Origin of the sequence: Phaeacidiphilus oryzae TH49, assembly GCF_000744815.1 — a bacterium.
GTDB lineage: Bacteria > Actinomycetota > Actinomycetes > Streptomycetales > Streptomycetaceae > Phaeacidiphilus > Phaeacidiphilus oryzae.
Map to the genome: position 1 here is coordinate 5,371,056 of NZ_JQMQ01000005.1, position 55,025 is coordinate 5,426,080.

The 55,025-nt window shown below is 74.0% G+C and carries 55 protein-coding genes (2 of these 55 cut by a window edge); 28 read left to right on the forward strand and 27 right to left on the reverse strand.

Annotation, left to right across the window (positions count from 1 at the left end; all coding sequences use genetic code 11):
- Positions 1–723, forward strand: partial view of an amidohydrolase family protein gene (locus tag BS73_RS27585; protein WP_051940878.1) — the 3' portion only. Its footprint begins 249 nt before the window's first position; 723 of the gene's 972 nt are visible here — the last part of the coding sequence; its start codon lies beyond the left edge, outside the window; it ends in the stop codon at positions 721–723.
- Positions 724–766: 43 nt separating this feature from the next.
- A complete protein-coding gene (locus BS73_RS27590; protein WP_037576997.1) occupies positions 767–2,152 on the forward strand; it encodes an MFS transporter in 1,386 nt (461 codons plus the stop codon).
- Between the two features lie 34 nt (positions 2,153–2,186).
- Here the strand turns inward: BS73_RS27590 and BS73_RS27595 are convergent, their stop codons facing one another.
- The 3 genes from BS73_RS27595 to BS73_RS27605 form a co-directional block, all read right to left on the reverse strand.
- On the reverse strand, positions 2,187–2,729 hold the full coding sequence (locus BS73_RS27595; RefSeq protein ID WP_037577000.1) for a GNAT family N-acetyltransferase: 543 nt from the start codon (positions 2,727–2,729) through the stop codon (positions 2,187–2,189).
- Positions 2,730–2,777: 48 nt separating this feature from the next.
- The gene (locus BS73_RS27600; RefSeq protein ID WP_037577003.1) at positions 2,778–3,653 is read right to left on the reverse strand and encodes an LLM class flavin-dependent oxidoreductase; all 876 of its coding nucleotides are present in this window, start codon (positions 3,651–3,653) and stop codon (positions 2,778–2,780) included.
- A gap of 78 nt (positions 3,654–3,731) precedes the next feature.
- Positions 3,732–4,436: an SDR family NAD(P)-dependent oxidoreductase gene (locus BS73_RS27605; RefSeq protein WP_037577006.1), complete on the reverse strand. Its 705-nt coding sequence runs from the start codon at positions 4,434–4,436 to the stop codon at positions 3,732–3,734.
- A gap of 104 nt (positions 4,437–4,540) precedes the next feature.
- On the opposite strand from BS73_RS27605, the gene BS73_RS27610 reads away from it, so the two are divergent.
- Positions 4,541–5,437, forward strand: a complete 897-nt coding sequence (locus BS73_RS27610) for a helix-turn-helix domain-containing protein (protein ID WP_051940882.1) — start codon at positions 4,541–4,543, stop codon at positions 5,435–5,437.
- A 43-nt stretch (positions 5,438–5,480) separates the two neighbouring features.
- Complete coding sequence (locus BS73_RS27615; protein WP_037577009.1) at positions 5,481–6,248, forward strand: ribonuclease H family protein; 768 nt, start codon at positions 5,481–5,483, stop codon at positions 6,246–6,248.
- Between the two features lie 19 nt (positions 6,249–6,267).
- On the opposite strand, the gene BS73_RS27620 is transcribed toward BS73_RS27615, so the two are convergent.
- A complete protein-coding gene (locus tag BS73_RS27620) occupies positions 6,268–6,909 on the reverse strand; it encodes a poly-gamma-glutamate hydrolase family protein (RefSeq protein WP_051940885.1) in 642 nt (213 codons plus the stop codon).
- 48 nt (positions 6,910–6,957) lie between these two features.
- Here BS73_RS27620 and BS73_RS27625 point away from each other — a divergent pair, with 48 nt between their 5' ends.
- On the forward strand, positions 6,958–7,560 hold the full coding sequence (locus tag BS73_RS27625) for a histidine phosphatase family protein (protein WP_037577012.1): 603 nt from the start codon (positions 6,958–6,960) through the stop codon (positions 7,558–7,560).
- Between the two features lie 50 nt (positions 7,561–7,610).
- On the opposite strand, the gene BS73_RS27630 is transcribed toward BS73_RS27625, so the two are convergent.
- Complete coding sequence (locus BS73_RS27630; RefSeq protein ID WP_037577014.1) at positions 7,611–8,429, reverse strand: ZIP family metal transporter; 819 nt, start codon at positions 8,427–8,429, stop codon at positions 7,611–7,613.
- 115 nt (positions 8,430–8,544) lie between these two features.
- Positions 8,545–9,030, reverse strand: coding sequence for a universal stress protein (locus BS73_RS27635; RefSeq protein WP_037577017.1), 486 nt, complete (start codon positions 9,028–9,030; stop codon positions 8,545–8,547).
- 127 nt (positions 9,031–9,157) lie between these two features.
- Here BS73_RS27635 and BS73_RS27640 point away from each other — a divergent pair, with 127 nt between their 5' ends.
- Both BS73_RS27640 and BS73_RS27645 read left to right on the forward strand, forming a co-directional pair.
- Complete coding sequence (locus BS73_RS27640) at positions 9,158–9,664, forward strand: glutathione peroxidase (RefSeq protein WP_037577019.1); 507 nt, start codon at positions 9,158–9,160, stop codon at positions 9,662–9,664.
- A gap of 95 nt (positions 9,665–9,759) precedes the next feature.
- The gene (locus tag BS73_RS27645; RefSeq protein ID WP_037577023.1) at positions 9,760–9,960 is read left to right on the forward strand and encodes a YegP family protein; all 201 of its coding nucleotides are present in this window, start codon (positions 9,760–9,762) and stop codon (positions 9,958–9,960) included.
- A 115-nt stretch (positions 9,961–10,075) separates the two neighbouring features.
- Here BS73_RS27645 and BS73_RS27650 read toward each other — a convergent pair whose 3' ends face one another.
- From BS73_RS27650 to BS73_RS27665, 4 genes are all read right to left on the reverse strand, one after another.
- Entirely contained in the window at positions 10,076–11,317 is a 1,242-nt protein-coding gene (locus tag BS73_RS27650; protein ID WP_051940888.1) for a CynX/NimT family MFS transporter, read from the reverse strand.
- Complete coding sequence (locus tag BS73_RS27655) at positions 11,314–12,039, reverse strand: FadR/GntR family transcriptional regulator (protein ID WP_037577024.1); 726 nt, start codon at positions 12,037–12,039, stop codon at positions 11,314–11,316. The genes BS73_RS27650 and BS73_RS27655 overlap by 4 nt, the downstream gene beginning before the upstream one ends.
- A 47-nt stretch (positions 12,040–12,086) precedes the next feature.
- The gene (locus BS73_RS27660; protein ID WP_037577027.1) at positions 12,087–13,358 is read right to left on the reverse strand and encodes an alpha/beta fold hydrolase; all 1,272 of its coding nucleotides are present in this window, start codon (positions 13,356–13,358) and stop codon (positions 12,087–12,089) included.
- 98 nt (positions 13,359–13,456) lie between these two features.
- Positions 13,457–13,903, reverse strand: coding sequence for a DUF1772 domain-containing protein (locus tag BS73_RS27665; RefSeq protein WP_037577029.1), 447 nt, complete (start codon positions 13,901–13,903; stop codon positions 13,457–13,459).
- A gap of 91 nt (positions 13,904–13,994) precedes the next feature.
- On the opposite strand from BS73_RS27665, the gene BS73_RS27670 reads away from it, so the two are divergent.
- Both BS73_RS27670 and BS73_RS27675 read left to right on the forward strand, forming a co-directional pair.
- Entirely contained in the window at positions 13,995–14,573 is a 579-nt protein-coding gene (locus tag BS73_RS27670) for a TetR/AcrR family transcriptional regulator (RefSeq protein ID WP_037577032.1), read from the forward strand.
- A 51-nt stretch (positions 14,574–14,624) separates the two neighbouring features.
- Positions 14,625–14,918 (forward strand): hypothetical protein, encoded by a 294-nt coding sequence (locus BS73_RS27675; RefSeq protein WP_037577034.1) that lies wholly within the window; start codon positions 14,625–14,627, stop codon positions 14,916–14,918.
- On the opposite strand, the gene BS73_RS27680 is transcribed toward BS73_RS27675, so the two are convergent.
- Positions 14,902–16,641, reverse strand: a complete 1,740-nt coding sequence (locus BS73_RS27680; protein WP_063837077.1) for an AMP-binding protein — start codon at positions 16,639–16,641, stop codon at positions 14,902–14,904. The two genes, BS73_RS27675 and BS73_RS27680, sit on opposite strands and share 17 nt — an antisense overlap.
- Positions 16,642–16,854: 213 nt before the next feature.
- Here BS73_RS27680 and BS73_RS27685 point away from each other — a divergent pair, with 213 nt between their 5' ends.
- The 4 genes from BS73_RS27685 to BS73_RS27700 all read left to right on the forward strand — a co-directional run bounded on the left by BS73_RS27685 (position 16,855) and on the right by BS73_RS27700 (position 20,161).
- Positions 16,855–17,601, forward strand: coding sequence for a hypothetical protein (locus tag BS73_RS27685; RefSeq protein WP_235215562.1), 747 nt, complete (start codon positions 16,855–16,857; stop codon positions 17,599–17,601).
- A 75-nt stretch (positions 17,602–17,676) separates the two neighbouring features.
- Positions 17,677–18,396, forward strand: a complete 720-nt coding sequence (locus BS73_RS27690; protein WP_037577036.1) for a TetR/AcrR family transcriptional regulator — start codon at positions 17,677–17,679, stop codon at positions 18,394–18,396.
- Between the two features lie 223 nt (positions 18,397–18,619).
- Positions 18,620–19,126, forward strand: a complete 507-nt coding sequence (locus tag BS73_RS27695) for a hypothetical protein (protein WP_051940893.1) — start codon at positions 18,620–18,622, stop codon at positions 19,124–19,126.
- A 258-nt stretch (positions 19,127–19,384) separates the two neighbouring features.
- Positions 19,385–20,161, forward strand: a complete 777-nt coding sequence (locus BS73_RS27700) for a bifunctional DNA primase/polymerase (protein ID WP_084704402.1) — start codon at positions 19,385–19,387, stop codon at positions 20,159–20,161.
- 35 nt (positions 20,162–20,196) lie between these two features.
- Here the strand turns inward: BS73_RS27700 and map are convergent, their stop codons facing one another.
- On the reverse strand, positions 20,197–21,054 hold the full coding sequence (map, locus tag BS73_RS27705) for a type I methionyl aminopeptidase (protein WP_037577039.1): 858 nt from the start codon (positions 21,052–21,054) through the stop codon (positions 20,197–20,199).
- 33 nt (positions 21,055–21,087) lie between these two features.
- Here map and BS73_RS27710 point away from each other — a divergent pair, with 33 nt between their 5' ends.
- Positions 21,088–21,273 carry an SPOR domain-containing protein gene (locus BS73_RS27710; RefSeq protein WP_037577042.1) on the forward strand — a complete coding sequence of 62 codons (186 nt, stop codon included), beginning with the start codon at positions 21,088–21,090 and terminating at the stop codon, positions 21,271–21,273.
- Between the two features lie 174 nt (positions 21,274–21,447).
- Here BS73_RS27710 and BS73_RS27715 read toward each other — a convergent pair whose 3' ends face one another.
- Both BS73_RS27715 and BS73_RS27720 read right to left on the reverse strand, forming a co-directional pair.
- Positions 21,448–22,350, reverse strand: coding sequence for an endonuclease/exonuclease/phosphatase family protein (locus BS73_RS27715; protein ID WP_407675150.1), 903 nt, complete (start codon positions 22,348–22,350; stop codon positions 21,448–21,450).
- 250 nt (positions 22,351–22,600) lie between these two features.
- The gene (locus BS73_RS27720) at positions 22,601–23,317 is read right to left on the reverse strand and encodes a TetR/AcrR family transcriptional regulator (protein WP_037577046.1); all 717 of its coding nucleotides are present in this window, start codon (positions 23,315–23,317) and stop codon (positions 22,601–22,603) included.
- Between the two features lie 175 nt (positions 23,318–23,492).
- Between BS73_RS27720 and panB the strand changes: the two genes are divergently transcribed.
- The 4 genes from panB (at position 23,493) to BS73_RS27740 (ending at position 27,456) form a co-directional block, all read left to right on the forward strand.
- Positions 23,493–24,335, forward strand: a complete 843-nt coding sequence (gene panB / locus BS73_RS27725) for a 3-methyl-2-oxobutanoate hydroxymethyltransferase (RefSeq protein WP_037577049.1) — start codon at positions 23,493–23,495, stop codon at positions 24,333–24,335.
- 91 nt (positions 24,336–24,426) lie between these two features.
- Entirely contained in the window at positions 24,427–25,356 is a 930-nt protein-coding gene (locus BS73_RS27730) for a helix-turn-helix domain-containing protein (protein ID WP_084704403.1), read from the forward strand.
- Positions 25,353–26,399, forward strand: a complete 1,047-nt coding sequence (locus BS73_RS27735) for an NAD(P)-dependent alcohol dehydrogenase (RefSeq protein ID WP_037577051.1) — start codon at positions 25,353–25,355, stop codon at positions 26,397–26,399. Before BS73_RS27730 ends, BS73_RS27735 begins: the two co-directional genes overlap by 4 nt.
- A gap of 247 nt (positions 26,400–26,646) precedes the next feature.
- On the forward strand, positions 26,647–27,456 hold the full coding sequence (locus tag BS73_RS27740) for a site-2 protease family protein (protein ID WP_037577053.1): 810 nt from the start codon (positions 26,647–26,649) through the stop codon (positions 27,454–27,456).
- A gap of 27 nt (positions 27,457–27,483) precedes the next feature.
- Here BS73_RS27740 and BS73_RS38925 read toward each other — a convergent pair whose 3' ends face one another.
- A complete protein-coding gene (locus BS73_RS38925; protein WP_235215564.1) occupies positions 27,484–27,645 on the reverse strand; it encodes a hypothetical protein in 162 nt (53 codons plus the stop codon).
- Positions 27,646–27,759: 114 nt separating this feature from the next.
- A complete protein-coding gene (gene npdG, locus BS73_RS27745; RefSeq protein ID WP_037577057.1) occupies positions 27,760–28,518 on the reverse strand; it encodes an NADPH-dependent F420 reductase in 759 nt (252 codons plus the stop codon).
- A gap of 47 nt (positions 28,519–28,565) precedes the next feature.
- On the opposite strand from npdG, the gene BS73_RS27750 reads away from it, so the two are divergent.
- The 3 genes from BS73_RS27750 to BS73_RS27760 all read left to right on the forward strand — a co-directional run bounded on the left by BS73_RS27750 (position 28,566) and on the right by BS73_RS27760 (position 30,758).
- Entirely contained in the window at positions 28,566–29,162 is a 597-nt protein-coding gene (locus BS73_RS27750; RefSeq protein ID WP_152617749.1) for a hypothetical protein, read from the forward strand.
- Positions 29,163–29,250: 88 nt separating this feature from the next.
- Positions 29,251–29,832 (forward strand): carboxymuconolactone decarboxylase family protein, encoded by a 582-nt coding sequence (locus tag BS73_RS27755; RefSeq protein WP_037577059.1) that lies wholly within the window; start codon positions 29,251–29,253, stop codon positions 29,830–29,832.
- The gene (locus tag BS73_RS27760) at positions 29,829–30,758 is read left to right on the forward strand and encodes an aldo/keto reductase (protein ID WP_037577062.1); all 930 of its coding nucleotides are present in this window, start codon (positions 29,829–29,831) and stop codon (positions 30,756–30,758) included. The genes BS73_RS27755 and BS73_RS27760 overlap by 4 nt, the downstream gene beginning before the upstream one ends.
- On the opposite strand, the gene BS73_RS35165 is transcribed toward BS73_RS27760, so the two are convergent.
- The 6 genes from BS73_RS35165 to BS73_RS27790 form a co-directional block, all read right to left on the reverse strand.
- Complete coding sequence (locus tag BS73_RS35165; RefSeq protein WP_051940904.1) at positions 30,703–31,347, reverse strand: hypothetical protein; 645 nt, start codon at positions 31,345–31,347, stop codon at positions 30,703–30,705. The two genes, BS73_RS27760 and BS73_RS35165, sit on opposite strands and share 56 nt — an antisense overlap.
- Positions 31,344–32,612: a DUF58 domain-containing protein gene (locus BS73_RS27770; RefSeq protein ID WP_235215565.1), complete on the reverse strand. Its 1,269-nt coding sequence runs from the start codon at positions 32,610–32,612 to the stop codon at positions 31,344–31,346. The genes BS73_RS35165 and BS73_RS27770 overlap by 4 nt, the downstream gene beginning before the upstream one ends.
- A gap of 325 nt (positions 32,613–32,937) precedes the next feature.
- A complete protein-coding gene (locus tag BS73_RS27775; protein WP_037581403.1) occupies positions 32,938–33,915 on the reverse strand; it encodes an AAA family ATPase in 978 nt (325 codons plus the stop codon).
- Positions 33,916–34,031: 116 nt separating this feature from the next.
- Positions 34,032–34,634: a hypothetical protein gene (locus tag BS73_RS27780; protein ID WP_051940907.1), complete on the reverse strand. Its 603-nt coding sequence runs from the start codon at positions 34,632–34,634 to the stop codon at positions 34,032–34,034.
- 2 nt (positions 34,635–34,636) lie between these two features.
- The gene (locus BS73_RS35170; RefSeq protein ID WP_051940910.1) at positions 34,637–35,656 is read right to left on the reverse strand and encodes a DUF4129 domain-containing protein; all 1,020 of its coding nucleotides are present in this window, start codon (positions 35,654–35,656) and stop codon (positions 34,637–34,639) included.
- Between the two features lie 201 nt (positions 35,657–35,857).
- Positions 35,858–37,627 carry an NAD+ synthase gene (locus tag BS73_RS27790; protein ID WP_037577064.1) on the reverse strand — a complete coding sequence of 590 codons (1,770 nt, stop codon included), beginning with the start codon at positions 37,625–37,627 and terminating at the stop codon, positions 35,858–35,860.
- Positions 37,628–37,794: 167 nt separating this feature from the next.
- Here BS73_RS27790 and BS73_RS27795 point away from each other — a divergent pair, with 167 nt between their 5' ends.
- From BS73_RS27795 to BS73_RS27805, 3 genes are all read left to right on the forward strand, one after another.
- A complete protein-coding gene (locus tag BS73_RS27795; RefSeq protein WP_037577067.1) occupies positions 37,795–39,156 on the forward strand; it encodes a glutamine synthetase family protein in 1,362 nt (453 codons plus the stop codon).
- A 137-nt stretch (positions 39,157–39,293) separates the two neighbouring features.
- Complete coding sequence (locus tag BS73_RS27800; protein ID WP_037577069.1) at positions 39,294–42,359, forward strand: bifunctional [glutamine synthetase] adenylyltransferase/[glutamine synthetase]-adenylyl-L-tyrosine phosphorylase; 3,066 nt, start codon at positions 39,294–39,296, stop codon at positions 42,357–42,359.
- Between the two features lie 88 nt (positions 42,360–42,447).
- A complete protein-coding gene (locus BS73_RS27805) occupies positions 42,448–43,455 on the forward strand; it encodes a 1-aminocyclopropane-1-carboxylate deaminase (protein ID WP_037577072.1) in 1,008 nt (335 codons plus the stop codon).
- A gap of 71 nt (positions 43,456–43,526) precedes the next feature.
- Here the strand turns inward: BS73_RS27805 and BS73_RS27810 are convergent, their stop codons facing one another.
- Positions 43,527–44,501: a phosphatase PAP2 family protein gene (locus BS73_RS27810; protein WP_051940914.1), complete on the reverse strand. Its 975-nt coding sequence runs from the start codon at positions 44,499–44,501 to the stop codon at positions 43,527–43,529.
- Positions 44,502–44,937: 436 nt separating this feature from the next.
- On the opposite strand from BS73_RS27810, the gene BS73_RS27815 reads away from it, so the two are divergent.
- On the forward strand, positions 44,938–46,242 hold the full coding sequence (locus BS73_RS27815) for an ammonium transporter (RefSeq protein WP_037577073.1): 1,305 nt from the start codon (positions 44,938–44,940) through the stop codon (positions 46,240–46,242).
- A 206-nt stretch (positions 46,243–46,448) separates the two neighbouring features.
- On the opposite strand, the gene BS73_RS27820 is transcribed toward BS73_RS27815, so the two are convergent.
- Both BS73_RS27820 and BS73_RS27825 read right to left on the reverse strand, forming a co-directional pair.
- Positions 46,449–48,131 carry an MFS transporter gene (locus BS73_RS27820; protein WP_037577075.1) on the reverse strand — a complete coding sequence of 561 codons (1,683 nt, stop codon included), beginning with the start codon at positions 48,129–48,131 and terminating at the stop codon, positions 46,449–46,451.
- Between the two features lie 309 nt (positions 48,132–48,440).
- Complete coding sequence (locus tag BS73_RS27825; RefSeq protein ID WP_037577077.1) at positions 48,441–49,052, reverse strand: acetate uptake transporter; 612 nt, start codon at positions 49,050–49,052, stop codon at positions 48,441–48,443.
- Between the two features lie 175 nt (positions 49,053–49,227).
- On the opposite strand from BS73_RS27825, the gene BS73_RS27830 reads away from it, so the two are divergent.
- The gene (locus BS73_RS27830) at positions 49,228–50,271 is read left to right on the forward strand and encodes an NADPH:quinone reductase (protein ID WP_037577079.1); all 1,044 of its coding nucleotides are present in this window, start codon (positions 49,228–49,230) and stop codon (positions 50,269–50,271) included.
- A 30-nt stretch (positions 50,272–50,301) separates the two neighbouring features.
- Positions 50,302–51,189, forward strand: coding sequence for a Gfo/Idh/MocA family protein (locus tag BS73_RS27835; protein ID WP_037581409.1), 888 nt, complete (start codon positions 50,302–50,304; stop codon positions 51,187–51,189).
- Positions 51,190–51,196: 7 nt separating this feature from the next.
- Here BS73_RS27835 and BS73_RS27840 read toward each other — a convergent pair whose 3' ends face one another.
- The gene (locus BS73_RS27840; protein WP_051940917.1) at positions 51,197–52,777 is read right to left on the reverse strand and encodes an MDR family MFS transporter; all 1,581 of its coding nucleotides are present in this window, start codon (positions 52,775–52,777) and stop codon (positions 51,197–51,199) included.
- 129 nt (positions 52,778–52,906) lie between these two features.
- Complete coding sequence (locus tag BS73_RS27845) at positions 52,907–54,481, reverse strand: S53 family peptidase (RefSeq protein WP_235215566.1); 1,575 nt, start codon at positions 54,479–54,481, stop codon at positions 52,907–52,909.
- A gap of 296 nt (positions 54,482–54,777) precedes the next feature.
- Between BS73_RS27845 and BS73_RS27850 the strand changes: the two genes are divergently transcribed.
- A protein-coding gene (locus tag BS73_RS27850; RefSeq protein WP_051940920.1) for a beta-N-acetylhexosaminidase crosses the window boundary here: on the forward strand, positions 54,778–55,025 show its beginning. 1,573 nt of this gene lie beyond the right edge of the window; only the first 248 of its 1,821 coding nucleotides appear in the window; the start codon lies at positions 54,778–54,780; the stop codon falls past the right edge of the window.

The following is a 55,025-nucleotide window of genomic DNA, read 5'->3' on the forward strand; positions in this document are numbered from 1 at the left end:
CAGGCCACCTGCCACGGTGCCGACAACAGCGCCATGGTGGACGCCGTGCGGGCGGCCGGCGGCCGGGCGCGCGGGGTCGCCACCGTCCGCCCCGACATCGCGGACGCCGAACTGCGCCGGCTGGACGCCGCCGGGGTCCGCGGGGTCCGCTTCAACTTCCTGAAGCGGCTGGTGGATTCGGCGCCCAAGGACGATCTGCGGGCGATCGCGGAGAAGGTCGCGCCGCTCGGCTGGCACGTCGTCATCTACTTCGAGGCCGCCGACCTCGCCGAGCTGGAGGGCTTCTTCGGCTCGCTGCCGACCCCGCTGGTGGTCGACCACATGGGCCGCCCGGACGTCCGGAAGCCGGTCGACGGCGAGGAGTTCGACCGCTTCCTCCGCTTCGTCGACCGCAACAGCGGGGACGGCGGCAGCGGCGGGCGCGGGGTGTGGGTCAAGACCAGCTGCCCCGAGCGGCTCTCGGTGTCCGGGCCGCCCGCGCTGGACGGCGAGTCCCAGGCCTACCAGGACGTGGTGCCGTTCGCCCGCCGGGTCGTCCGGGAGTTCCCGGACCGCGTGCTGTGGGGCAGCGACTGGCCGCACCCCAACCTCACCGGGCACATGCCCGACGACGGGCTGCTGGTGGACTGGATCCCGTGGATCGCCGAGACCGCCGAGCAGCAGCGGAAGCTCCTGGTCGACAACCCGATGCGGCTGTACTGGCCGGAGGAGTCCGCCGGCTGACCCGGCCCCCGCCAACCCCCCACCCACTCACGGCAGGCCACTCATGCAACAGCTCAACATCGCGAACCGGCTGGACAGACTGCCCATCTCGCGCTTCCACCGCACTGCTCTGGTGGCCGTGTCGTTCGCGTACTTCTTCGAATTCGCCGACGTCAACAGCTTCTCCGCGACCTCCCCGCGGCTGATCAAGCTCTGGGGGGTCAGCGTCAGCCAGGTCGCCTATGTGACCTCGCTGTCGTTCGTGGGGATGTTCGTCGGGGCGCTGGTGGCCGGCGGTATCGCCGACCGCTTCGGGCGAAAGCGCGCCCTCACCCTCACCACCATGGGCTTCTCGGTCTTCTCGCTGGCGGCGGTCTTCTCCTGGAACCTGGTCTCGCTGGGCGTGTTCCGGGTGCTCACCTCGGCCGGGCTGTCCGCGATGACCGTGGTCGCGGTGATCTACGTCAACGAGCTGTTCCCCAAGGCGGTCCGGGGCAAGTACCAGGCGTACGCGATCGTGATCGGCATCTGCGGGACGCCGGTCACCAACTTCGTGGCCAGCGCCGTGGTTCCGCTCAACCACTGGTCGTGGCGGCTGGTCTACCTGTGGGGCGCGCTGGGGGCCGTGTACCTCTTCTTCGGCCGGCGGCTGGTGGAGTCCCCGCGCTGGTACGAGAGCCGCGGGGCGACCGAGGAGGCCGACGCGGTGCTGCGGGAGATCGAGCGGCGGGTGGCGGCGGAGAAGGGCCCGCTGGCCGAGCCGGAGCCGCAGTCGGACGTGCCGGCACCGGGCCGGGCGCCGCTCAGACTGCTGCTCCAGCGCCGCTATCTGATGCCCACGCTGCTGCTGACGGTCCTCTGGGTGACCCAGACCATCGGCTTCTTCGGCTACTCGACCTGGGCGCCGACACTGCTGGCCAAGCACGGCTTCAGCGTCGAGAAGTCCATCTTCTACGTGGCCCTCTCCACCGTGGGCGCGCCGCTCGGCTCCTACCTGGCCGCGGTGGTCACCGACCGCTTCGAGCGGAAGTGGTGCCTGGTCGCGTTCGGCAGCGTGATCGCCGTCTGCGGTCTGCTCTACGGGCTCACCTTCAACCCGGTGATGATCGTCGCCTTCGGCTTCCTGGTGAACCTCTTCGAGCGCGGCTACACCGCCCTCGGCTACGCCTACTCGCCGGAGCTGTACGACACCCGCGGCCGCTCACTCGGCACCGGCGTCTCGTACGGCCTCGGCCGGCTCTCCAACGCGGCCGGACCGCTGATCATCGCGGCCCTCTACACCTGGCAGGGCTACCGCAGCGTCTTCATCTTCATCGCCGCCACCTGGCTGGTGGGGGCGATCGTGCTGGCCGTCTTCGGCCCCCGCACCAGGGGGCGCGACCCCGAGGAGGTCGCGGGTGCCGTCGAGGGGGCCGAGCGGGGGTCTCCCGAGACCACGGCCGCCGGCTGAGGGGAGCGGGTCCGACGGCGCTGGGCGGTCCCGCTCAGCGCGGCAGTTCCATCTCGTGTTCCAGGGCGGAGGGGTCGGTGGCCATCGGGGTGCCGGGGCCGGTGCGGACGAATCCGAAGCGGCGGTAGAAGGCCTCGGCGCGGGCGTTGCGCTCGTGGACGTACAGCCGGATGCGCCGGACCCCGTCCACCGAGCGCGCCCAGTCCACCGCGGCCTCGAAGAGCGCCTCGGCCACGCCGGAGCCGCGCTGCCCCGGTCGGACGAAGACGCCGACCAGATGCGCCTGGCGGTGCTCCGGGACGCCGCCGAACACGGCGGGGTCGCCGGGCTCCTCGATCAGCACCGTCACCGAGCCGTCCCAACTCCCGTCCGGCGCCTCGGCGATGAACTGCCGGTGCGGCCCGCCCTCGGCGGCGTCGGCGGCCCGCTCCTGCCAGTGGGCGTCCGGACGGGCGGCCGCCGCCGGATGGTCGTCGAGGAAGGCGATCGGGGCCGCCGGATCGGCGAGCGCGGCCAGCCGCAGCTCCCTGACCTGCCGCCACTCCTCGGGGCGAATGGGCCTGATGATGTGCTCCATGGCCGGATTCTGGGCGGATCGAAGCCCGGGAGCAATGCGTTTTCCGGCTCAGCCGAGCCGGGGCGGCCCCTGCTCCGCCCGACGGCGCATGGCGTCGGCGCTGGTGAGGCGGTCGTCCCAGGGCATGGTCTCCTGCCACCAGGTGGCGCCCGCCTCGGCCAGCGGGGCCAGCAGTTCGCCGGCCTCGGCGGGGCCGGCCGGGGTGGCGCCGCAGACGGCCAGGTCGAACCCGGTTTCCGGGGAGGCGGCGCCGGCCTCCGAGCGGCAGGCGTCCAGGAAGGCGCGCACCTCCCGGACCACCGCCGGCTTCGGCGGCGCGGCCTGCTCCACCCCGCCGAGCATCGGGAAGGCGCCGTCCCAGCGCGCGGCCCGGCGCATGGGCGCCCGGTTCGGCCAGTTGCCGCCGATCCACACCGGCACCCGCCGGCCGCGTACCGGTGTCGGGCGGAAGGCCACCTCCTCGACGGTGACGTGCTCGCCGTGGAAGCTCACCGTCTCGCCGGACCACAGCAGGTCCAGGGCGGTCAGCCCCTCGTCCAGGCGGGCGGCCACCGTCCGCGGATCGGTGGGCTCGCCGAAGCTGCCGAACTCGTCCTCCAGCGGGGCGCCGAGGCCCGCGGCGAAGACCACCCGGCCGCCGCTCAGCCGGTCCAGGGTGGTCACCTGGCGGGCCAGGGTGGAGACCCGGCGGCGGGCCACCGGGGTCAGCATCGCCCCGAGCCGGATCCGCGCGGTGGCCAGCGCGGCCGCGGTGAGGAGGATCCACGGGTCGGCGATGTCCACCCGGGTCTTCTTCTCGAAGACCACGTGGTCCCAGACGAACAGCCCGTCCCAGCCGGCCTCCTCGGCCCGCCGGGCCAGGTCGGCGACCGTCCGCGGATCGGCGAAGTCGCCGAAGTTGGGGACGTTCACGGCGCAGCGCATTCGCATAGGCGTGATCCTCCGGGCCCCGGCAGACCCGGTCAAGCCCGCGATCAGAACGGTGCCGCCGGGGCCGCCGGCTCACCAGGCCGCCGGGCCGGCCCGGTCGAAGAAGCCGCCGGTGGGGCCGTCCGGGCCGATCAGCGCCATCCGCACGATGGCCTCGGCGCCCTCCCGCACGGTCTGCGTGCCGGAGTGGCCGTTGAGGTCGGTCGCGGTGTGGCCCGGGTCCACGGTGTTGAACCGCATCCGGGGGTAGGCCCTGGCGTACTGCGAGGTGACCATCACCAGTGCGGTCTTGGACGAGGGGTAGTCCAGGGCCGAGATGGTGGACTCGACCCGGCCGGGGTCGTTGGTGGCCGCGACCGAGCCCATACCGCTGCCGACGTTGACCACCACGGCGGCCGGGCTCTCGGCGAGCAGGGGCAGGAAGGCGCGGGTGACCCGCACCGCGCCGAAGACGTTGGTGTCGAAGGTGGCCAGCATGTCCGCGCCGGTGGTCGCGCCGACCGGCTTCCGCGAGCCGATCACGCCGGCGTTGTTGACCAGCACGTCCAGTCCGCCGCCCGCCTCCCGGACGGTCTCGGCCGCGGCCTCGGCGGAGGCCGGGCCGTGCTCCGCCGTGACGTCCAGCCGGACGAAGCGGGCGCCGAGCGACTCGGCGGCCCGCCGGCCGCGCTCGGGGTCGCGGGCGGCGATCCATACGGTGTGCCCGGCCTCGGTCAGGCGGCGGGCGGTCTCGTGGCCGAGGCCCTTGTTGGCCCCGGTGATCAGGGTGACTGTCATGCCTCCGAGTGTCGGCGCGGGCGGCCGCGGCGGACGAGTACCCGGCTCTGCCCAGGGACTCGCAGTACCAGGCTGCCGGCGCCGTCCGCGGCGATACTGGGGGGATGAACGGACCCACCGAACTGGGCCGGGCGCTGCGCGGCTGGCGCGACCGGTTGACCCCGGAGGAGGCCGGGCTGCCGGCCGGCGGCATGACGGGCGGCGTACGGCGCGCGGCCGGGCTGCGCCGCGAGGAGCTGGCGCAGCTCGCCGGGCTCTCCGTGGACTACCTGGTCAGGCTGGAGCAGGGCAGGTCGACGGCGCCCTCGGGGTCGGTCCTGGCCGCGCTGGCCCGCGCGCTGCGGCTGTCCGCCGCCGAGCGCGAGCACCTCTACCTGCTGGGCGGGCAGCCGGTGCCGGGGCCCGGGGTGATCTCGCAGCACGTCACGCCGGGGGTGTTCCGGCTGCTGGACCGCCTGGAGGGGGTGCCGCTGAGCGTCTGCGACGCGGCCTGGAACCTGGTGCTGTGGAACCCGATGTGGGCCGCGCTGATGGGGGACATGTCGGGGCTCCGCGGCCACCAGCGGAACATCGTCTGGCGGCACTTCAGCGCCCTGCCGGACCGGGTCCACAAGACGCCGGAGGAGCGGGACGCGTTCCGCGCCTCGGTCGTCTCCGACCTCCGCTCGGCCACCGCCCGCTACCCGGACGACCCGGGGCTGCGCGCACTGGTCCGCGAACTGCTGGAGACCAGCGAGGAGTTCGCCGCGGTGTGGCGGAGCGGGGCGGTCGGCGCCCACGAGGCCGCCACCAAGACCGTGCTCCACCCCCAGATCGGCCCGATCGAACTGGACTGCGACATCCTGCTGGCCCCCGGGAGCGATCTGCGGATCATCGCGTACACCGCCCCGGCCGGCAGCGAGGCGGCCGAGCGGCTGAAACTGCTCGGGGTGATCGGCGGCACGGAGTTCCGCGGGTTTCACCCCGAGGAGGGGGAGCTGGCATCATCGCCGGGTGAGTGATGGACAGGAAGCGGCTGCCGAGGCGGCCGGGACGAAGGCCGGGATGATCGCGGCGTGTGACGGGGCCTGCAAGCGGAACCCGGGCCCCGCGGCCTGGGCCTGGGTGCTGGCGGACGCCTCGGCGCGGCCGGTGCGCTGGGCGGCGGGCGCGCTCGGGCAGGCCACCAACAACATCGCGGAGCTGACCGCGCTGGCCCGGCTGCTGGAGTCCACCGACCCGGCGGTTCCGCTGGAGATCCGGCTGGACAGCACCTACACCCGGGACGCGGTCACCAAGTGGCTGCCCGGCTGGAAGCGCAAGGGCTGGAAGACGGCGGCCGGAAAGCCGGTGGCCAACCAGGAGCTGATCGTCCGGATCGACGCCCTGCTGGCCGGCCGGGAGGTCCGCTTCGTCTACGTCCCGGCGCACCAGGTGGACGGCGACCCGCTGAACGCGATCGCGGACAAGGCCGCCAGCGACTCGGCGATCAGCCAGCAGGACGCGAGCGGCGACGCCTCGAACCTGCCGGTGCCGGGCCCGGTGGTGCAGAAGTCCCGGCCGGCCAGGAAGCCGGCCAACGGCTCCACCGCGGCGGCCGGCGGCAACGGCGGACCGCGCGGCGGGAGCTCGGCCGGCGGAGCGGCCGGCGGCGGTTCCGGCAGCGGCTCCAGCAGCGCTTCCGGCGGCGGCCGGGTGCCGACCGTCAAGGCCCGGTTCGCCGGGACCTGCAGCTGCGGCCGCGGCTACGGCAAGGGCGAGCTGATCGGCAAGGGTCCCTCCGGCTGGGGGCATCTCGACTGCGCCAAGTCGCCCTCCGGGGCCACTGGCTGACGTACCGTCAGCGATTCGGTCAGGTCGCGTCGCCGAGGGCGGTGACCAGCGCCGCGACATAGGCGTGGAAGACCGCGGTGCGCTGGGCCCCGATCGCCCCCGCGGCCTCCAGCGCCGAGGAGTGCCGCGGGCCGTCCGGGAAGAAGGCCTCGCGCTGCCCGCTGCTCAGTTCGAGCTGGACGCCGGCGCCCGAGCGGTTGCGGTTGCAGATGTTGCGCGGCGAGGAGCCGTTGATGGCGACCGGCGTGGACTCCCCGTCCACCGCGAAGCCGGCCGCGCCCAGGGCCGCCGCTATCCGCTCGCCGAGGACGGTGTCCGCCCCGCCGAGGTGGGTGAGCGGGCGGGCGCCGGCCGCCCCGTGGTAGCTCACCGTGTGCCGGACGCTGCGCTGCAGGTCGACGCAGAGCGGCTCGTCGTACCTGGTCGAGGTGATGTGGAGGCGGCGGTTGCCGGTGGGCCGGAGCGCCTCGAAGCAGTACAGGTTGTGCCCGAGCGCCTCCGCGACCGCCTTGGCCAGCTCCCCGGTCCCGCCCTCCAGGCCGCCGGCGTGGATCGCCAGCTGGGCGACCCCCGATCCGGTGCGGCGCTCGACGATCCGGTAGTCCACGCCTTCCGTGCAGTGCGCCTGGAGCGCCGGCCAGTTGCGGTAGTGATCGGGCATATGGTCATTTTGGCAGGCCGTAGTACCGGGTTCGCTTACGATCGGCGGATGCCGCTGCGCTTCACGCTGGTCACCGCCGCCCGCTGCGGCCCGCTGCTGGACGAGCGCTTCGACGACGGCCGCCCGCTGGACTCGGTCGGACTCCACGAGGCCGGGCAGGCCGCCGAGCGGCTGTACGACCTGGGGCTGCCCGGGGCCCCGCAGCGGTACTGCTCCCCCTCCCCGCGCGCCCGGCAGACCGGCGCCGTCCTCGGGATCGCCCCGCTGGCCCAACCCGCCCTGCGCGACTGCGACATGGGCCGCTGGGCGGGCGGCCGGCTGGACCAGGTGATGGCCCGCGAGCCGGAGGCGGTCGACTCCTGGCTGGCGGACCCGCGCCGCGCCCCGTACGGCGGCGAGCCGCTGACCACGTTCATCGCCCGGGTCGGCCACTGGATGGACACCCGCACCGGGGACGAGCCCGGCGGCCCGGTGGCGGGCGACCGGGGCCCCGGGATCGTGGCGGTGGTCGATCCCGGGGTGGCCCGGGCCGCCGTGGTCTACTCGCTCGGCGTCCCGCCGCAGGTCTTCTGGCGGCTCGATCCGCAGCCGATGTCGCTGCTGCGGATCGCCGGCGAGCGAGGCTCCTGGACGGTGCGCTTCCAGCCCTGACCGTCGCCCCGGGGCCCGCTGTCGGGGCCGCCCCGGGGGGTGGAGCGGGATCAGGCGCCGGCGGCGGTGACCACCGCGTCGGTGGCGAAGCCCAGGGTGAGGCCGAGGAGGATCATCCAGGTCGTCAACTCCTTGAAGCCGGCCCGCCGGGCGACCGCGAGGAGTTCGACGACCACGTACAGGATGGAGCCGGCCGCCAGGCCGAGGAAGGCCGTCGACAGGGTGTCGTCGACCACGTGCTGGCCGACCAGGGTGCCGAGGAAGGTCGGGCCGCCGCCGATCAGCCCGAGCAGCGCCAGCGAGCCCCAGGACGGGCGCTCGCCCTCGGCGGCCAGCGGGGCCACGATGCCGAAGCCCTCGGTGGCGTTGTGCAGCCCGAAACCGATGATCAGCAGCACGGCGAGGGAGAGTTCGCCGCGGGCCGCCGAGTTGCCGATGGCCAGGCCCTCGGCGAAGTTGTGGAGCCCGATGCCGACCGCGATCATCGACGCCAGTCCGGCGGCCCGGGAGCGGGTCGCGCCGAGCTCGGCGGAGTCCGCCGCGCCGGGGCCGTGCGCCGGGCGCGCCCGCCGGGCGGCCATCCAGCGGTCGTAGTAGATCAGGCCCATCAGCCCGACGGCCACGCCGACGATCATCACCAGGCCGCCGGTCAGCGCCGTGCCCCAGTGGTGGTCGGAGAGGGCGGAGTCGGTCGGCTCCCAGGCGTGGGTGAGGACGTCCCAGATGAGGAACAGCAGGATGCCGATGGCCACCGCGTTCAGTCCGGCCCGGAGCCGGGGCGCGGGGGAGCGCAGCCGGCCGAGGGGGAGGCCGAGGTAGATGGTGAACCCTGCGATCGCGCCGAGGAGGGCTATCTGAGATGTGGTCACGTCAGGCGTTCCAAGCACTGGGGCGGGTGGGCGACCGGCTGAGCATAAGGTAGGTAAGGCAGTCCTAACAATTATCCCCAGGTTCCGGAAGGGTACCCCCGCCCCCGATCGGGGCTCAGTCCGCCGGGCGCGGCTCCCGGACGATCAGCACCGAGCAGTGGGCGTACTGGGCCACGTGCTGGCTCACCGAGCCGAGGAGGAGCCCGCGGAATCCTCCGTAGCCGCGGCTGCCGACCGCCAGCAGCTGCGCCCCTTCGGCCGCCTCCAGCAGCGCCTGCGCGGGGGAGCCCTGGACCACGGTGGCGCGGACGAAGTCCGGCGCCTCCCCGCCGAGGGCGTTGCGCACCGCCTCGGCGAGCTCCTCCTCGGCCTGCTGCTGGAAGGTCCGCATCGGGCGGGCGACGCCGGCCGCGGCCTCCGCCGCGTCCTCCAGCGCGCTCGGCACCGAGGAGAACAGCCCGGGCGGCTGCCAGGCCATCACCGCGTGGACGGCCGAGCCGGTCAGCCGCGCCTGCGCGACGGCCGCGCGCAGCGCCTCCGCCGAGTACCCGGAGCCGTCCACGCCGACGACGATGTACGGGGGGATGTCGGTCTCGGTCACGCCGGCGCCTCCGAGGTGCGGTGGGCTGGGGATGATTCGGTCAGAAGCTACCATCCGTCGCCAATCGGGCGGTTGAGGCGCGACGCGGTCCCCGGAAGCCGCCGGGCCCGGGGGTAGCGTCGGGGCCATGACCGACGACACGAACCTCTACGACATCCCTCTGCGCACCCTGGACGGCGCCGAGGCCGGCCTCGGCGATTACCGCGGCAAGACGCTGCTGCTGGTCAACGTCGCCTCCAAGTGCGGACTCACCCCGCAGTACGAGGGGCTCCAGCGGCTCCAGGAGACCTACGGCGAGCGCGGTTTCACCGTCCTCGGCTTCCCCTGCAACCAGTTCGGCGGGCAGGAGCCGGGCTCCCCGGAGGAGATCCGGACGTTCTGCTCCACCACCTACGGGGTGGACTTCCCCCTCTTCGAGAAGATCGACGTCAACGGCCCCGACCGGCACCCGCTCTACGCCAGGCTGACGGCCACGGCGGACGCCTCGGGCGAGGCCGGGGACATCCAGTGGAACTTCGAGAAGTTCCTGATCGGCCCGGACGGCTCGGTCGCCGGCCGGTTCCGCCCGCGGACCGAGCCGGAGGCGGCGGAGATCGTCTCGGCGATCGAGGCCCGGCTGCCCGCGGCGGACTGAGACCACACGGAGTAGCCGCGGTGGCCGCCGCGCGCGGGGCGACCTTAGCGTTCCCAGCAGTAGCCCGTCCGTGACGCGTAGTGAGGAGACTGGGCATGCCAGGCAAGTTCGAGGTCTACCGCGAGGGCACCGACAAGACGGCCGAGTACCGCTTCCGGCTGAAGACCACGCAGGGAGAGGTCATCGCGGTGAGCGCGCCGTACGACTCCCGCGAGGCGTGCGAGCGCAGCATCGAGTCGGTCCGCAAGTGCGCCCCCTACGCCAAGCTGGTCGACTCCGAGGTCGAGCCGGTCTGAGCCGCCCCGCGCGGACGCCGCGGCCGGCGGCGGAGCAGCTTGGGCCGAGGGAGGCCCAGCGCCCGCTGCCGGCCGCGGCGCCGTGGCCTCCCGGCCGCGCGCCTCCCCGCGCCTCCTACTCGCCCTGGGGGCGGATGCGGGGCCGTTCGGCGACGAGCCGGTCCCGGGAGGCCAGCGCTCCGCAGAGCGCCTGGGGGAGCAGCGCGGCGGCCAGCAGGACCAGCGGGAGCGTCCACGAACCCGTCGCATCGTGCGAAGCGCCCAGCACCGCCGGCCCGAACGCGGCCAGCACATAGCCGAAACCCTGCGCGTTGCTGGAGAGTTGGGAAGCGATCCGGGCGTCCGGCGCCCGCTGCACGATGAACAGCAGGGCCAGCGAGATCGCCGCCCCCTGCCCCAGCCCCAGCAGCACCATCCACAGGTACGCCCCGCCCACCGGCGCCGCCAGCAGCCCCGCGAACCCGGCCCCGCACAGCACCGCTCCGAGGACCGCGATCGCGCCCGCCCCCAGCCGCCGCCCGGAGACCACCGGCGCCAGGAACGAGCCGGTGATGCCGAGCAGCGAGGAGAGCGACAGCATCCAGCCGGCCTGTCCCGCGTCCATCCCCGCCGACTCCAGGACCGTCGGCAGCCAGGCCGCCGCCGCGTAGTAGTTGAGCGACTGCAGTCCCATGTACAGCGTCACCGCCCAGGCCAGCGGCGAGGACCAGAGCCCCCGCACGGCCCGCGCGCCGGTCCGCGGCACCGGCCCGGCCGCCCGCGCCCGCGGCGCCCACACCGCGATCGCCACCGCCGCGAGGAAGCCCCAACAGGCCAGCGTGGTACGCCAGTCCAGGCCGGCCGCGGTGCCGACCGGTACGGTCACCCCGGCCGCCAGCGCCGCACCGCCGAAGAGCGACATCGAGTAGAGGCCGGTCATCAGCCCGGTCCGGCCCGCGAAGTCCCGCTTGATCAGCGCGGGCAGCAGCACGTTGGCCACCGCGATCCCGGCGCCCACCAGGACCGATCCGCCGAACAGCGCCCACTCCGCGGCCACCAGGCGCAGCGCCGTGCCGCCCAGCACGAACGCCATGCTGCCCAGCAGTGTCCGCTCCAGGCCCCAGCGGCGGCCCGCGCGGGGCGCCAGCGGCGCCAGCAGACCGAAGCAGAGCAGCGGCAGCGAGGTCAGCAGGCTGAGTTCGGCGGAGCTCATCCCGCTGGCCGCCTTGATGGTCGGCGCCAGCGGGGAGACCGCGACCAGCGCCGGCCGCAGGTTCAGGGCCAGCAGGATCACGCCTGTGCCCAGCCAGACCGTCCCGCCCCGGCGCGGGGCCCCGGTCTGCGCGGTGGGCGCGGCGGTCCGGCTTCCCGCGGTCATCCGTCCTCCCCGGGGTGCGCGCGGTCCTGCTCCTGGAACTGCCGTACCGCCTCCCGGGATTCGGCGAGATGCGCCAGGGCGATCCGTTCGGCGGCCTCGGCGTCGCCGGCCTCGATGGCGTCCGCCATCGCCGCGTGCTGGTCGGCCTGCAGCCGCATGTCGTCCGGCAGCGGGGCGGCGACCACCAGCCGCAGCGTGCTCCACAACGCCTCGCTGAAGTGCTCGTACAGCTCGGCGAGCACGGGGTTGCGGGTGGCCGCGACGACCGCGCGGTGGAACCGGACGTCGGCGTCGACCAGCGCGTCCATGTCCCCGTCCGCCCAGGCCCGCTGACGGTCCGTCAGGGCGGCGCGCAGCGCGGCCACGTCCGCCGGGGTGCGGCGTTCGGCGGCGTGCCGGGCGGCGTCCCGCTCCAGCGAGGCCCGTACCTCGTAGGCGTCCAGCGCGCCGGCCCGGCGCAGCCTGCGCTGCATGGCGGCGGCGAAGTCGCTGCTGGCGCGGACGTAGGTGCCGTCACCCTGGCGGGGCTCCAGCAGACCGGTGTGGACCAGTGCCCGGACCGCCTCGCGGACGGTGTTGCGACCCACGCCCAGCTCCTCGACCAGCTGCGGTTCGGCCGGGATCTTCGTCCCGACCGGCCACTCGCCGTTCTCGACCAGCCGCTGGAGCTGCTCGATCACCTGGCCGACCAGGTTCGTCCGCGGGGTGCTCTGCAAAGGCATGGAAAGATGGGAACATCCCATGTTTGGCGGTGTCAAACCCCTGCGGCTCAGAGCTCCCCGCCGACCATCGCCTCCAGCCGGTCGAAGACGGCCGGATCGGCCTTGACGCCGTCGTGGGCGTGGGCGTTGGTGACCCAGGGCCGGAGACCGCGGATCGCGGCGGCGGTCTCCAGGGACATCTCCCGGTCGACGAACATGTCGTCGTAGTAGACGGCGGCGGCGGTCGGGACCGTGTTGGCGGCCAGCCGCTCCGGGTCGTAGAGGGCCGGCCAGCCGGTGCGCGCGGCCAGCGCCTCGGCGGTGGCCTTGAGCGGGACCAGGGCCGGGTCCTCGTCGAAGAGCCAGGGGTAGATCATCTCGCCGGTGAAGCGGACCGGGCGGCTGCCCGCGTACCCGAACTCGGGGAACTCCTCCCGCACCCGGTGCGCCGACCAGGCGGTGGGCCGGGGCCCCTGGGCGTAGACGGCCTCGTGGAGCACGGCGTAGAGCGGCGCGGTGGCGAAGGAGGCGATGCCGTCCATCCCGCGGAGGAAGGCATCGCTCAGCCGCGGCCGCCGGCCACCGGTGAAGGCGGTCTCCAGGAGGTAGTGGAGGGAGTCGAAGCCGCGGGAGGTGCCGAAGGTGAGGCCGGCGGTCTGGAACCGGCGGACCGTCAACCGCTCGCCGCCGGGCAGCAGTTCCTCGTTCTCGGCGAGGTGGGCGGCGACCGCGTCGGCGAGGTGCTGGTCCTCCGGGTAGCGGGCGAAGAAGCGCTCGTTCTGCCGCAGGGTGCGGCGGTACGCGGCGCGGTACACCTCGTCGGCGTGGGCGGTGAGGCTCGGCAGGCCGCCGGCGATCATGGCCCGGGTGAGCCCCTCGGGGGCGAGGCCGAGATAGCCGACCGTGCAGAAGCCGCCGAAGCTCTGCCCGAGCACCGCCCAGGGCTCCTCGCCCTGGAGTCCGCGCCGCAGCAGCTCGGCGTCGCGGACGATCGAGTCGGCCCGGAAGTGCGTCAGGTACTCGGCGGGATCCGGGAGTTCGGCGAGGCTGTGCCGGTCGGCCGGGGTGCTGCGGCCGGTGCCGCGCTGGTCGAGGAGGACGACCCGGTGGTTCCGCAGCGCCCGGCGGAGCCAGGCCCCGGCGGCGTTCGGCCGCTCGGCGAGGATGCCGGGGCCGCCCTGGAGCCAGAGCAGCCGGGGCAGCCCGGCGTTCTCCCGGCCGGCCGCGACGACCTCGCGGGCGTAGACCCGGATGCTCCCGCCGCCGGGGCGGTCGTGGTCGAGCGGTGCGTCGAAGAAGTGATCGGTGCAGACGAGGCCGTCGTGGCGATGGGTGCTCAAGGCTCCGTGGTCTCCGTGGTCTCGGCGGGGGAATGGACGATCGATTCTGCCCCAGCCGCGCCGCCGCCGGCCTCGGGCGGCGGCGCCCGCCGGTGGCCTCAGACGAGGGCGGCGGCCAGCAGGGTGAAGGCGGCGACGATGACGGCGACCCGGACGTAGTGGTAGCGGTTCCAGCGGTGGAGCTGCTCCGCCCAGTCGGCGGGCCGGGTCTCCGGGGTCCAGGTCCGGTTCCGGTTGTTGATCGGGACCAGCAGCAGCAGCGACATGACCACGCTGACGATCAGCAGGACGGCGGCGGCCACCACGAGTCCGGCCCCGTGGTGGTGCCGGCCGGCGACGGCCCAGGCGGCGCTGAGGACGACGGAGCCTATGTACCAGTACGGCATCAGGGTGCCGAGCATCCGGCCGCCGTGGGCGTGGCCGAGCTGGCCGGCGTCCTCGGGAAGCGCGTCCAGGATCCGGTTGAAGATGAAGGCGACGGAGAACTCCACCCCCACCATCAGGCCCACGACGACGGTGGTGACGACCTCGAGTGCGTCGAGCATGACGATCCCTCCGTTGAACTAGCGTTGCTAGCTGATGAGGCAACGCTAGTACTGCTGCCGCTCTTTTGTCTAGCAATGCTAGGATCGAGCCATGTCGGTACAGGAACGCAAGCAGCGCGAAAGGGCGGAACGCGAGCGCCTCATCGTGGCGACGGCCCGCGAACTCGCCGAGCAGCAGGGCTGGGACGCGGTCACCACCCGCCGGCTCGCCGAGCGCATCGAATACAGCCAGCCCGTCCTCTACAGCCACTTCCGCGGCAAGCGGGAGATCATCGGCGCGGTCGCCCTGGAGGGCGCCACCGAACTGGCCGCGGCGGTACGGGCCGCGACCTCCGCCGAGGACGGCCCGCGCGCCCGGGTGACCGCCCTGGCCCGCGCCTATCTCGACTTCGCCGTGCGGAACCCCGCGGTCTACGACGCCCTCTTCCAGCTCGACGGCGGACTGGCGTACGCGCGGGAGGACACCCCCGCGCCGCTGAAGGACGCCTTCGCCGCCCTCCTCGAAACCCTCGCCGAGGTGGCCGGCGAAGGCGTCGTGCCGGGCCTGTTCACCGAGGTGTTCTGGGCGGGGCTGCACGGGCTCGCCACCCTCGGCCGAGCGGGCCGGCTGCTCCCCGAGGACGCCGAGCCCAGGCTGCGCCTGCTGGTCGACCGGCTCGCCGTGGTCTGACCCGGCGTCCGCCGGGCCGGCCCACCCGGGACCGGGGATAGCCTGGCGGGCGTGCTTCTCGACGAGTTCCGCCGCCGCTTCGCACCGGGGATCAGGGCCTGGCTGGACTGGGGCGCGCTGGAGCGGGCCGGCGCCCCGGTGAGCGTCGAGACCACCGAGGGCGCGGCGGCGCCGGACGCGCTGGGGCGGCTCCTCACGGTCTGGTACCGGGCCCCGGACGGCGGCGACGGGGACTGGTGGGGCCGGGGCGGCTGCTGCTGGACGGCAACCACCGCGCGGCGGCCGCCCGGCTGGCGCTCGGCCCGGGCCGGCGCGGGCGGCACGCCGGTTACGGGGCCTCGGTGAGCCTCGGCTCGGCCTCCTCCGGCCGTCCCGGCCGTCCCGCCCGGTCCGGCCGCTCCGGCCGCTCCGCCTGTTCCGCGGCTTGCCTGCGCAGCAGATAGCGCTGGATCTTCCCGGTGCTGGTGCGCGGCAGCCGGTCGACGAAGCGGACGATCCGCGGGTATTTGTAGGGCGCGATCCGCTCCTTGGCGAAGGCCTGCAGCTCGGCCGCCTTCTCCGGGCCGGCCGCCGCGCCCGCCGCCAGCACCACGTACGCCGCCGCCACCTGGCCCCTGAGGGCGTCCGGTGCGGCCACCACCGCCGCCTCCAGCACCTCCGGATGCGCCGTCAGCGCCGCCTCCACCTCCGGCCCGGCGATGTTGTAGCCGGCCGAGACGATCATGTCGTCGCTGCGGGCCTGGAACCAGAAGTAGCCGTCCGGGTCGCGGACATAGGTGTCCCCGGTGAGGTTCCAGCCGTCCCGGACGTAGGCCCGCTGCTGCTCCGCGCTCCCGGCCTGCCCCAGGTACCGGCAGCCGGTCGGGCCCTGGACGGCGAGGAGTCCGGGGGTGCCGTCCGGCACCGGGACGCCCTCCTCGTCCTGCACCCGGGCCCGGTAGCCGGGCACCACCCGGCCGGTCGAGCCGGGGCGGATCTCCTCGTCGGCCGAGGCCAGGAAGATGTGCAGCAGCTCGGTCGAGCCGATCCCGTCGATGATCGCGGTACCGGCCGCCCGGTGGGCCTCCTCCCACACCGACCGCGGCAGCGGCTCGCCGGCCGAGACGCAGCGCCGGTACCCGCCCAGCGCCCGGGCCGCCTCCGGGCCAGCGGCCAGCATGGCGCGGTACGCCGTCGGCGCCGTGAACAGCACCGAGGCGCCGTACCGGCCGGCGGCGTCCAGCAGGGCGTCCGGGGTGGGCTGTTCGAGCAGCAGCACGGAGGCGCCGACGCGCAGCGGGAAGATCAGCTGGCCGCCCAGGCCGTAGGTGAAGCCGAGCGGCGGGGTGCCGGCGAAGACGTCGGCGGCGAGCGGGCGCAGCACCGAGCGGGAGAAGGTGTCGGCGACCGCGAGGACGTCCCGGTGGAAGTGGGCGGTGGCCTTCGGCTGGCCGGTGGTGCCCGAGGTGGGGGCGAGCAGCGCCACGTCGTCGGGGGCGGTCGGCACCGGCGCGAAGTCCTCGGCGGCCTTGCGGGCGAGCGCTATCAGGTCCTCCGGCGAGTCCGGATCGCCGTACCGGACCAGCGGGGTTCCCGGAGAGGCCGAGGCCAGCCCGGCCTCCGCCTCCTCGGTCCAGCGGTGGTCGCAGAGCGCCAGATCGGGCCGGGTGACCTCGGCCAGCGCGGCCACCTCGCCCGCGCGCAGCAGCGGGACGCTGGTCACCACGACGCCGCCGGCCCGCAGCACCGCGAACCAACTCGCGACCAGCCAGGGGTTGTTGGGCCCGCGCAGCAGCACCCGGTTGCCGGGCACCAGCCCGTACCGCTCGGTGAGCACCCGGGCGATCCGGTTCGACCGCCGCAGCAGGTCCCCGTACGTCCAGAGGCCGCCCCCGGGGGTGCGGAGGCAGGGGCGGTCCTGGCCGAAGCGGAGGGCGCTGACGTCCAGCAGTTCGGTCGCGCAGTTCAGCCGGGCCGGTACCGGCAGCGGGCGGAGGACCGGCCACAGCTCGCCGGGCGGGAGGCGGTCCCGGCAGAAGGTGTCGGTGTGGGCGGAGGGGGAGAGCGGCGTCGGCGGGGACGAGGGCATCGCGGAGCTCCTCTCCTGGGCCTCCTCAGTATTGCGCCGCCATGACGAGAGTCAACAGAGCGAACGACGCCGGGGCGCGGGTGCGGGCGCCCGGGGCGCCACCGTGCGCCGGGGGTGGGGGAGATGAGGGGGTGTCAGGGGCGGGTAGGGATATCGCCGCGCGGACGGATAACGTCAGGTCGGCCGCTTGAACGAAGCAGGAGGAGCCCGAGTATGCGAGGGAACGCCCGCACTCCGGAGGACGAGGCCCGCCGTACCCGAACCCCCCGTACCCGAACCCTCCGAATACCCCGGAGCCCGCGTCGCGGCGCCCTCGCGGCGGCGGCCGCGGTCTCCGCGCTGGCGCTCGGGCTGGGCGGGTGCTCGCACGCCGGGTCGGTGAAGGGCGGTTCCGGCGAGGCGGTCACGCCCGGCGCGTCCGCCGCCGGCTCGGCCGCGGCGGGGCCGATACCCGTCGGCGCCGGCCCGCAGAGCGACTACACCTTCCAGCAGCAGCCGCCCGCCGGCAGCTGCCACCTCCGCACCGACGGCGGCCAGCCGCTGCCGGACCCCTCCTGCACGCCCGGGGCGCTCAACCCGAAGGTGACCCAGGCCACCCTCAGGTCGACCATCTGCCGCTCCGGCTACACCAGCGACATCCGGCCGCCCTCCGGCATCACCGGCCGGGAGAAGAAGGCCAACGCCAAGTCCTACGACTACACCGGCTCGCTGCGGGACGCCGAGTACGACCACCTGATCAGCCTGGAGCTGGGCGGCGACCCCAACGACCCCCGCAACCTGTGGGTGGAGCCGCCGTCCCCGGGCCACCGCTCGGGCGCCGGCCCGAACAACCCCAAGGATGCGGTGGAGTCGCGGCTGCACAGCGCGGTCTGCTCCGGAAAGGTCTCGCTGTCCGCCGCCCAGCAGGCCATCGCCGCGGACTGGGCCACCGCCGAGAGCCGGCTCGGCATCACGCCCTGACCGCCGCCTTGGGGGCGTCCGTTCGGGATGTGAACCCGGCAACGCCACATGGCATCCACGGAATACACTCACCGAATGCGATCCGAAGTCAAGCAGGACCCTCCCGCCGCCAGGCCCAAGCGGCTCCCGCGCGCCGTGCGCGAGCAGCAGATGTTGGACGCGGCGGTCCGGGTGTTCTCGCGCTCCGGTTACCACGCGGCCTCGATGGACGAGATCGCCGAGCAGTGCGAGGTCTCCAAGCCGCTGCTCTACCTCTACCTGGGGTCCAAGGAGGAGCTCTTCGGCGCCTGCCTGCGGCGGGAGGCGGACCGGCTGATCGAGGCGCTCGCCGACGCGGTCGACCCCGAACTCGAACCGGGGGAGCAGCTGTTCCGCGGCCTGGTCGCGTTCTTCGCGTTCGTCGCCGAGCACCGGGAGAGCTGGATCGTCCTCTACCAGCAGGCGCGTTCGCAGGGCGGCCCGATCGTGGCCGAGGTGGTCGAGGTGCGCCGGATGGTGACCGCAGCGGTCGCCGGCCTGGTCCGCGCCTCCGCCCCGGTGGCCGGGGCGGAGGGCGAGGCCGGCCCCGTGCTGCCCGAGCAGCGCGCGGCCGAGCAGCGCGGCGCCGAGGGTCGCGGCGAGGCGGTGGCGATCGCCCACGCGCTGGTCGGCGGGGCCGACGCGCTGGCCGACTGGGTGCTGGCCAGTTCCGGCGCGGAGCCGCCGGAGACCACCGCGCGGCGGCTGATGAACGTGTTCTGGATCGGCCTGGAGCGCCGGATGGCCGGCGAGCGGTACACCGACTCGTCCGGGTGATCGTCTGTCGGGCGCGCTGACGAGTCGTCAACTCACCGCGATGTCCGCCGTTCGGCTGGTCATCGGGGCTCCTGGAGCGGTCCGGGGTGCGGCTGGGAACCCTCCCGGTGACGGATTCCACCGCCGAACCAGGAGGAGCACCGTGCACCGCCGGCCCCACCCTTGCCAGACCCGAACCGCCCCCGCCGCCCGACTGCGCCGCGGCGCCGTCGTCGCTCTGCCGATGTCGGCCGCGCTGCTGCTGGCGCCGGGCTGCTCCAGCAACACCTCCAACTCGGCGGGCGGAGGAAGCAGCCCGACCGCGACCTCCAGCGCGCAGAAGGTCAAGTTCGCCAAGACCCGTTTCCTGGCCAACGCCGGGCTCGCCGCGGGCGCCACCTACCAGTGGATCTACAAGCCGCTCAAGGCCGGCACCTTCAAGAAGGGCGCCAAGGGCCGGACCGGCGCCTTCGTCAAGGCCGGACTCGCCGGCGGATTCACCTACAACCGGCTCAAGCACGCGATCGACGACGCCAAGGGCGACCCCGCCCTCTCCAAGCTGGTCTCCCCGCTCAGCGGCGGGGTGGACTCGCTGAAGTCGCTCGGCAGCAAGGCCGCCCACGGCCAGGCCAGCGAGCAGGACCTCGGCCAGTTCAGCAGCGTCGTCGACAAGGTGAAGGGCGCCGCGAGCAAGGACGGGCTGAACGTGACCAACCAGATCCCCTCGGCCTCGCAACTGGTGAAGGGCTGACCTCCGCCGGCGGCACGCGGCGGGGCGGACCCCCGCTACCGCCGCGTGCTGCCGTGCGCCCCCCTCTGCCCCCAGCGCACACCACCGGCGTAAGGCCCCGGCGCACACCACCGCACGGACACCCGTATCCTGCTCAGTACGCTCCCGGGAACCCGACTCGCCGTACCCCCCCGTACCGGCGTCGTCTCGCGGTCCCTCGTGGTCGCCCGCCGAATCCGCGGGTCCCGAGGAGCAGGGCACGAGGCTGAGAGGGGCTCGATGGATGCAACGGGCAAAACCGGCGACGCGGGCGTGAGCCGGTTCGGTTCCTGGTGGCGACGGGCCCTCCCCGGCGGGGAGGAGACCCAGGGCGGGGTCCGCGCGCGCTCCCTCACCCGCTCCCGCTCCCGCGGAACCCGGGCGGCCACCCCCGACGAGCGGCGCGACCTGCTGCTCGCCGCGGTACGCGCCGGCTTCCCGGTGGCCCCGGCCGCCCACTCGGCCGGCTACCGCTGCTCCTGCGACCGGGTCGGCTGCCCGAGCCCCGCCCAGCATCCGATCTCCTTCGCCTGGCAGACGCAGGCCAGCACGGACCCCGAGCAGATCGACCACTGGCTCGCCAGGTATCCGGAGGCCAACTTCGTCACCGCGACCGGCCGCGCCCACGACGTCCTCGACGTCCCGGCGTCGGCCGGTCGCCTCGCTCTGGAGCGGATCGAGGCGAGCGGCGGGCCCGGCGGCCCGGTCGCCGCGATCGGCGAGGACCGGTACCTCTTCTTCACCGCCACCCGCGGCACCCCGGACGACGAGGACGAGTGGTGGCCGTGCGAGCTCGACTGCCACCCGGAGACCCTCACCGACCATCCGGGGCTGCGCTGGCACTGCCGCGGCAGCTACGTCCTCCTCCCGCCGTCCTCCCTTGCCGGAGGCATCGAGGTGGGCTGGGTGCGCGGCCCCGAGCAGCCGCTGCCCGATCCGCTGCGGCTGCTGGACGCGCTCACCGACGCCTGCGCCGAGGTCGGCGCCTCGGCCGAGGAGCACTGGCTGATCGGCTGACCGGCCGGGCGGCCTGGCGGCCTGGCGGTTTGGTGCTACGGAAGGGTGAGGATCTCCGCGCCGTCCTCGGTGACCACCAGGGTGTGCTCGAACTGGGCGGTGCGCCGGCGGTCCTTGGTGACCACCGTCCACTGGTCGTCCCAGACCTCGTACTCGTGGGTGCCCAGGGTCAGCATCGGCTCGATGGTGAAGGTCATCCCCGGCTGCATCACGGTGTCCGCGTGCGGGTTGTCGTAGTGCGGGACGATCAGCCCGGAGTGGAACGAGGTGTTGATCCCGTGCCCGGTGAAGTCCCGCACCACGCCGTACCCGAAGCGCTTGGCGTAGGACTCGATGACCCGGCCGATCACGTTGATCCGGCGGCCCGGGCGGACCGCCCTGATGCCGCGGTGGGTCGCCTCCAGGGTGCGCTCGATCAGCAGCTTGGACTCCTCGTCGACCTCGCCGACCGGGTAGGTGGCGTTGAGGTCGCCGTGGACCCCGCCGATGTACGCGGTGACGTCCAGGTTGACGATGTCGCCGTCCTCCAGGACGGTCGAGTCCGGGATGCCGTGGCAGATCACCTCGTTGACGGAGGTGCAGATCGACTTGGGGAAGCCGCGGTAGCCGAGGTCCGAGGGGTAGGCGCCGTGGTCGCACATGTACTCGTGGGCGACCCGGTCCAGCTCGTCGGTGGTCACCCCCGGGGCGATCAGCCGGGCCGCGGCGTCCATCGCCCGGGCGGCGATCCGGCCGGCCGTCCGCATCGCCTCGATCGTCCCGGGCGTCTGCACGTCCGGGCCGGTGTACGGGGTGGGGGCCGGCTTGCCGACGTACTCCGGCCGCCTGATGCTGGCGGGGACGGAGCGGGTAGGGGACAGACGGCCGGGGGCCAGGGGAGTGCTTCGAGCCATGCGGCGGATTCTATTGCGATCGGAGTGGAACGGATGAGCGGTGAAGGTGACAGCGGCGACTGGTACTACTGCCTGAAGCATCAGCGGGTCGAGCAGGGGATGCAGTGCCCGGCGAAGAACCGGCTCGGGCCGTACGCGTCCCGCGGGGAGGCGGAGCAGGCGCTCGACCGTGTCGCCGAGCGCAACAAGGACTGGGACGAGGACCCGCGCTGGTCGTAGTTCTTTCTGTGCTCGCCCCGGGCCCCGGACCGAGCCCGCAGGGCTCATAGGGGGCGCGGGGAACTGCGCGGCCGGCGCCGCAGTCCGCCGCACCCGGCAACCGCACCCGGGTTGCAACCCGAACTCCGTTGCCGGGTGCGGCAGACTGCGGCGCTGCGTTCGGGCGCGTCGCCCTCACAGGGTGAAGTGCGCGGCGATCGGGAGATGGTCGCTGGCCGTGGCGGGGAGGGTCCACGCGCCGACGGGGCTGACGCCCCGGGACATGATCTGGTCGATGCGGGCCATCGGGAACCTCGCCGGCCAGGAGAAGCCGAAACCGTCCCCCGCCGCCCCCTGCGCGGAGCGCAGCTGCGAGGTGATCGGCGCCAGCGCCCGGTCGTTCATGGTGCCGTTGAGGTCGCCCAGCAGCACCAGCCGCTTGTCGGAGTCGGAGGAGATCGCCGACCCCAGCGCCGCCGCGCTGTCGTCCCGCTCGTTCGCGGTGAACCCGCCGTCGAACTTCAGCCGCACCGAGGGCATGTGCGCCACGAAGACCGCCACGTCCCCCTTCGGGTCGTGGACCACCGTCCGCAGCGCCCGGGTCCAGCCGATCCTGATGTCCACCGGCCGGGTCCCGGACAGCGGGTACCTGGACCACAGTCCGACCGTCCCCTCCACCGCGTGGTACGGGTACCTGGCCCTGAGGGCGCTCTCGAAGGACGGCAGCGAGCGCGCGGTCAGCTCCTCCATGGAGATCACGTCCGGGTCGGCCGCCTCCAGGGCGGCCGCCGTCCCCGCCGGGTCCGGGTTGTTCGCGTTGACGTTGTGCTGGACGACCGTGAAGTCGTAGCCGGTGTGCCTGGCCTTGCTGGTGACCTGGTCGCCGAAGAGCATCCCCCAGACCACCACCGGCGCGATCAGCGCGACCAGCGCCGTCGCCGAGCGCCGCACCAGGCCGAGGACCAGCAGCACCGGCACCCCGAGGCCGAACCACGGCAGGAAGGTCTCGGTGAGGCTGCCCAGGTTCCCGAAGCCGTCCGGGATCTGCCGGTGGAAGGCCAGCACCGCCGCCAGCAGCAGGGCCAGCAGGGCCAGGATCCAGCCCCTCCGCCAGGCGCCCCGGTGCGGCCGGAACCGGCCCGCCCCCTGCGGCTCGTATCCGCCTCCGTACCCGCTCGCGTTCCCGTTCCCGTCGTCCCAGCCGTACCCGTCGGCTCCGTCTCGCTCAGCCACTCCGTACCTCACGTACCGCACGTACCGGTTTGCTTCCCTTCACCCCGAAGTTCGGATCAGCGTATGACCGTAGGGACGACTCCCCGGGCACGGAGGGTTCCGAGTTCGGTAAGTGTCACGGAAGGGATGGCGAAACCCCCGTCGACGCCGCCACCCCGTGCAGCGCCGAGTCGACGATCTGCTCGGAGAGCCGCGGGTCGTCCAGCGGCGCACTGTCGTCCAGCAGGGCCCGGATCAGGATCGGGCCCATCACCAGCTCGCAGAGCAGCCGTACGTCGACGTCCGCGCGGATCAGCCCCTCGGCCACCCCGCGCGAGACCACCCGCTGCACCGCCAGCTTCCGCGGCGCCACCACCCGCTCGTGGTAGAGCCGGTAGAGCTCGGGCGCGGCCGCCATCTCACCCAGGACGAGGGAGAGGAGGCCGCGGGAGCGCTTCACCAGGCCGCGCCGGCGCATGAAGTCGACCAGCTGCACCAGGTCCTCGCGGATGTCCCGGCCGGCCGGTTCCGGCGGCTGCTCGTCCAGCCGGACCACCAGGTCGAGGAGGAGGGCGTCGCGGTTCGGCCAGCGCCGGTAGAGGGTGGCCTTCCCCACACCGGCCTCGTGGGCGATCCGGTCGGTGGTGAGGTCGCCCAGGCGGGTGCCGCGCTCCAGCATCCGGTGGACGGCGTCGAAGATGGCCTGCTCGACGGCGGCGCTGCGGGGCCGGCCGCGCCGTGGCTCCGCCCGGTCGTCCCCGGCCGGCCCGCCGTCCGCCTCACCGCGGGACCTCGGCCCGCGCCTGATCGCGCATCTCTTCCGCTCGCTTCGTTCGCCGTCAGCTGAGTGCACCGGCGGCTCCTCTCCCTGCTCGCCCCCCGGCGTCCCGTCCGGACCATCCTCCCGCACCCATCCGCGCAGGTCACGGGGTGGGGTACAGAGAATTCGCAGAACATGCCAGCATGGGGGGCGATCCGGGGACGTTCGCGAGAACGCCACGAGACGACAATTCCAGGAGGAGTGCTCAATGACCGAGCACAGCAACAGCTCCCTGTACGGCGGCGTGACCGGCCGCCGGGTGACCGTGCGGGACCTCGCCAAGGCCAAGCAGAACGGTGAGCGGTGGGCCATGCTCACCGCCTACGACGCCCCCACCGCCGCGGTGTTCGACGAGGCGGGGATCCCCGTTCTGCTGGTCGGCGACTCGGCCGGCAACTGCCACCTCGGCTACGAGACCACCGTGCCGGTGACCATGGACCAGATGGTGATGATGGCGGGCTCGGTGGTGCGCGGCACCGAGCGCGCGCTGATCGTCGCCGACCTGCCGTTCGGCGCGTACCAGGAGTCCGCGCAGCAGGCCCTCCACAACTCGGTGCGGCTGCTGAAGGAGGCCGGCGTCCAGGCGGTGAAGCTGGAGGGCGGCGAGCGGTCGGCGGCCGCCATCCAGCTGCTGGTCGAGGCCGGGATCCCGGTGATGGCGCACATCGGCCTCACCCCGCAGTCGGTGAACGCCTTCGGCGGCTACCCCGTGCAGGGGCGCGGCGACGAGGGCGCCCAGCGGCTGCTGAACGACGCCAAGGCGGTGCAGGACGCCGGGGCCTTCTCGGTGGTGCTGGAGGCGGTGCCGGCGAAGCTGGCCGGCGAGGTGACCAGCGCGCTGCACATCCCGACGGTCGGCATCGGGGCCGGGCCGGACTGCGACGCCCAGGTGCTGGTGTGGACCGACATGGCGGGGATGACCGCCGGCCGGGTCCCGAAGTTCGTCAAGCGGTACGCGGACCTCCGCGGGGTGCTCGGCGCGGCGGCCACGGCCTTCGCGGACGAGGTCCGCGGCGGGGCGTTCCCGGGCGAGGAGCAGTCCTTCAGGTAGCGGCGGCGGCCGGCCCCGGCCCCGAGGGGGGTTCTCACAGAACCACCCTCGGGGCCCGGGTCCGGCCTCCGGGACCGTGATACTGGAGTCCATGGGTCTGGATCACACCGTCGAGCTCAGCGAGTTCCTCCGCTCTCGCCGGGCGCGCCTCACCCCGGAGTCCGTCGGCCTGCCGCCGGCCGTCACCGGCTCGGCGCGCCGGGTGCCCGGCCTGCGCCGGGAGGAGCTGGCCCAGCTGGCCGGGGTCAGCACGGACTACTACACCCGCCTGGAACAGGGCCGGCACCGGAACGTCTCGGCGAGCGTCCTGGAGGCCATCGCCCGCGCCCTCCAGCTGGACGAGACCGAGCAGGCCTACCTGGTCGCGCTCGCCCAGCACCACCGGCACGGCGGCGGCCGGCGGCACTCCCGCTCGGCCCGGCCGAGGCGGGTGCGCCCGAGCCTCCACCAGATGCTCGGCGCCCTGGACGCGGCCACCCCGGCGCTGATCACCGACAGCTCGACCCAGGTGCTGGCCGCCAACCGGCTGGCCCGCTCGCTCTACCCGGACTTCGAGGCGATGCCCTACCGGGAGCGGAACCTGGCCCGGCTGGTCTTCCTCGACGAGTCCGCCCGGGACCTCTTCCCGGACTGGGCCGAGGTCGCCGAGGACACCGCGGCCAACCTCCGGCTGGCCGCCAGCCGGGACTGCGAGGACTCCGGCTTCTGCGAGCTGATCGGCGAACTCGCCGTCAAGTCGCCGGAGTTCCGGACCACCTGGGCCAAGCACACGGTGCGCAGGCGCAGCCACGGGCACAAGCGCTTCCGGCATCCGCAGGTCGGCGAGCTCGCCCTGGAGTACGAGGTGTTCGCCCCGGCCGACGAGCCGGACCAGACCCTGTTCATCTACACCGCGGAGCCCGGCTCCCCCTCGGAGACCGCGCTCCAGCTCCTGGCCAACCTGAGCCTGGGCGACGCCGACAAGAACGCCGGCCGACCGACACAGCACGACACCGACAGCGTGGAGTCACACCGCATATGAGCACCACCAGCGTTCCCGCATACGCCGCTCCTGCCCCCAGTGCCCCGCTGGAGCGCACCATCATCCCGCGGCGCGAGCTGCGCGAGGGCGACATCCTGATCGACATCAAGTACGCCGGCATCTGCCACTCGGACATCCACCAGGTCCGCAACGAGTGGGGCGAGGGCATCTTCCCGATGGTGCCCGGCCACGAGATCGCCGGCGTGGTGGCCGAGGTCGGCCCCGGCGTCACCGACTTCTCGGTGGGCGACCGGGTCGGCGTCGGCTGCATGGTCGACTCCTGCGGCGAGTGCGTCAACTGCCGCAAGGGCGAGGAGCAGTACTGCACCGCCGGCAACATCCCCACCTACAACGGCATCGGCAAGGACGGTGAGCCGACCTACGGCGGCTACTCCACCCAGGTCGTCGTCGACCACAAGTTCGTGCTGCGGATCCCGCACGGGATCTCGCTGGACGAGGCCGCGCCGCTGCTCTGCGCCGGCATCACCACCTACTCGCCGCTGCGGCACTGGAACGCCGGACCCGGCCGGCAGGTCGCCGTCCTCGGCCTGGGCGGGCTCGGCCACCTCGCGGTGAAGATCGCCCACGCGATGGGCGCCGAGGTGACCGTCCTCAGCCACTCCGAGAAGAAGCGCGAGGACGCGGCCAAGCTGGGCGCGGACCACTACGTCAACACCTCGGTGGAGGGCGCGCTCGAGGCGCTGGCCGGGAAGTTCGACGTGATCGTGAACACCGTCTCGGCCAGCCTGGAGCTGGACGCCTACCTGGCCACGCTGACCGTGGACGGCGCCATGGCGAACGTCGGCGCGCCGGAGAAGCCGGTCTCGCTGAACCTCTTCTCGCTGATCGGCGGGCGGCGCTCGCTGGCCGGCTCGATGATCGGCGGTATCCGGGAGACCCAGGAGATGCTGGACTTCTGCGCCGAGCACGGGATCGGCGCCGAGATCGAGCTGATCTCCGCCGACCGCATCAACGAGGCCTACGACCGGGTGGTCGCCAGCGACGTCCGCTACCGCTTCGTGATCGACACCGCCACGATCTGACGGACGCGCCCTCGCTGCGTGCCGCCGCCCCCTGATCCACGCCCCCCGGGGCGCCGGACCGGGGGCGGCGGCCCGCCGCGAGGTGCGTTGCGGGCGTCCCCCGGCCTGGGGCTGGGGGGCCGCTCCCGGGCACGCGGCGGGGTACGGAGGCGTTGAGCACAGGGAGCGTCGCTTGCTGCGGGTCAGCCGCGCACGGCAGGATGGCGCCCCACGCAACCCTCAGCCCCAGCCATGGAGCGCACCCCGGATGACCGCGACCGACGAACGCACCCGCCCCCGCTCGGCGGGCCACAACCGTGTCAGCAACGTCTTCTGGGTGCTGCTGGCGGTCTTCGGCGCCTCCGGCTACCTGGTCTGGGACCACTTCGGCAACGTCCGCTTCGGCGTCTTCCTCTTCGTGATCTCGGGCTGGCTGGTCTCCCTCTGCCTCCACGAGTACGCCCACGCCCGTACCGCCCTGCACAGCGGGGACATCGGCGTCGGGGTCCGCGGCTACCTCACCCTCAACCCGCTGAAGTACACCCACCCGGTGTACAGCTTCCTGCTGCCCGTGGTCTTCATCATCATCGGCGGCATCGCGCTGCCCGGCGGGGCGGTCTTCATCGACCGGGGGCGGATCCGCAAGCGCGGCCAGCACAGCCTGATCTCGGCCGCCGGGCCCGCGATCAACGCCCTCTTCGCGGTCGCCTGCCTGCTGCCGCTGGGGGCCGGGTGGCTGGACTCGGCGCCGACGGAGTTCGCCGCCGCGCTCGGCTACCTGGGGGCGCTCGAGGTCATCGCGACCGTCCTCAACCTGGTGCCGATCCCCGGCCTGGACGGCTACGGGATCATCGAGCCCTGGCTGTCGTACCAGACCCGGCGGGCGTTCGCGCCCTTCGCTCCGTACGGGATGATGGCGATCTTCGTCCTGCTGTGGACGCCGTCGCTGAACCAGTGGTTCTTCACGGACATCGTCGGCGGCGTGCTGGGCTGGTTCGGGAACGCCGGCGGATACGCGGCGGTCGGCCAGGAGCTCTTCCGCTTCTGGCACGCCAACCTGCTGGGCTACGGCGGCTGAGCGGGAGCAGCCGTCCGCCGACCCCCGCTAGCGGCGGGCGCGGCGCAGCTGGACCCAGCCGACGTTGGACGCCAGGCCGGCCAGCAGCACCCACAGCAGCCCGACCCACAGGCCCGCCAGGGCCGAGACCACGGCGGCGAGCAGCGCCAGCGCGGCGAGGATGAACGCGAAGAGCGAGAAACGCGGCATGGGGCGGGCTCCTGGGGGTGCGGTACGGCTGCCGCCCCACATTCTCCCCGACGCCTCCGCGACTCCCGCCCAGGGGTCGCGGGTCGGCTCGGCGGGTCCGTGCGGCGGGTCCGCTCAGACGTCGGTGATCCGCAGGCCCGCGTGCGCCTTGTAGCGGCGGTTCACCGAGATCAGGTTGGCCACCAGCGACTCCACCTGGTGGGCGTTGCGCAGCCGGCCGGCGAAGACCCCGCGCATGCCGTCGATCCGGCCCGCCAGCGCCTGCACGATGTCGGTGGCCTCGCGCTCCTCGCCGAGCACCAGCACATCGGTGTCGATCTTCTCGATCTCCGGGTCCTGGAGGAGGACCGCCGAGAGGTGGTGGAAGGCGGCCGTCACCCTGGAGTCCGGCAGCAGGGCGGCGGCCTGCTCGGCGGCGCTGCCCTCGGCCGGCTTCAGCGCGTAGGCGCCCTTCTTGTCGAAGCCCAGCGGGTTGACGCAGTCGACCACGATCTTCCCGGCCAGCTGCTCGCGCAGGGCGGTCAGCAGATCGCCGTGGCCCTCCCAGGGCACGGCCACGATGACGATGTCGCTCTCGGCGGCGGTGGTCGCGTTGTCCGCGCCGCGCACGCCCGCACCGCCCGGCAGCTCGGCCAGCTCGGCGGCGGCCGTCCCGGCCCGCTCGGCGCTGCGGGAGCCGATCACGACGGCCTGCCCGGCCTTGGCGAGGCGGTAGGCGAGGCCGCGGCCCTGCGGCCCGGTGCCGCCGAGGACGCCGACGGTAAGACCGGAGACGTCGGGCAGCTCGTGCGGGTCCTTCCTGGGCTTGGCAGCCGGGGCGGACGCGGAGTCGGCAGAGGCGGCGGAGTCGTTGGCACGATCAGGTGTGGTCATGCCCGAATCCTCCCATCGCCGCCGGTCACTTGGCAGGATGGGCCCCCGTGGATGGGTCCAGGGTCACACTGCTGCGGGAGCTCCTCGCCGGCACCGGCTGGGTCGAGTCGACGGCGGAGTTCGCCGGGGGGCTGCACGCGGCGGTGACCCGGCGGTCGGCCAGGCCGGGAGGCCTGCTGCTGGTCGGCGGCGAGGCGGAGGAGCCCTGGCACCTGGCCGCGCACCTCACCGACGAGGCCGGCTGGTGCGGCGTCCCGGAGCTGGCCCCGACCCTCGTCAGGCACCGGGTCCCGGACGGGGCGCCGGGCCATCTCGCCGTTCCGCTACGGAGGTTGGAGGAGGCGCGGCGCAACGAGACGGTCTTCGTGGTGGGCGGCGGCGGACTCGGCGAGGGCGTGCTGCAGCGGGTCTCGGACGCCCGCAGGACCGGCGCCACGGTCCTCGCCCTGGAGGACGGTGATCCGGAGCTGCGCGCGCTGGCGCACGAGGCGCTGGCCGCGCCGGGCGGCGACGACCCCGTCACCCTGGACGTCCTCCAGCACCTGGTCAGCAGCGCGGCCGGCACGGCCCGCCGCGGCGGCGCGCGAGCGCTGCTGCGCCGCTGGTTCCCACCGGCCGGCTCCGCCGCCGACCTCCGCTGGTGAGCGGCCGGCGCCGGGCCCTGGCCGCTTTCCCCGCAGCGGCGGCGGTGCGCTCGTTGCCGACGGCGGCACGGCAGGTGACGCTTGGCGGATGGGATTCGAGGAGCTTCACGCGACAGGACGCGACACCTTCGGACAGCTGATCCCGGGCGGCGCCGAGCGCCTCGCGGAGATGTTCCGCGCCGCCCCCGCACTCGCGGAGACCGCCGTCGGCACGGTCTACGGCCACCTCCACCACCGCACCGCCCTGGACCCCCGCACGCGGGAGGCGGTCGCCCTCGCGGCGATCCTCGCGGCCGGCATGTACGAGGGCCCCCTCAGGGTGCACCTCGGCACCGGGCTCGCGGCCGGCCTCGCCCCCGGCGAGATCGCCGAAGTCCTGCTGGAGACCGCCGCGTTCGCCGGGTTCCCGCGGGCGGTCTCCGCGCTGCCCGCGGTGCGGGCCGCCTTCGAGCAGTCCGGCGCCCCGGTGCCGCCCCCGCCGGCGCCGAGGGAGACCGCGCTCGCCCACCTCGCCGCCACCGGCGTCGACACCACCGGCGCACGGGTGGTGGCGACATCCCCCGACGAGGTGGTCGCGGTCTTCTCCGCCGAGCGCATCCTGCATCTTCACATCGAGGGCTCCGAGGTGATCTCGACTACCTGGCTCCGCTCGGAGAGGATGAGCGGGTGAAAACGTTGTCATTCCCCAACACCGAACTGCGCGCCTCCAACGTCGTCCTGGGGCTGATGCGCATCGCCGAACTCGACGACGAGCAGATCCGCACGCTCTACGGCAGCGCCCGGGACGCCGGGATCAACGCCTTCGACCACGCCGACATCTACGGCCCGACCCGCCACGCGTGCGAGGCCCGCTTCGGGGAGGCCGTCAAGCTGACGCCCGCCGACCGCGAGTCGATCGTGATCACCAGCAAGGTCGGCATCCGCCCCGGCTTCTTCGACTTCTCCAAGGAGCACATCCTCCGCTCCGTCGACGAGTCGCTGGCCGCGCTGCGGACGGAGTACCTGGACGTCCTCCTCCTCCACCGCCCGGACACCCTGGTCGAGCCGGAGGAGGTCGCGGCGGCCTTCGACGAGCTGCACGCCGCCGGGAAGGTGGTGAACTTCGGCGTCTCCAACCACACCCCCGCCCAGATCGAGCTGCTGAAGACCGCCGTCCGCCGTCCGCTGGTGGCCAACCAGGTGCAGCTGAGCATCACCCACTGCCCGCTGATCGCCTCCGGCATCGCCTCCAACATGGCCGGCCTGGACCAGTCGATCAGCCGGGACAACGGCCTGCTCGACTACTCCCGCCTGCACGGGATGACCCTGCAGGCCTGGTCGCCGTTCCAGAAGGGGTTCTTCGACGGGGTCTTCATCGGCGACCGGGAGAACTACCCGGAGCTGAACGACGTCCTGGCGGAGCTGGCCGAGAAGTACCAGGTGACGCCGACCGGCATCGCGGTCGCCTGGATCACCCGCCACCCGGCGAACATGCAGGTCGTCCTCGGCACCACCAACCCCGGCCGGGTCGCCGAGTCCGCCGCCGGCTCGGAGCTGCCGCTCACCCGCGAGGAGTGGTACCGGCTCTTCCGCGCCGCCGGGCACGTCGTGCCGTAACCGGAGGAGGGCCGAGGGGCGGCCGGTTCCCGCCCCGGCGCAGCCCCTGGGTCAGCGCGAGCGCCGCTCCCGCGCCGGCGATCGCCAGCGCGGCGAGCGGGCGGGCCCACCAGTGGCCGGCGTGGCCCACGTCCGCCGAGGCGGCGACGAGGACCAGGGCCGAGGCCCCGTACCCGGCGAGCAGCGCCGCCGGGCGCAGCCGGCGCCGGCCCACCGGCCCGGCCGTCCGCGCGTCGACCAGGACCAGATAGCTCAGCAGCAGCACGGTGTCCGCGGCCGCGAGCGCCACCGGCGGTGCGCCGCCGCCGCGGACCGCCGCGACCAGCACGCAGGCCACCGCGAACACCGTGTTGCGGTGCTGGACCAGCCGGGGCCACCAGCGGTAGGACACCGTCACCGGACGCCGTGCGCGGGACGGCCCGGCGCACCAGGCGAGCACCAGCAGCAGCACGGTCAGGGGCAGGTCGCCGAGTTCGGACGGACGGGCCACGGCGAGGGCGAGGAGCAGGGCGAGGCCGCGCTCGGCCGCCGTCCCGAGGGCGGCCGCCAAGCCCCCGGCGCGGGCCGGGCCGGCCGTCCGGCCGCTCATCGGGTCCTCCCGTGGACGCGGGTGCGCAGCAGCGGCGCCAGGGCGAGGTCCAGCAGCCCTTCGCCCTCGCCGCCTCGGCCGGCTGCCCCGGCGTCCGGCTGGGCGCGCCAGGTGACCACCGGCATCCCGTGCTCGGCGAGCGAGAAGCGGAGGGCGCTGCGGTCGATCCGCCACAGCCGCTGGGCCAGCCGCTCGGCCCGGTCGTGCTCCTCGGCGCGCGGCTCGCTGATCGCCAACTCCACGATCACCACCGGGTTTCCGCGCTCGGCCAGGTCCCGCAGCAGATCCAGGAAGCGCTCGTCGGCCAGCGGGGTGATCGCGTAGACCAGGGCGCCGCGCGGCAGGGCGGGCGGCGGCAGCCGGTCCAGCTCGGGTGCCGCGAACGAGGTGCCGGAGCGGACGTCCAGCACGCTCTGCACGATCCGCAGGAACTGGGCCTCCCCGCTGCGCGGCCGCAGCCAGCGCGGGGTCCCGCCGCCGGCCGCGACCACCCCGACCCGGTCGTGGCCGCGGAGGTACGCGCGGGCGATGCCGGCCGCGACCCGCAGCGAGTCGTCCAGCGTCGAGCGGCCGGTGACCGGATCGGCCACGTCCACGCAGGCGTCCAGGAGCAGCACGGTGTCCACCGCCCGCTCGGCGGCGAACTGGCTGATCTGCACGGCCCCGCCCCGGCGGGTGGTGGACGGCCAGTGGATCCGCCGCTGCCGCTCGCCCCAGACGTGCGGCCGCACCCCGACCACCTCGACGCCGTCGCCGTCCTGGGTGGTCGGATGCTCGCCCAGCCGCTCGGGCAGCCGCACCGGCACCGGCGTGAGGGAGGCGTCCTCGGCGACCGGGAAGACCTCCGCGAACCCCAGGTCGACCCGGACGGTACGGCGGGCCGCCCCGCCCTCGTCGTAGAGGTCCAGGTCGGCGGTGCCGAGCGACCAGCGGCCCCAGCGCCGGGCGGTGAGGCGGAAGGTGACGGTCCGCCGCTCCGGGTCCGAGACGACGTCGGCCAGGGCGACGCCGGGGGAGGGGGTGTACCCGGGGTCGATCCAGGCCGGCCGGGCGTCGTCCGCCCCGGGGAACCGGACGGTGACGGTCGCCTCGATGCTCTCCCGCTCGAAGCAGCGGCGGGCGGGCGGCGAGACGGCCACCGAGGTCCCGATCCGGCCCGGGCGCCGGTGCCGGGGCACCGCCAGGGCCAGGGCCAGCAGTGGTCCCGCGGCCAGTGCGAGGAGCCAGCCGTGCCCGGTGACCAGCGCGGCGGCGACCGCGGTCACCGCGACCGAGAGACCGCGCAGGGTGTGCTCGGCGGGGCGCCACCCGGCCGGCGGCGGAGGCGGCGGCGCGAAGGCGCCGTCCCGCGCCCCGCGGGCCCCAACGCGCGGGCCACGGCGCTCTCCGCGCCCGCTCGCGCCGTCGTTCCCGTCCCTGTTCCGGCGCGCGCACCGGCGCCGGTGCCCTCGCTCCCGCTCGCACGCTCCCGCTCGCGCGCGTCCCAGCGCCGCGCCCGCTCTCTGCGGTGCTCCTGGTATCGGCGGCGGGCAGCCCGCTGCGCACGCCCCGCGCGAGCCTCCGCGCGCCGGCGCCGGACCTGACCGGAGGTCAACTGGCCTCTCCCGGGCGGCCGGTGGGCACCGACCGCGGGGTGGGCACCGCGGCGGCGATCGCCGCCACCACGTCGTCCGCGCTCACCCGGCGTACCCACAACTCCGGCCGCAGCGTGATCCGGTGCGCCAGCGCGGGCACGGCGACCTCCTTCACGTCCTCCGGCACCACGTAGTCCCGGCCGTCCAGCACCGCGTGGGCGCGGGCGAGCTGGACCAGCGCGAGCCCGCCCCGGGGCGAGGCCCCGACCTGCACCTGCGGATGGGTGCGGGTCGCGGCCACCAGCGCCACCGTGTAGTCGACCAGGTCGTCGTCGATCTCCACCCGCTCCAGCGCGGCCCGCATCGCCAGCACCTCGGCCGGCGAGGCGATGGTGGCCAGCTCGGCCTCCGGCGCCGCCCGCCGCACCCGGCGGCGGAGCATCGCGGCCTCCTCGGCCGGCGGCAGGTAGCCCATCCGGATCCGCAGCAGGAAGCGGTCCAACTGGGCCTCGGGGAGGGCGTAGGTGCCCTCGTACTCGATCGGGTTGTCGGTGGCGATCACCAGGAAGGGGTCGGGCAGCCGGCGGGTGGTGCCGTCCACCGAGACCTGCGACTCGGCCATCGCCTCCAGCAGCGCGGCCTGGGTCTTCGGCGGGGTGCGGTTGATCTCGTCGGCGAGCAGCAGGTGGGTGAAGACCGGCCCGGGCCGGAAGACCATCTCGCCGGTCCGCTGGTCGTAGAAGGGCGCCCCGGAGACGTCCGAGGGCAGCAGGTCCGGGGTGAACTGGATGCGGCGGAAGTCCAGGCCCAGGGTGGTCGCGAAGGAGCGGGCGAGCAGCGTCTTGCCGAGCCCGGGCAGGTCCTCGACGAGGATGTGGCCCGCCGCGAGGACGCCCATCATGGTGAGTTCGAGCGCCCGGCGCTTGCCGACCACGGCGCGCTCGATCTCGTCCAGCACGGCGTGGGCGCGCTCTCCGGCCTGCCGTGGGGTCAGCTCGGCGGCGGCTTCTGCGGCCTGGGGGGCCTGGGCGGCCTGGTCGGTCTGTGCGGCCTGGTCGGTCTCGGCGCCGGTGGCGGTGTGTCCCGTCTCAGGGGTGGCTGTCGCGGGGGTCACTCTGCTCCCTCGGGTCCCTCGGCTGTCTTCGGATACGGCGGCCCGAACTGCCCGGCCCGGCCGAGCTGCGTCGGGAGTCCGCGGAGGCTCTCCAGCCGCTCCACCAGCGCGGTCACGGTCTCGGCCGGCACGGGTCTGGGGTAGCCGGCGTGGCGGGCGGTGTGCGGCGGGGGTGCCGGGTCGGTGCCGCCCGGACGGGACGGGTCGATCCACGGCCACACGTCCGGCCCGACCAGCGCGGCCGCCCGGCTCCGCTCGGTGTGCAGCGAGACGCCGTACCCCTCCGCGAGCCGGGCCGCGTAGAGCCGCTCCAGGACCGGGCGCAGTCGCCACTCGTAGCCGTCCTGGGTGCCCAGGGCGTCGTCGACGGCGCCGGCGAGCTGGCGCAGCGACGGCTCGCGCGAGCTGAGCAGCCGCAGCCGGTCGTGGCCGACGCCGTCGGTGGCGGCGGCGCCCAGCGCGAACCGGGCGATCACCGCGATCGCGGCGAGCAGCAGCGCGGCGCCCACCCCGGCGGCGGCCCCGCCGCCGACCACGGCGAGCGCGGTCTCCCCGCCTATGGCGAGGATCAGCAGTGCGATGACGGTATGGCGCTCCATGGCTACCGACTCACCCCCGACGCTTCCTTGGTCCCGGCTGCTCCGGTCGGTCCGGCCGCTTCGGCCGCTCCGGTTGGTCCTCTGCTCAACTCGCCGTCCAGCACGTCCAATGCGGCCCTCGCCTCGTCCCGTTGCCGTTCCGCCATGGGATGGCTGGAGTACCGGGCCTCCCGGAAGAGCCCGGCCAGTCCGCCGGCGGCGGTCGCGGCCGCCCCCGCCAGCAGGCCGCGGCCGGCGGCCCGGGACAGCAGCTCGCTCGGGCTGTCCGAGCGGCGTACCGCGAGCCCCCGCCCGGCCAGGGCGTTCTCCATGGCGACGTAGGCGCCGATGATCGCGGTACGCGGGTCGTCACCGCGCAGGGCGGCGAGCCCGGCGTCCACGGCGTCCGCGAGTGCCGCGCGATCGCCGTCCGCGCCGGCGGCCGGGGACGGCGCGCGGTCGCGGAGCCGGGCGGCGGCCAGCAGCCTCCCGCCCACCAGCAGCGCCACCGCCAGCAGCGCCAGCACCCCGAGCCCGATCAGCACTGGCACCAGCGGCAGTTGGAACGCGTGCCCGGCCCGGCCGGTCCCCTGCGGCACCGGCGAGGCGGACGGCGAGGAGGAGTCGGCGGGGGTGCGTCCGGAGGGCGCGGCCGACGGCCGGGCCACCGTGATCCCGTCGCCCTGGGCAGGGGTGTGCCAGAGGAAGAGGAGCCCCACCGGCAGCGCGACGGCCGCCCCGGCCAGCAGGGCGAAGACGCCGGTCCGGACCCTGGCCGCGTACAGGGTGGGCTCGGCGGCGAGCGAGCGCTCGCGGCTGCGGCCGCGGTGGCTGGAGGCGAGGATCGCGCCGCCGACCGCGCAGGCCAGGGCGATCGGAAGGCCGTAGCCGGCCAGCGGGCCGATGGAGCGCAGAGGTGCGTCGCGCGCGCTGTTCAGCGCGAGCGCGGCGACGAGGAGGGCGACCAGGACGAGGGCGGCGGCGACGGGGTTCCCGCTGCGGGCCGTGCGGGGACGCCGCCGGTTCCGCTCCGGTATCGCCACGTGTCTGAGCTCCCCGCTGCGCGCCTTCGTCCAGGGTGGCCCACAGGTTCCCACACCCACCGGCCGCCTGTCACTGCGGGATCTTCTCGCCCCCGCCGCCGCCCTTTCACCGTTCCCGGGCCGCCCCGGGGCCGCCCGGGGTCCCCCGGGGCCGCCGTCCCCGGCGCCCCGCACCCGCGGCCTGCGGCGCGCCCGCGGTGCTCAGCCCTCGCGCCAGCGGTTGGTGAGGGGGAGGCGGCGGTCGCGGCCGAAGGCCTTGGGGGAGATCTTGGTGCCCGGGGGGTACTGGCGCCGCTTGTACTCCGCGCCGTCGATCAGGCGGAGGATCCGGTCCACCACCGCGGCCTCGAAGCCCTGGGCGATGATCGCCTCGCGCCCCTCGTCGCGGTCGACGTACGCCTCGATGACGGCGTCCAGCACCTCGTAGTCCGGCAGCGAGTCGGTGTCCACCTGGCCGGGCCGCAGCTCCGCCGACGGCGGCTTGGTGATCGAGTTCGGCGGGATCGGCGGGGTCTCCCCCCGCCGCTCCGCCTCCTCGTTGCGCCACCGCGCCAGCGCCCAGACCAGCGTCTTCGGCACGTCCTTGATGGGGGCGAAGGCCCCCACCGAGTCGCCGTAGAGGGTCGAGTAGCCGGTGGCCAACTCGCTCTTGTTGCCCGGCGCGAGGACGATGTGGCCCTCCTGGTTGGAGACCGCCATCAGCGTCGTGCCGCGCAGCCGGGACTGCAGGTTCTCCTCGGCCAGGCCGGTGAGCTTCAGCTGCTCCAGGTAGGCGTCGAACATCGGCGCGATCGGCACCGTGCGCAGGTTGAGGCCGGTGCGCTCGGCGAGGTCGGCCGCGTCCCCCTTGGAGTGCTCGGAGGAGTAGCGGGAGGGCATCGAGATGCCGTGGACGCCGGCCGCCCCGATCGCGTCCACCGCGATCGCCGCGACCAGCGCCGAGTCGATGCCGCCGGAGAGCCCGATCAGCACGCTGCGGAAGCCGTTCTTCTCGACGTACGCGCGGACGCCGGTGACCAGCGCGGAGTAGACCTCGCCGAGCTCGTCGAGCCGGGGCGCCTCCTCGGCGGTGATCGGCGCGGCCGGCGCCGGCGAGGGCTCGCCGCCGAGGTCGACGTGGACGATCCGCATGCCGTCCGCGACCTGCGTGCCGTCGTCGTCGGCGATGGCCCCCTCCGCGGCCGGGAGCTCCAGGTCGAGGAGGACGCAGCCCTCCTCGAACTGCGGGGCCCGGGCGAGGGTCTCGCCGTCCGCGGAGACCACGAGCGAGTCGCCGTCGAAGACCAGCTCGTCCTGGCCGCCGACCAGGTTGAGGTAGGCCAGGGTGCAGCCGGCCTCCGCGGCCCGGCGGCGGACCAGCTCCAGCCGGACGTCGTCCTTGTTCCGCTCGTACGGCGAGGCGTTGACGGTCAGCAGCAGTCCGGCGCCGGCCTGGCGGGCGGCCCGCACCCGGCCGCCGTCCTGCCAGATGTCCTCGCAGATGGCCAGCGCCACGTCCACGCCGTGCCGGCGGACGACCACCAGCTGGTCGCCGGGGACGAAGTAGCGGGCCTCGTCGAAGACGCCGTAGTTGGGCAGGTGGTGCTTGGCGAAGCGGGTCGCCACGGCGCCGTCCATCAGCACCGCGGCGCAGTTCTGCGGGGTGCCGGCGGGCATGCCGTAGCGCGGCTTGTCGGTGTCCGAGCGGCCGAGGTAGCCGACCACGACCGGGACGCCGCCGAGGCCCTCCGCCTTCAGCCGCCCGGCGAGGGCGACCAGGGCGGCCCGGGAGGCGGCGACGAAGGAGCCGCGCAGCGCCAGGTCCTCGACCGGGTAGCCGGTCAGCGCCTGCTCGGGGAAGGCGACCAGCTGGGCACCCCGGTCGGCGGCGTGCCTGGTCCAGCTGACGATCCGGTCGCTGTTGCCGGAGAGGTCGCCCACGGTGGCGTCGATCTGGTTGAGTGCGAGGCGGAGGTGGCGGAGGTTCGGCACGGCTCAACTCTAATCGTCGCTTCGACGACAGGGCCATGCGGTCAGTCAGCGGTACGGCGTACACGCGGATGTGCGAGTCTCCGCCATGATGGGCACTCGGACGTGTGGCGACCCGTATGCGGTACACGCGTAACACAGGCGCAAAGAGCAGAGGTGACACTGTCGGCATGGGCAAGCAGCAGGAGTTCGTTCTCCGGACTCTCGAAGAGCGGGACATCCGGTTCGTCCGGCTGTGGTTCACCGACGTCCTCGGGTTCCTGAAGTCGGTGGCGGTCGCCCCGGCCGAGCTGGACCAGGCCTTCGAGGAGGGCATGGGCTTCGACGGCTCGGCGATCGAGGGCTTCGCACGCGTCTACGAGTCCGACATGATCGCCAAGCCGGACCCGTCCACCTTCCAGATACTGCCGTGGCGGTCCGAGTCCCCGGGCACCGCGCGGATGTTCTGCGACATCCTGATGCCGGACGGCTCGCCGTCCTTCGCCGATCCGCGCTACGTCCTGAAGCGCACCCTGGAGAAGGCGTCGAACCTGGGCTTCACCTTCTACACCCACCCGGAGATCGAGTTCTTCCTGCTGAAGGACCAGCCGGTGGACGGCTCGGTGCCGACGCCCGCGGACCGCTCCGGCTACTTCGACCACACCCCGCGCGGCATCGGCCACGACTTCCGCCGGCAGGCCATCACCATGCTGGAGTCGATGGGCATCTCGGTGGAGTTCTCCCACCACGAGGGCGCCCCTGGCCAGCAGGAGATCGACCTGCGCTACGCGGACGCGCTGACCACGGCGGACAACATCATGACCTTCCGCCTGGTGATGAAGGAGGTCGCCCTGGAGCAGGGCGCCCACGCCTCCTTCATGCCGAAGCCGTTCTCCGAGTACCCGGGCTCCGGGATGCACACCCACCTCTCGCTCTTCGAGGGCGACCGGAACGCCTTCCACGAGGCGGGCTCCGAGTACCAGCTCTCCAAGGTGGGGCGGTCGTTCATCGCCGGCCTGCTGCGGCACGCGGGCGAGATCTCGGCGATCACCAACCAGTGGGTGAACTCCTACAAGCGGATCTGGGGCGGCTCGCAGCGCGAGGCCGGCGCGGGCGGCGAGGCGCCGTCGTACATCTGCTGGGGCCACAACAACCGGTCCGCGCTGATCCGGGTGCCGATGTACAAGCCGGGGAAGCAGGGCTCGACCCGGGTCGAGATCCGCTCCCTGGACACCGGCTGCAACCCGTACCTGGCATACGCGGTCATCCTGGCGGCCGGCCTGAAGGGCATCCAGGAGGGCTACGAGCTGCCGCCCGGGTCGGGCGACGACGTCTGGGCGCTCTCCGACGCCGAGCGCCGCGCGCTGGGCATCGAGCCGCTGCCGCAGAACCTGGGCGAGGCGATCTCGCTGATGGAGCGCAGCGAACTCGTCGCGGAGACCCTGGGCGAGCACGTCTACGACTTCTTCCTGCGGAACAAGAAGTCGGAGTGGGAGGAGTACCGCTCCGAGGTCACCCCGTTCGAGCTGCGGCGGCTGCTGCCGGTGCTCTGAGGCGGTTCCGGCGCCCCGGAAGCCGAGTCCGCGCGGCTCGGCTTCCGGGGCGTCAGCGCGTCCCCACAGGGAAAGACAACTTCCGAGCACTTAGGCTCATGGATGATCAACAGTGATCCGCTCGGAGGTGTCGGCAGATGGAGACGCGTCGCGTCAACCCGGCGGGGAAGCTTGCGCGACGCGGATTCTCGGACCCGGAGAGCGCCGTCCGGCTGCTGGACGGCGCCGCGCTGGCGGAGGTCCGGGGCGACTCCCTGCTGCTGGACGCGCTCGGCGCCACCGCCGATCCGGATCTCGCCCTGCGCGCCCTCTCCGACCTGGCCGAGGCCATCGAGGAGGAGTCCGAACGGCGGGCGCTGCTGGACACCCTGACGACCAGTAAGCCGCTGCGCGACCGCCTGCTCGGCATCCTCGGTGCCAGCGCCGCGCTCGGCGAGCACCTGGCCCGGCACCCCCACGACTGGCACACCCTGGTCACCTTCGAGGTCCGGGACATCCACCCCGGCCCGGAGGAGTTCCTCCGGGCGCTCTACGACCGGGTCTGGGGCTCGGGCGCGGTGAGCGGGGAGGACCCCAGGGACGCCCTGCGGGCCGGTTACCGGCAGTGCCTGCTGGCGATCGCCGCCCGGGACCTGACCGGCACCGCGGACCTCACCCAGACCACCGCCGAGCTGGCCGACCTCGCCGGGGCGACCCTGCAGGCCGCCCTGGACATCGCCGAGCAGGAGGAGCCAGCGGCGGCCAGGGCCTGCCGGCTCGCGGTGATCGCGATGGGGAAGGCCGGCGGACGGGAGCTCAACTACGTCTCCGACGTGGACGTCGTCTTCGTCGCCGAGCCGCGCACCCCGCCCGGGGCGCCCGGCGGGGCCGCCGGCGAGCCCGACGAGGCCGCGGCCGTGCAGGCCGCCACCCGGCTGGCCGCCGCCATGATGCGGATCTGCTCGGACACCACCGGCGCCGGCACCATCTGGCAGGTCGACGCCAACCTCCGCCCGGAGGGCCGCAACGGGCCCCTCGTCCGGACCCTCTCCTCGCACCTCGCCTACTACCAGCGCTGGGCCAAGACCTGGGAGTTCCAGGCGCTCCTCAAGGCCCGCCCGATGGCCGGCGACGCCGATCTCGGGCAGGCCTACCTGGACGCGGTCACCCCGATGGTCTGGCAGGCCGCGGACCGGGAGAACTTCGTCGCGGACGTGCGGCGGATGCGGCGCCGGGTGGAGGAGGCCATCCCGCGGGCCGAACTGGAGCGCGAGCTGAAGCTCGGCCCGGGCGGACTGCGGGACGTCGAGTTCTCCGTGCAGCTCCTCCAGCTGGTGCACGGGCGCACGGACCCCTCGCTGCGCAGCGCCAACACCCTGACCGCGCTCGCCGACCTGTCGGCCGGCGGTTACGTCGGGCGGGCGGACGCCGCCGCGCTGGACGCGGCCTACCGGTTCCTGCGCGCCATGGAGCACCGGATCCAGCTGTTCCGGCTCCGCAGGACCCACCTCGTACCGACCGACGAGGACGATCTGCGGCGGCTGGCCCGGTCGCTGGGCTTCGTCCGGGAGCCGATCGCCGAGCTGCGCAAGGAGTGGAAGCGGCACGCCGTCGAGGTCCGCCGGCTGCACGAGAAGCTGTTCTACCGGCCGCTGCTGGACGCCGTGGCCCGGCTCAACGCCGAGGCCGGCCTCGGCGAGGGCGAGGTGATCGGCGAGGCCGGGCTCGCGCTCAGCGCGCAGGCCGCCCGCACTCGTCTGGAGGCCCTCGGCTACGCCGACCCGGCGGCCGCCCTGCGGCACATCTCCGCCCTCGCCACCGGTGTGACCAGGAAGGCCGCGATCCAGCGCACCCTGCTGCCGGTGATGCTCGACTGGTTCGGCGACTCGGCCGACCCGGACGCCGGGCTGCTCGCCTTCCGCAAGGTCTCCGACTCGCTCGGCTCCACGCCCTGGTATCTGCGGCTGCTGCGGGACGAGGGGGCGGCGGCGGAGAACCTGGCCCGGATCCTCGCCTCCGGCCGGCTCGCCCCCGACCTGCTGCTGCGCGCCCCGGAGGCGGTCGCGCTGCTCGGCGACCCGGACGGCCTGGTGCCGCGCACCCAGGAGGCGCTGGACCGGGAGATGGCGGCGGCGGTCGGCCGGGCCGAGTCGGCGGAGCAGGGGGTGGCCGCGGTCCGCGGCATCCGCCGCCGCGAGCTGTTCCGGATCTCGGCCGCCGACGTCCTCGGCCGGCTGGGCGAGGAGCCGCCGGACGCGGCCGAGGCCGTGGGCGAGGCGCTGACCACCCTCAACACGGCGGCGATCGGGGCCGCGGTGGCGGCCGCGGTCCGCGGCTGGGAGGCCGAGACCGGCGAGCCCCTGCCGACCCGCCCGGCGGTGATCGCGATGGGCCGGTACGGCGGACGCGAGCTGGGCTACGGCAGCGACGCGGACGTCCTCCTGGTCCACGACCCGCTGCCGGGCGCGGACGAGGAGAAGGCCTCCAACGCCGCCCGGCGGATCTTCGAGGACGCCCGACGGCTGCTCCAACTCCCCTCCACCGAACCGCCGTTGGTGATCGACGCGGATCTGCGGCCGGAGGGGAGGCAGGGGCCGCTGGTGCGGACCCTCGCCTCCTACCAGGCGTACTACCGGCGCTGGTCCCGGCCGTGGGAGAGCCAGGCGCTGCTGCGGGCGGCGCCCGCGGTCGGCGATCCGGAGCTGCTGGCCCGGTTCAAAGAGCTGATCGACCCGCTGCGCTACCCGGCGGCCGGGCTGGGGGAGGGGGACCTGCGGGAGATCCGCCGGATCAAGGCCCGGGTGGAGAACGAGCGGCTGCCGCGCGGGGCCGACCGCAGCACCCACACCAAGCTGGGGCCCGGCGGGCTGGCCGACATCGAGTGGACCGTGCAGCTGCTGCAGCTCCAGCACGGGCGGGACGTGCCGGGCCTGCGCACCACCAGGACCCGGGAGGCGCTGGCGGCGGCGGTCGGGGCCGGGCTGATCTCCGGGGACGACGCCGCGGTGCTGGAGGAGGCCTGGGTGCGGGCCACCCTGGTGCGCAACGCGGTGATGCTGGTGCGCGGCCGGGCGGCGGACTCCTTCCCCTCCGACGCCCGCGAGCTGGCCGGCGTCTCGCACTACCTCGGGTACGGCGACGGCCACGCCGGCGAGGCGATGGAGGACTACCGCCGGGCGGCGAGGCGCGCGCGGGCGGTCGTGGAGCGGGTCTTCTACGAGTGACGCCGGGCCCGGCGAGCGCTGCCGGTCCGAGCGGCCTGGCCGGTCCGAGCGGCCCGGCCGGTCCGACCCCCGATCAGAAGGAGTGCTGATGTCCCTGGCGGACTTCGACCGCTATCCGCTGCTCTTCGGCCCCAGCCCGGTGCATCCGCTGGAGCGGCTCAGCGAGCATCTCGGCGGGGCCCGGATCTGGGCCAAGCGGGAGGACTGCAACAGCGGGCTCGCCTTCGGCGGCAACAAGACCCGCAAGCTGGAGTACCTCCTCCCGGACGCCCTCGCCCAGGGCGCGGACACCCTGGTCAGCATCGGCGGGGTGCAGTCCAACCACACCCGCCAGGTCGCGGCGGTCGCGGCGAGGGCCGGGCTGAAGGCGGTGCTCGTCCAGGAGAGCTGGGTGGACTGGCCGGACTCCGTCAACGACAAGGTCGGCAACATCCTCCTCTCCAGGATCATGGGAGCCGACGTCCGCCTGGTCCGGGCCGGCTTCGGGATCGGGTACAAGGACAGCTGGCAGCAGGCGCTGGCGGAGGTCCGGGAGAGCGGCGGCACCCCCTACCCGATCCCGGCCGGGGCCTCGGACCATCCGCTCGGCGGGCTGGGCTTCGCCAACTGGGCCGAGGAGGTGCGGCAGCAGGAGCGGGAGCTCGGCGTCTTCTTCGACACCGTCGTGGTCTGCAGCGTCACCGGCAGCACCCAGGCCGGGATGATCGCCGGCTTCGCGGGCCAGGACCGGCCGCGCCGGGTGATCGGGATCGACGCCTCCGCGCGGATCGCGGAGACCCGCGCCCAGGTGGAGAAGATCGCCCGGGACACCGCCGACCGGATCGGCCTGGGCCGCGCGCTGCGGGACGAGGAGATCACCGTGCTGGAGGGGTGGGCCGGCGAGGCCTACGGCGTCCCTGTGCGGTCCACGCTGGACGCCATCCGGCTGACCGGCGGCCTGGAGGGCATGATCATCGACCCGGTGTACGAGGGGAAGTCCATGGCCGGGCTGATCGACCTGGTCCGGAACGGGGAGATCGGCAGGGACTCCCACGTCCTCTACGCCCACCTCGGCGGCCAGCCCGCGCTCAACGCCTACAGCGGCGCCTTCGGCTGACCCGCCGTCAGCCCCCGCGGCCCGGCGGCCTTTGGCCCGGCGGCCCCGTGGCCCCTGCGCCCCTCGCGGCCTCAGCGGGCCTGGGCCGCCACCCGGGCCGGCGGCGCGGGAGTGGCCACCACGTGCGTGCGGATCCTCGGGAATGCATACGCCCAGCGGCCGTAGACCAGCCGGGAGGCCAGGAAGCCGGTGCCGGTGCAGGCGGCGCCGGCCAGCGCGTCCATGTAGAAGTGGTTGGCCGTGCCGACGATCACCACCAGGGTCGCCAGCGGGTAGGCCAGCCCCAGCACCTTCGCCCAGCGCCGCCGGGCCAGCACCGCGATCGTCACGCCGCAGAACAGCGACCAGCCGATGTGCATCGAGGGCATCGCGGCGAACTGGTTGGAGACGCTGGCCATGTTGCCCGAGGCCATCGAGCCCCAGGTGTGGTGGACCTCCACCGTGTCGATGAAGTGCCCGCCGGTCAGCAGCCGCGGCGGCGCCAGCGGATAGAAGTAGTAGCCGACCAGCGCGATCCCGGTGGTGACGAAGAGCGCCAGCCGGGCCGCCTGGTACCGCCCCGGATGCCGCCGGAACAGCCACACCAGCACGCCGATCGTCATGATGAAGTGGAGGGTGGCGTAGTAGTAGTTCATCCCGACGATCAGCCATTCCACCGAGTTGAACCAGTGGTTGACGGTCTGTTCGGTGGCGGCGCCGAGGCTCTGCTCGAAGTGCCAGATGTCGGCGGCGTTGTGCTCGGCGCGGACCTGCTGGGTCGGCACGGCGTTGCGGATCATGGAGTAGATCCAGTAGCTGACGCCGATCAGCAGCAGCTCGATCCAGAGCCTCGGATGTCCGGGGGAGCGCAGGTGGCGGCGCACCCGGGCGAGGGCGAGGGCGCCGGTGGAACGGCCGCCTGAGCCCGCGCTGGTCGCCGCGGCGGCTGCCGCCGCGGATGCCGTGGTGCCGCGCCGCTCGGTTCCGTCGGGGGAGACGGAACCGGGCTCGCGTTCGACAGCGGCGCTGTCGCGGCCGTCAACGTGATCAAGAGTCGGTTCCCCCATGGGGCAGTAGTCTGCCACGAGAGGTCGCTCGAACTGATCACCCTGAGGTCGGGAATTGTTCGGGGGAAATCCCTCTGGAGTCTGACCCCGCTCCACCCGGAGGTCCCCCCGGGGAGCCATCTCCGGCGGAGCCGGAGGGAGGCTCGGCGCGCCCGCCGCCGGCACCACGGCGGCGGGCGGGCGCGCCTCGCCAACTGCACGTCGGGACACCCACCCTCATAGGCGCCCGCGTCCTCCGATCCTTGCCCCGAGCCCGCCCGTACGTCAAGCGCCGCCGCGCCGGCGGGGGCCGGGATGTGAGCGGAACGCAACGCGGGCGCACCGTGGGCGACATCCCCCCGTAACGCGAAACATCCCGGAAACCTCGGCGTGCACATCCGGAAACCGGCGCCGGACAGCATCGGCGGCCGGGGAACGTACCGAAGGGAGTTGCGCAGTGAACGCCGGTGACACCGCCTGGCTGCTGGCCGCGACGGCTCTGGTTCTGCTGATGACGCCGGGGCTCGCCCTCTTCTACGGCGGCATGGTGCGCACCAAGAGCGTGCTCAACATGCTCATGATGAGCTTCGCCTCCATCGGGGTCGGCACCGTGGTGTGGCTGGCGGCCGGCTGGACCCTCGCCTTCGGCCGGGACCTCGGCGGTGTCGGCCTCCTCGGCGGTTTCGGCCAGCTGGGGCTGCATGGCATCGGCCCGCTGTCGGTCACCGGCCATGTGCCGACGCTGCTGTACGTCACCTTCCAGGGCACCTTCGCCATTCTGACGGCGGCACTGATCAGCGGGTCGATCGCGGACCGGGCCCGGTTCGGGCCGTGGATGGTCTTCGTCGCCGCTTGGATGCTGGCGGTCTACGCCCCCGAGGCGCACTGGGTCTGGGGCCCCGGCGGCTGGATCGGGCAGCACCTCGGGGCGCTGGACTTCGCCGGCGGGACGGTCGTCGAGGTCTCCTCGGGCGCCTCCGGGCTGGCGCTGGCGCTGGTGCTCGGGCCGCGCCTCGGCTTCCGCAAGGACCCGATGCGCCCGCACAGCCTGCCGCTGGTACTGCTCGGCGCCGGACTGCTCTGGTTCGGCTGGTTCGGCTTCAACGCCGGCTCGGCGCTGGGGGCGAACGGCCTCGCCGCAGCGGCTCTGCTGAACACCCAGATCGCCGCCTGCACCGGGCTGCTGGGCTGGCTGGCGGTGGAGAAGCGCCGGGACGGCCACGCCACCACGCTGGGGGCGGCCTCCGGCGCGGTGGCGGGGATGGTCGCCATCACCCCGTCCTGCGGCTCGGTCGGGCCGATCGGGGCCGTGGTGGTCGGCCTGGTCGCCGGGGTGGTCTGCTCGTACGCGGTGTCCTGGAAGTTCCGCCTGGGCTACGACGACTCGCTGGACGTGGTCGGCGTCCACCTGGTGGCCGGGATCATCGGCACGCTGCTGATCGGCCTCTTCGCGACGAGCGCGATGACCGCGCTGAGCGGGGGCGGCCAGCGCGGCCTCCTCTACGGCGGCGGTGTCGGCCAGCTGGGGCGGCAGGCGGTCGCGGTGATCGCGGTGGGCGCCTACTCGTTCGTTGTGTCCTGGCTGATCGGGAAGGCGATCGACCGCTTCGGCTCCGGCTTCCGCGCCCATCGCGACCACGAGCTGAGCGGCCTGGACCTGTCCATCCACGCGGAGTCCGCGTACGACCACGGCGGTTACGGCGCGACGCCGGCCACGGCGAGCGGCGCGATGGCGGCGCGCGACCTGACCAAACGAATCTGACGCCGGCCGCCCGGCCCCGCCGAGCCCGAAGGGCGAATCGGGGGCGCGGGGAACCGCGCGGCCAACGCCGCAGCCTGCCGCACCCGGCAACGGCCGCTGGGCTGCAACCCGAGCTCCGCTGCCGAATGCGGCGGATCACCGGTTGGCCGCGCAGTTCCCCGCCCCCCCTACTTGCGCCTGCGGCGCTGCGCTCGGGGCGGCCCCCGCTACGCCGTGCCGCGCAGCGCGGCCAGCTCAGCCTGGACCGCGGCCTCGTGCTCCTCCTCGTCCTGCCGGGCCTTCCGCGGCGACCAGCGACCGGTGAGGACGAACGCGCAGGGCAGGAAGAGGATCTGGCCGCCGACGCAGACCCACCACCACGTCTGCCACTGGCCGGCCGCGTCCGCGGAGGCCTTCTGCACCGACGGGCCGTACTTCTGCAGGACCGCCAGCTCCGGCTGGGCCTTCTGCACGGTGGCCAGCCCGGCGACCCCGACCTGCTGGACCGCCTGCGCCATCAGCGCCGGCGGGATCGCGTTCGGCGGGTACTTGGCCAGCTGGGCGAAGAGCGCCGGGTGGGCGTCCACCACGGCCAGCGCCGGCTTCGCCTTCACCGAGGCCGCGGCCACCTGCGCGCCGTGCTCGACCAGCGGCGTCGCCGAGGTGACGACCAGCGGGAGGAAGAGGCTGGAGATCGCCACCACGGCCCGGATCGTCCAGCCCCACACGGCGAGGCCGGTCGCGGTGGCGGCCGGGTTGCGCTTCTCGACCGTCTCGGTGAAGGCCGCCATCCAGGGCGCGTACGCGGTGCCGCCCAGCACGCCGATGGCCACGAAGAGCGCGGCGAAGGTGTAGTAGCCGGTGTCGTGCTGCTTGGTGAGGACCGCGAAGGTGATGGTCGCGGCGATCGAGCCGACGGTGCCGATGATCATCAGCGGTTTGCGCACCCGCAGCTTGTCGGAGATCACCCCGATGCCGATCAGGGTCAGCGCGTTGAAGGCCCAGTACCAGTTGCCCAGGGCGTTGGCGCGCTGCTCGGAGTAGCCGAAGACGGTGGAGAAGAAGACCACCAGGTTGCCCACGGCCGCGTAGTAGAGCAGCAGGAAGATGCTGATACCGAGGGCCGGGAGGCCGATCCGCGGGCTCATCATCTGCCGCCAGTGGCCCTTGAGCGCGGTCTCCGGATCGAGGCCTGCGGCGCGCGCCTCGACCAGGGTCCGGTCCCGGATGGTGACCATGATCTGGTCGCGGATCCGGGGCGCAAGCTCGCGCAGCCAGAGCAGTGCCACCACGAAGAGGAGGACCCCGGCCCAGCCGGAGTACTGCAGCTCCTGCTGCCAGGTGGAGCTGTCCAGGGTGGAACTGGTGACCACGGTGACGACCAGGCTGCCGAGCACCGGCCCCATGGTCCAGGAGCCCATTGCGGTGGCCCGGCCGACCTGTGGCGAGAAGTCCCGGATCAGGGCCGGGGTGGCGACCAGGATCACCCCCTCGACAAAGCTGACCACCGAGAAGAGCACCAGGTAGGTGGCGCTGTCGGGCGCGTTGGGGAGCCCGACCAGGAGCAGCAGGGCGGTCAGCAGCAGTCCGAAGACCACCATGTTGGCGCGGCCCCAGCGGTCGGCGAGTCCGGCGGCCAGCGAGGCGAAGGCGCCGACCGCGTTGCCGATCACCGAGATGGTGACGAAGTAGCGGTAGGTCATCCCGAAGTGGGTGATGATCGAGGTCGCCACCGCGTACTGGACGTAGAGCTGGTAGTAGAGGACGACGGTGGTGAGCACCACGATGGCGAGATACGCGTAGCGGGGCGCGGTCGCCGGATAGTGCTCCAGCGAGCGTTGCCACAGGCGGGTGAACGGGGTCGTGCTGCGGCCGCCAGTGCTGGCGGACTCGGCGGTGGGCGCGGCCACGGGCTCCTCCTGGAGAGGGCGTGCGGGGCATGACTCGACGTCAAGTGCCGTGAGGTGACCTGAGGGTAGAACCGACTGGTCGGTACGGCCTAGGGGTGTGCAGCAGGTTTCCCGGACGCTTTGCGCGAAGGGGCCCGCCGCCTGCGACGGTGCCGCGTGCGACGCCGGCCGCGTGCGACGGGACGGCGTGCGACGGGACCGCGTGCGCGGCAGTCTCCCCCGCCCCGGCACGCGACGAGGCCCCCGGCCCCTTGCGGGGACCGGGGGCCTCGGTGGCGCGTGCCGCCCGTCCGGTGGGGAGGTGAGGCGTTACCTCGCCGGCCAGGTGGGGAGCAGCGGCTTCTTGTGGGTGAACGCCACCACGCCCGCGAACGAGGCGTACCAGGCGAGCGCGGCCGTGACCAGGCCGAGCCAGCCGCCGACGTGGGTGACGCCGTCGCTGTTGGCGAAGGCCCCGGCGCTCAGCACGGCGAAGGTCGCGGTCAGGAAGACGAACACGGCGAGCACCGCGCCGCTGACCCGTACCGCCGCCACCGTCATGTAGGCCGTGAAGATGGCCCAGCCGAGGAGGTAGAGGCCGAGCGCCTTGTTGAAGTCGTGGGAGGTGCCGATGGCCGGAATGACGTCCTTCGCGAGGAAGTAGAAGGAGATCCAGAACATTCCGAAGGAGCTGAAGGCCGTGGCGCCGAAGGTGTTGCCCTTCCGGAACTCCCACATTCCGGCCAGGAGCTGGGCGCCACCGCCGTAGGCGAGTGCCAGCGGCAGCACGACGGCCTGCAGCTTGGCATCGAGGATGTTGGCGTTGAAGACGCTCAGGACCATGGTCGTCATGGCGAACGCCCCCAGTCCGAGGGGGGCTGGATCCGCGATGGACGGGCTGGTGTCGGCGGGGAGTGGCTTGCCTGTCTGTTCTGTGGCCATGGTGGTCGTCCCTCCGTTGGCATCGGACAAGAAGCTGACACGTCAAGTATGTTGATGCAGCAATGAATCGGAAATGTCCCGCGCGGCGACGTTTCGGTCACGTTGGAGTGGCGGCCGGGTGTGCGGCGCGCCCCTATCGGGGAATGCCGGGGGCCGCAGCCCGCTTTCCAGAGGCATGAAGGCCATCGTCTACAGCAGCAACGGCGACTCCGACGTCCTCCGTCTGGAGGAGCGCCCCGTCCCCGAGCCCGGCCCCGGCGAGGTGCGGGTCGAGGTGCACGTCTCCGGGGTCAACCCCACCGACTGGAAGATCCGGGCCGGCATCTCCGGCCGGCTCGACGCCGGCCGGAGCCAGGTGCCCAACCAGGACGGAGCCGGCCGGATCGACGCGGTCGGCGAGGGCGTCGACCCCGCCCGGGTCGGCCAGCGGGTCTGGCTGTACCTCTCCGCGGCCGGGCGTCCGGACGGCGGGACCGCGCAGGAGTACCTCACCATCCCGGCCGACCGGGCGGTACCGCTGCCGGCCGAGGCCGGCTACGACCTGGGCGCGGCGCTGGGCGTCCCCGCCCTCACCGCCCACCGGGCGCTCACCCTCGCCGCCGACGGCCCCGACCGGCTCGCCCCCGGGGCGCTCGACGGGCGGACCGTCCTGGTCGCCGGGGGAGCGGGGGCGGTCGGCAACGCGGCGATCCAGCTGGCCCGCTGGGCCGGGGCGACCGTGATCACCACCGTCAGCTCGGCCGGGAAGGCCGCGCTGGCCCGGGCCGCGGGCGCCCACCACGTCGTCGACTACCGGGCCGAGGACGCCGCCAAGGCCGTCGGCGAGCTGGCGCCGCCGGACGGCGTCGACCTGGTGGTGGAGGTCGCCCCGGCCGTCAACGCCGACCTCGACCTCGCGGTGACCAGGAACAACGGGACGATCGCCTTCTACGCCAACAACGGCGGCGACGAGCTGCGGCTGCCGCTGCGGGCGGCCTTCGGGCGCAACCTGGACTGGCACGGCATCTCCCTCTACAGCATCCCGGACCAGGCGATGCGGAACGCGGTGGCCGCCGTCTCCCGGGCGGTCGCGGCCGGCGCGCTGCGGGTCGGCGAGGAGGCCGGGCTGCCGTTCGTCCGGTACTCGCTGGAGCAGACCGCCGAGGCGCACGGCGCGGTCGAGGGCGGCGCGGTGGGTAAGGTCCTGATCGACATCCGGCGGGAAGACCGGACCGGCTGATCGAGAGCGGGAGTTGAGGCGGCGATGGCGATGAGGATCGGGCTGGCCGGAACGGGTCCCTGGGCGCGGAGGACCTACGCGCCCGCCCTCGCCGCCCACCCCGGGGTGGAGTTCGCCGGGGTGTGGGGCCGTCGGCCGGAGGCCGCGGCGGAACTCGCCGCGGAGTTCGGGGTGCCGGCGGTCGAGGAGTACGACGAGCTGGTCGAGCGGTGCGAGGCGATCGCCTTCGCGCTGCCGCCGGAGGTCCAGGCGCGGTACGCGGTACGGGCCGCCGAGGCCGGCCGGCACCTGGTGCTGGACAAGCCGCTGGCCATCGAGGTCGACTCGGCGCGGGCCGTGGTGGAGGCGGTGGAGCGGTCCGGCGTCCGCTCGTCGGTCCTCTTCACCTTCCGCTACCGCGAGCCGACGATGAGCTGGATCGCCGAGCAGGCCGGCCGGAAGGACTGGTACACCGCGCGGATGGACTGGCTGGCCTCGATCTTCCCGCTGGACGGCGGCGAGCCGGCGGTGGACTCGCCCTGGCGCCTGGAGAAGGGCGGGCTGTGGGACGTCGGCCCGCACGCGCTGTCCGTGCTGGAGCCGGTGCTGGGCACCGCCCGGGTGCTGGCCGCCGTGCGGGGGGCCGGCGACCTGGTGCATCTGACGCTGGGTCATGAGAGCGGCGCCACCAGCTCGGTGTCGCTCGCCCTGACCGCGCCGGCCGGGGCGGCGGGGGTGGACATCGCGTTCCGCGGCGGCTCGGGGGTCGCCACCCTGCCGGAGGTCCCGGCCGAGGGGGCGGAGTCGCCGGCGGACGCGCTGGCGCGGGCGCTCGGCGAGGTGGTCTCGGGGACGCCGTCCGCCTGCGACGCCCGCTACGCCCTGCATGTCACGGAGGTGCTGGCGGCCGCCGAGGGGCTGCTCGCCGGCGGCGCCTGACCCCGGCTCAGTCGCGGACCACCGGGAACCGCTTCGGCGTGACGAAGAACAGGATCAGCAGCGAGCAGACGGCGCAGGCCGCGGCGCCCAGGTAGACGTGGTCGACCGAGGCGGTGACCGCGTGCCGCAGGTAGTCCCTGGCGGCGGGCGTGCCGCGGTGGCCGTCCAGGGCCCGGGAGACGCCGTCCAGGGTGGACGGCAGGCCGCCGCGGACGCGGGCCGGGGCGTCCCGCAGCCGGCCGGCGATGGTGGTGTTGGCGACGACCGCGAAGAGGACCGCGCCGATGCTCTGGCCGACCTGGCGGCAGAAGAGGACGCTCGCGGTCGCCGTCCCGCGCTCGCCCCACGGCACCGAGGACTGCACCCCGACGATCAGCGGTATCTGGGAGAGGCCGAGTCCGGCGCCGATCGCGAACATCAGCAGGGCGGGCTGCCAGGCCGGGCCGCGGTAGGGGAGGAGGACGAAGGAGGCCAGCAGCAGGGTCGCGAAGCTCATCCCGATCAGCGACGTGTTCCGGAAGCCCACCCGCAGGTAGATCCGGTTGGCGAGGGCGGAGGCGATCGGCCAGCTGACGGTCATCACGGACAGTACGAACCCGGCCGCGATCGGGGCCAGGCCCAGCACCGACTGGGCGTAGGTGGGCAGGAAGACGGTCGGGGCGATCATCAGCAGGCCGAAGAAGCAGAGGAAGAGGTTCGCCCCCAGGATCGGCCGCCGCCGCCAGACCCACCCCGGGATGATCGGCTCCGCCGCCCGGCGCTCCACCAGCACGGTCGCCGCGCCCAGCAGCACCGCCCCGGCGAAGACCAGCAGGCTCGGCGGGGACCCCCAGGCCCACGCGGTGCCGCCCTGCACCAGGCCGAAGAGCAGCAGGCCGGTGGAGGAGAGGAGGCCGAGGGCGCCCAGCCAGTCGATCCGCAGCGGGCGCCTCGCCGCCGAGGGCTCCCGCCGGGGCTCCACCAGGTGCCGCCAGAGCAGCCACAGCGCGCCGGCCCCGATCGGCAGGTTGATCAGGAAGATCCAGCGCCAGTCGGCGTACCCGGCGAAGACCCCGCCGAGGGCCGGTCCGGACACCGCCGAGACCGCCCACACGGTGGATATCGCGGCCTGGATCCGTCCCCGCTGCTCCATCGGGTAGAGGTCGCCTGCGAGGGTCTGCACCGTCCCCTGGATCGCCCCGCCGCCGAACCCCTGCACCAGGCGGAAGGCGATCAGCACCGGCATCGACCAGGCTCCGGCGCAGAGCAGTGAGCCGGCGATGAAGAGGGCGGTCCCGGCGAGCAGCACCGGCCGGCGGCCGACGGAGTCGGCGAGCTTCCCGTAGACCGGCAGGCTGACCGTGACGGCCAGCAGATAGCCGGAGAACATCCAGGAGTAGTAGGCGAATCCGCCGAGGTCCCCGACGATCTGCGGGACGGCGGTGGCGACGATGGAGGAGTCCATCGCGGTGAGGGCCATCGCCAGCATCAGCGCGGCGACCACGAGTCCGCGCCGCCCGCCGGCCGCCCGCGGTGCGGCGGAGGCCCGGGTCCCCTCCCGCCTCTGGGCGCGCTTGCCGGGTGGGCCGTCGGCGGCGGGGGCGGGCATGGGTGGGGACCTCCTCGGGCCGGGGAACCGGGGCCCGGCCATCCTGGCACGCCACGGGCCCCGTCCGATACGTCGTATCCCGTATACCGGACGGGGCCCGCGGGCCGGATCAGGTGCGTCGGCCGCCGGTCAGAACGCCCCGGTGCCGTTGGGGGTGCCGAGGCCGGTCGGGCCGTCGTAACCGGACTTCGCGGTGCAGAGGTAGCCGCCGCCGCAACTCCCGTTGGAGCCCGAGGTCACGTCGTTCAGCGCCGAGCGGTGGGCGTACGGGTACGCGTTCGGCGTGATCGACCCGGTGTTGCCGGCCAGGGCGTAGACGCTGGCGATGATCGGCGAGGCGGCCGAGGTGCCGCCCACCTGGATCCAGCCGTCGGCGCCCTGGGCGAGCCCGAGGGACAGTAGGGTGTCGCACAACTGCGAGGAGCCGCAGCTGTTGTAGGTGTCGTGGACGGCCACCCCGGTGTTGGGGTCGGCCACCGCGGACACGTCCGCGACCGTGCGCTTGGCGCAGCCGCTGTCGGTCTGGAAGCTCGGCTTCGCCTCGTACGCCGAGCAGCCGGAGCCCGCGCCGGACCAGGCGGTCTCGGTCCAACCGCGGCTGTTGGACGCCTTGTTGAGGCTGGTGCCGCCGACGCCGGTGACGTTCGGCGAGGAGGCCGGCCACTCCACCCCGTAGCCGCCGTCGCCGGAGGAGGCGGTGAAGGCGACCCCCGCGTGCTTGAAGTGGCCGTCGTCGGCGGTGATGGTGGAGTCCTCGCTGCCGCCCCAGCTGTTGGAGACGGCGACGACCCCGGCGTGGCCGGCCGCGGCGTCCTCGGCGGCCATCAGGTCGCCGCTGTTCGCCGAGTTGGCCTCGACCAGCAGGATGTGGCAGTCCGGGCAGGCCGCCGAGACCATGTCCAGGTCGAGCGAGATCTCCTCGGCCCAGCCGTAGTCGCCGGACGGCATCGGCGAGGTGGCGCCCTTCTGGTTGACCTTCGTGAAGCAGCCGTTGGCCGTGGTGCAGGCCGACAGCCCGTACGCCGAGCGGTAGGCGGCGAGGTCGGACTCGGCCTTGGGGTCGTCGAAGGCGTCCACGATGGCGACCGTGCGGCCGCTCCCGGACTTGCCGCTCAGGCCGTAGGCCGAGCGGATCGCGCTCGGGGTGTAGCCGGACGAGGTGGGCGAGCCGGTGGTGGCCGGCCGGGCCGGGCCGCTGGAGGTGCGGACGGTCCGGAACTCGCCGAAGCAGCGGACGCCGTCCGCACCGGACGGCGAGGCGCAGCCGAAGTCAGGGCCGGCGTGCCGGCCGGCCGCGCGGGCGGCGGAGACGGCGGCGAGGACCGGGTCGAGGGTGTGGGAGGCCCGAGTCCCGGCTGTGGTCCGGACGGAGGCGGCGGTGCTCCGCACGGTGGTGCTCTTGGCGGCGGTGCTCTTCCCGGCAATGCTCGTGGCAGAGGTGCCCGCCGTGCCCGAACTCCCGTGGGAGGCGCCACTGCTGGCGCCGGCCAGGGCGGAGACGGCGGAGCTGAGGCCGCCCAGCAGGGACTGCCCGGTCGACGGCTCGGCCGCCTGCGCTCCGGAGGCCAGTCCCCAACTGGCCATGGTGGTGACCGCGACCAGCAGAGCGGCGGCACCCGTCCTGCCGCGGATCCCGCGGATCCCGCGTGGACCCCGTATTCGGCGCTGCCGCCGCTCGGGGCGAGGGGTGTGGCGTCGGTGCATCTTGCCTCCTGGCAGATGGGAGGGGTGGTGCACGAGCTCGATGTTGGGACGATCTCGCCCGGAGATGTTCCTGTCAACGGCGCTACGGTGCAGATAGGTGCGGAATACCGCGGTGAGGTACGGAGGGCACCGAGTGGTGGACGGTGCCTCAGAAACTGTGCCCGATACGAGTTCTGAGCGAAACTGCTCGGACGTGTGGCAGTCTTGACACTTCTGTGCAGGATGAGCAGGCTTCGTGGGGTTGCCGTCCGTTCGGTAAGCGCGGTCATGACTTCCCCACCTGACGGGAGTTGCCGATGAACGTCCCGGACAGATCCTCCGCACCTTCACTTCTCCGCCGCCCACGGCGGCCGCGCCGGCCGGGTCGGGCCGGGTTCCCGAGGAGCCTCGCCGCCGCGGTCGGCGCGCTGGCCCTGATCGGCACCTTCGGCGGTGCCGCCGCCGCCTCCACACCGGCCCCCGGCGGCGCCGGCTCGGGCCCGGCCGCCTCCTCCGGCGCCGTACCGCCGGTCGTCCCGCAGCCGGTGAGCGAGCGGCCGGGCGG

What these genes read in the sequence shown, in the direction of transcription:
- BS73_RS27590 (WP_037576997.1), top strand. Translation starts at nt 767, where the DNA reads ATGCAACAGCTCAACATCGCGAACCGGCTGGACAGACTGCCCATCTCG.
- BS73_RS27595 (WP_037577000.1), bottom strand. Translation starts at nt 2,729, where the DNA reads ATGGAGCACATCATCAGGCCCATTCGCCCCGAGGAGTGGCGGCAGGTC.
- BS73_RS27600 (WP_037577003.1), bottom strand. Translation starts at nt 3,653, where the DNA reads ATGCGCTGCGCCGTGAACGTCCCCAACTTCGGCGACTTCGCCGATCCG.
- BS73_RS27605 (WP_037577006.1), bottom strand. Translation starts at nt 4,436, where the DNA reads ATGACAGTCACCCTGATCACCGGGGCCAACAAGGGCCTCGGCCACGAG.
- BS73_RS27610 (WP_051940882.1), top strand. Translation starts at nt 4,541, where the DNA reads ATGAACGGACCCACCGAACTGGGCCGGGCGCTGCGCGGCTGGCGCGAC.
- BS73_RS27615 (WP_037577009.1), top strand. Translation starts at nt 5,481, where the DNA reads ATGATCGCGGCGTGTGACGGGGCCTGCAAGCGGAACCCGGGCCCCGCG.
- BS73_RS27620 (WP_051940885.1), bottom strand. Translation starts at nt 6,909, where the DNA reads ATGCCCGATCACTACCGCAACTGGCCGGCGCTCCAGGCGCACTGCACG.
- BS73_RS27625 (WP_037577012.1), top strand. Translation starts at nt 6,958, where the DNA reads ATGCCGCTGCGCTTCACGCTGGTCACCGCCGCCCGCTGCGGCCCGCTG.
- BS73_RS27640 (WP_037577019.1), top strand. Translation starts at nt 9,158, where the DNA reads ATGACCGACGACACGAACCTCTACGACATCCCTCTGCGCACCCTGGAC.
- BS73_RS27645 (WP_037577023.1), top strand. Translation starts at nt 9,760, where the DNA reads ATGCCAGGCAAGTTCGAGGTCTACCGCGAGGGCACCGACAAGACGGCC.
- BS73_RS27650 (WP_051940888.1), bottom strand. Translation starts at nt 11,317, where the DNA reads ATGACCGCGGGAAGCCGGACCGCCGCGCCCACCGCGCAGACCGGGGCC.
- BS73_RS27655 (WP_037577024.1), bottom strand. Translation starts at nt 12,039, where the DNA reads ATGCCTTTGCAGAGCACCCCGCGGACGAACCTGGTCGGCCAGGTGATC.
- BS73_RS27665 (WP_037577029.1), bottom strand. Translation starts at nt 13,903, where the DNA reads ATGCTCGACGCACTCGAGGTCGTCACCACCGTCGTCGTGGGCCTGATG.
- BS73_RS27670 (WP_037577032.1), top strand. Translation starts at nt 13,995, where the DNA reads ATGTCGGTACAGGAACGCAAGCAGCGCGAAAGGGCGGAACGCGAGCGC.
- BS73_RS27680 (WP_063837077.1), bottom strand. Translation starts at nt 16,641, where the DNA reads ATGCCCTCGTCCCCGCCGACGCCGCTCTCCCCCTCCGCCCACACCGAC.
- BS73_RS27685 (WP_235215562.1), top strand. Translation starts at nt 16,855, where the DNA reads ATGCGAGGGAACGCCCGCACTCCGGAGGACGAGGCCCGCCGTACCCGA.
- BS73_RS27690 (WP_037577036.1), top strand. Translation starts at nt 17,677, where the DNA reads ATGCGATCCGAAGTCAAGCAGGACCCTCCCGCCGCCAGGCCCAAGCGG.
- BS73_RS27695 (WP_051940893.1), top strand. Translation starts at nt 18,620, where the DNA reads ATGTCGGCCGCGCTGCTGCTGGCGCCGGGCTGCTCCAGCAACACCTCC.
- BS73_RS27700 (WP_084704402.1), top strand. Translation starts at nt 19,385, where the DNA reads ATGGATGCAACGGGCAAAACCGGCGACGCGGGCGTGAGCCGGTTCGGT.
- map (WP_037577039.1), bottom strand. Translation starts at nt 21,054, where the DNA reads ATGGCTCGAAGCACTCCCCTGGCCCCCGGCCGTCTGTCCCCTACCCGC.
- BS73_RS27710 (WP_037577042.1), top strand. Translation starts at nt 21,088, where the DNA reads ATGAGCGGTGAAGGTGACAGCGGCGACTGGTACTACTGCCTGAAGCAT.
- panB (WP_037577049.1), top strand. Translation starts at nt 23,493, where the DNA reads ATGACCGAGCACAGCAACAGCTCCCTGTACGGCGGCGTGACCGGCCGC.
- BS73_RS27730 (WP_084704403.1), top strand. Translation starts at nt 24,427, where the DNA reads ATGGGTCTGGATCACACCGTCGAGCTCAGCGAGTTCCTCCGCTCTCGC.
- BS73_RS27735 (WP_037577051.1), top strand. Translation starts at nt 25,353, where the DNA reads ATGAGCACCACCAGCGTTCCCGCATACGCCGCTCCTGCCCCCAGTGCC.
- BS73_RS27740 (WP_037577053.1), top strand. Translation starts at nt 26,647, where the DNA reads ATGACCGCGACCGACGAACGCACCCGCCCCCGCTCGGCGGGCCACAAC.
- BS73_RS38925 (WP_235215564.1), bottom strand. Translation starts at nt 27,645, where the DNA reads ATGCCGCGTTTCTCGCTCTTCGCGTTCATCCTCGCCGCGCTGGCGCTG.
- npdG (WP_037577057.1), bottom strand. Translation starts at nt 28,518, where the DNA reads ATGACCACACCTGATCGTGCCAACGACTCCGCCGCCTCTGCCGACTCC.
- BS73_RS27755 (WP_037577059.1), top strand. Translation starts at nt 29,251, where the DNA reads ATGGGATTCGAGGAGCTTCACGCGACAGGACGCGACACCTTCGGACAG.
- BS73_RS35165 (WP_051940904.1), bottom strand. Translation starts at nt 31,347, where the DNA reads ATGAGCGGCCGGACGGCCGGCCCGGCCCGCGCCGGGGGCTTGGCGGCC.
- BS73_RS27780 (WP_051940907.1), bottom strand. Translation starts at nt 34,634, where the DNA reads ATGGAGCGCCATACCGTCATCGCACTGCTGATCCTCGCCATAGGCGGG.
- BS73_RS27795 (WP_037577067.1), top strand. Translation starts at nt 37,795, where the DNA reads ATGGGCAAGCAGCAGGAGTTCGTTCTCCGGACTCTCGAAGAGCGGGAC.
- BS73_RS27800 (WP_037577069.1), top strand. Translation starts at nt 39,294, where the DNA reads ATGGAGACGCGTCGCGTCAACCCGGCGGGGAAGCTTGCGCGACGCGGA.
- BS73_RS27805 (WP_037577072.1), top strand. Translation starts at nt 42,448, where the DNA reads ATGTCCCTGGCGGACTTCGACCGCTATCCGCTGCTCTTCGGCCCCAGC.
- BS73_RS27810 (WP_051940914.1), bottom strand. Translation starts at nt 44,501, where the DNA reads ATGGGGGAACCGACTCTTGATCACGTTGACGGCCGCGACAGCGCCGCT.
- BS73_RS27825 (WP_037577077.1), bottom strand. Translation starts at nt 49,052, where the DNA reads ATGGCCACAGAACAGACAGGCAAGCCACTCCCCGCCGACACCAGCCCG.
- BS73_RS27830 (WP_037577079.1), top strand. Translation starts at nt 49,228, where the DNA reads ATGAAGGCCATCGTCTACAGCAGCAACGGCGACTCCGACGTCCTCCGT.
- BS73_RS27835 (WP_037581409.1), top strand. Translation starts at nt 50,302, where the DNA reads ATGAGGATCGGGCTGGCCGGAACGGGTCCCTGGGCGCGGAGGACCTAC.
- BS73_RS27840 (WP_051940917.1), bottom strand. Translation starts at nt 52,777, where the DNA reads ATGCCCGCCCCCGCCGCCGACGGCCCACCCGGCAAGCGCGCCCAGAGG.
- BS73_RS27845 (WP_235215566.1), bottom strand. Translation starts at nt 54,481, where the DNA reads ATGCACCGACGCCACACCCCTCGCCCCGAGCGGCGGCAGCGCCGAATA.